This is a genomic window from Nonomuraea sp. NPDC004186 (genome assembly GCF_053603495.1).
The window spans coordinates 1-54,086 of record NZ_JBSGFQ010000009.1 but is presented as its reverse complement, the minus strand read 5'-3'; the positions used below and the strand labels follow the sequence as shown (position 1 = coordinate 54,086).

Below are 54,086 nucleotides of genomic sequence, written 5' to 3'. Positions count from 1 at the left end.
GGTGCACCTCCTTGCCGGCCTCCCGGAGGGTCAGGGCGAGGGGTAACCCGGCGTACACGTCGGAACCTCCGCCTGCGCCGGCGACGAGGATCCGGCTGCAACGCTCAAGCCGGGCGGACAGGGGCGATCCGAACATGCATCACATCTTGCACTGTGGACAGCACGATCAGCGTCCCGTAATCGCTCGCGCTGCAGGCGTCGGCCCGGGGTTCGGGGCCGTTCATCAGCGGGCGCTGCGATCAATGTGGCAGAGTGCGGGGCATGAAGCCCGATTTGCGCCTCGACGTTCCGGCGGACTTCGACGACTCCGATGCCGACTCCCAAGTCCATCCGATGGCCAGGTTGCTGTTCCCCGCACGGACCGCCGCGGAAGCGTTCGGCAAGGCCCAGGAGTGGGTGGGGGCTCACAACGTATTTCTGGTGGACGTCTCGTGGGACTACGCGACCGGTGAGGCAGAACCATACGTCCTGAGCATCTACTTCGTCTTCGAGGACGAATCCGAGCCGGCGTGAGCCACGGCCCGGCGCGGGCGGTGGCGAAGTGAAGGCTGATCGGCAACCACAGCGAGCGGGTCGCGACGTAGGCGGCGGCCGTCATGGTTCCTCCCGTCAGGGCGAGCGAGAGCGTCCCCCACAGCGTGGCGTTGACGTTGACCAGATGCGTCACGCCGAACAGCAGGGCGGACACGACCAGGGCGATCACGGTGCCGGTGTGTTCCTTTCCGCAGTGATCCTGCGGCAGAAGGGAGGCTGGGGAACGGAACGGGCCATGCCATCCCACCGGAAGGGACATTCGGGATAGCTCTCACGGGGGATGGGGACGAGTTCAGGGTGAGGTCCGGGGGAGGGCGAGGGCCAGGATGGCTCCGCCGTGAGGGGCGTTGGCAGCGGTGAGGGTGCCGCCGTGCAGGCGCGCGTTCTCGGCGGCGATGGCCAGGCCCAGACCGCTGCCCTCGGTACGGGTACGGGCGGCGTCGCCTTTGGTGAACCGGTCGAAGACGTGGGGCAGAAGGTCGGCGGGGATGCCGGGCCCGTCGTCGGAGACGGTGACGACGATCCGGTCGGCACCGTACTGGACCTGGATGAGGACCGACACCGCCGGGCCGCCGTGCCGCAGCGCGTTGCCGACGAGGTTGGCGAGGATGACATCGACCCGGCGCGGGTCGAGGCGGACGCGCAGGCCCGGGGGGATGTCGGTGCGGACCCGATCGTGCCAGTGCCGCAGATCGAGCGTCTTGGCGATGAGCTCGCCCAGGTCGACCTCGTCGAGATTCAGTACGGCGGCGCCGGCGTCGAAGCGGGACACCTCGATCAGGTCCTCGACGAGGCGGGTGAGCTTGCGCGTCTCGTCGGAGACCAGCTGCAGCGCCTCGGCGGTGAGCGGCGCGAGGCGGCCGGAGGCGGCGTCGGCGTCGAGGACTCCGGTGACAGCGCTCATGGCCGCCAGCGGCGTACGCAGCTCGTGGGAGACGTCGGCGGCGAACCGCCGCGCCCGCGCTTCCATGTCGCGCAGTGCGGCCGCGTCGGCCTGGAGCGTGGCCGCCATGGTGTTGAAGGTGCGGCCGAGGTCGGCGAGTTCGTCGTCGCCGGTGACGCTCACGCGGGTGTCCAGGCTGCCTCCCGCCATCTGTTCCGCGGCCGTGCGCAGCCGCCGTACCGGTCGCAGCAGTCTGCGCGCGGCCAGCAGCGCGGGGACGATGGAGGCCAGAGCGACGGGGAGGGCTCCGGCGCGGGCGGCGGCCGCCAGGCTGTCCACGTCCTGCTGCTGGGAGGCCAGGGAGAGGGAGGCGTAGACGACGAGCGGCGGGGAGTCGTGCGGGCGTGCGGCGGCGGTGACGGGAAGGGCCACGGCCAGCCAGGGCGTCCGGGCGTGGTGGAAGCGCTGGGCCAGCGCGGTGCGCGCCGAGGCCGCCTGCCCGCGCAGCTGCGCGGGCAGCGGCGGCACCTGCTTCCCGGCGGCGATGAGCGGGCCGCCACGATAGGACAGCGCGGTGTGCCGGCCCCGCGTGCCCATCGCCAGGTCCAGCTGCCGGGCCAGCTTGCGCAGATCCGCCTCGGCGGGGTCGGCGGGCAGGTCGGGCGTCCGGGAGGTGAGGTTGGCGCGTAGTTCCTGCAGGACGTCGGCCTGGACGCGTTCGACGATCGCGGTGCGGCCCTGCCGGTAGGTGATCGTGGCGGCGGTCAGCGCGCTGATCGTGGAGACCAGGAGGAACACCAGGACCAGCTGGGCTCTCAGGCCGCGGGCGCGGGCGAGGCGGATCACAGCGGCCCGAACCGGTAACCGAAGCCGCGCACGGTCTGGATGTAGCGGGGGTTGCGAGGGTCGTTCTCGATCTTGGCTCGCAGCCGCATCACGCACGCGTCGACCAGCCGGTAGTCGCCGTGGAAGCTGTGCTCCCAGACCTGTTCCAGGAGTTGCTGGCGGCTGAAGGTCTGCTCGGGCGCGGCCGTCAGGAACAGCAGCAGCTTCAGCTCCGTCGGCGCCAGCGCGAGCTGCTCGCCGTGCTTGAGCACGCGCAGGGCGACCCGGTCGACGAACAGGTCGCCGTGGGTGGTGCGCGCCTGGTCGGAGGAGGCGGGCTGGGTGGTACGGCGCAGCACCGCGCGCATGCGGGCCTCGATGACCTCGCTGCTGGCCGGCTTGATCACGTAGTCGTCGGCGCCGGCTTCCAGGCCCACGACGACGTCCACGTCATCGTCGCGGGCTGACAGGATCACGATGGGCACCTGGCTGAAGGCGCGGATGCGGCGGCAGGTCTCCAGGCCGCTCATGCCGGGCAGCATGAGGTCGAGCAGGACGATGTCGGGCGCGCTCGCGATGAGTTCGGCCAGTCCTTCCTCGCCGGTCGAGACGAGCAGGGTCTCGTGGCCCCTGTGGCGCAGGCCGAGGCTCACGCCGCGGCGTACGGCCGGGTCGTCTTCTATCACCAGGACGCGGGTCATGAGGAGGCTCCCTGGCGGGCCGGGACGGCCGATCCGCTCTCGTCGCACCTGACGGGCCAGGGCGGGCCCGGCATGCCGGGCTCGAACACCTCGATCACCGGGTCGTCGCCGACGTCCGGGGCCTCAGCGGCCGTACAGACCAGCTGGCTCACCGCAGCCGGGCGCAGGTCACGCACCAGCCACGGCAGATGCAGCTGTACGCGGCCCTTGGCCGTCCTGGCGCGGACCGGACGTGGCGCCGAGGGCAGTTGCGTGATCAGCCCGCGTGCCCGCTCGGCCGCCGTGGGGCCGTCGAGCAGCGCGTCCATGGCCTGTTGCACCCGGGCGGCGGCCGATGCCGGCCGGGAGACCGGCCAGGTGCCCTGGGGCGTGACGAAGTACACCCGCAGTGAACTACCGAGGTCTTCGGTCAGGCCGCCTTGGACCAAGTCACCGGCGGAGCGCACATCGGTGTCGCTGATTCCACAACCCGCCAGCGTCGCCGCGGCGACCAGGCCGGCCGCCACGTGGCATAAGACCCTCGGCATGTGTCCGTTCCCCCGTTTCCTGGCGCGAACCGTCCTGTCATGGCTGGCTGAGCCTGCTCACGTCGACCGTCCCGGCGCCGGGCCGCGGCCGCGGTATCGCCGCCCACAGCCCCGCCGCCATGACCGCCGCGGCGGCCAGTGCCGCCCATCCGCGCCGCCCGGTGGCCCAGCCGGTGCGCAGCCGTATCGGATCTTCGACGGTGGCCTTCGAGACTACCGCAGCCAGCAGTGACAGCCCGGCCGCGATGATCGTCCAGCCCCAGCCGCCGAACCCGGCCACCGGCCGGGGCAGCAGCAGGTAGACCGGCCAGTGCCACAGGTACAGGCTGTAGGACAGCTCGCCCAGCCGGCGCGGCACGGTGCTGCCGATCACCCGGCCCGCCAGGCCGTCCGGTGCGTGGGCCAGGAGCGCGATCAGCGCAGCGCCGGCCAGGGAGTGTGCGAACATCCCCCCCTGGAACAGGCCGGGGGCCTTTTCCCCGCCGGTCAACAGCCATGAGGCCGACAGTCCGCACAGCAGCAGGACGCAGAGCACGTCCACGGCGGTACGTGACAGGCCGGCCACCGCGTTCCGGATGGGCGCCGTGGCGGCGGCCGCGCCGAGGAGCAGGGAGAAGGCCCGGGTGTCGGTGCCCTCGTAGGCGCGGGTGGTGTCCACGGCCGCCCCGAGCCTGATCATGAGCAGAAGTGAGACGAGCGCGCCGGCCACCGCGACGAGCGCCACCCGCCGGTGCCCGCCGGGCCCTCTCCCGGCCACTGCCAGCATCAGAGGCCAGGCCAGGTAGAAGTGCCATTCGACGCCGATGCTCCACAGGTGGGCGAACAGGCGGGTGCCGGAGGCGTTCCAGTAGCCGATCCGCTCGCCGATGTAGTGCCAGTTCACGCTCTGGGCGGCCACCCACGGCGCGTCCTGGAGGGTGTACCTCAGCACGTCCGGCCTGGCGAACGCCCAGGCCAGCAGCAGTGTTGAGGTGACCATGAAGGTCAGCGCGGGCAGCAGACGGCGGGCCCTGCGCTCCCAGAAGGCCGCCAGGCGGAGACCGCCGTTCCTGCCGAGCTCCTCCAGCAGCAGGCCGGTGATCAGAAAGCCGGACAGGACGAAGAACAGGTCGACGCCCAGGAACCCGCCGCGCAGGTGCCCGGCGTGAAACAGCAGGACCGCGGCGACAGCGAGCCCGCGCAGCCCGTCGAGCGCGCCGACATGCGCGCGACGCGGGGCCGACGTCGTCGGTCCCATCAGCCGCAGCCGAGTTTGGCGAAGCGCTCGTCGCCGGTCCACGGCCCGGTGGCCCAGACGCCGGGGGCGGCCGGGGTGAAGCCGGCCAACTCGCCGAGCTGCTTGGCGAACCAGGTGGCGAAGGCCGCCGAGCCCTGCTGGCAGGAGTGGACGCCGTCCTTGGCGCGCTGGGCCTTGGCGGCGGCGTAGTCGCTTCCCCACAGCGCGGAGGCATCCAGGTAGCGAACGTGCGTGGCCTTGGCGGCCATCGCCGGCGCGGTCTTGATCGCGTTCTCGTGGGGCTTGTAGAAATCGTCGATCTTGAACGGCGGCGCGGACACCAGTACGAGCTCGGCACCGGCGTCCGCGGCCGTTCGGGAGAGCTTCTGGTAGGCCGACAGCTGTTGGCGGGCGGTGCCCCAGTCGTAGGTGGTGATCTGGTAGGCGATCACCGTCGGCCGGAAGGAGGCGAGGTTCTCCTTCAGCGTCTTCCAGGTGTCCCTGGCCGCCATGGCCGTCACCTCGTGGTCACCGGCGACGACGTTGCCGCCGCCGTCGGACGTGGCGTTCTTGAACGCCACGCCCGAGGCCTTCAACGCCGCCTCCAGCGCCGGGGCCTGCGCGCCCGCGATGGAGTCACCCATCCAGAGCACCTTGACGCCGGTGGCGGTCTGCTGGGTAGCCGCGCCGGGGGAGGTCGCGGACGCGCCGCAACCCGCGAGTGTGAGCCCGGTCGCGACAGCCAGGATCAGGCCGGTGTACCCGTGGTGGAGCCGGCGAGAGAGGTTCGTCGATCGCATGGCCAGCAGGCAATCAGACGAATTCGGGGCTCAGCCGGGTTGTCATCGTTTCATCACACGATGCGGGATCGGCCGTCACGAAGGCCGGGCGGGCGCGCCAAGGGTGCTGTCGTCAAGCGGCCGGCTCACACCGCCGGTGGGACCCAGGGTTGAAGGGTCTCCGGGTCGAACGGCATGGAGATGTGTTCGTGGGTGATCAGCCACTTGCCGCTGGTCCGGCGGCAGCAGACCGTCGATCGTACCCACATCACGCGATCAGACCCGTCCTTCAGGTTTCCGGTGTCCAGGTGGAGCATGTGCGCGAACGCGACGTCTCCGCTGGTGGCGATGTTGAGTTCGTGCGTTTCCAGGCCGATGGGGCCGTCATATTCGTCGAACCACCGTACGAAATTACGGCGGACTTCGTCGGACCCCGCGAACTGGAGCGGGGGAACGACATCGTAATAAATGATGTCGGGAGAATAGTGGGACATGAGCCGGTCAATGTCCTTTGCCTGGCAGGCATCGACTCGACCTTCCAGGAAGGCCAGAAATTCGGCATCGTTCGTAGTCATTGCATCCTCCGTTCAAGGAATGTGTGGTGTCAGGCGGCGCGGCCGGCCTTGAGCGAGGCGGCGGTGTCGACGATTCGGCGGGCCTGGTAGCGGGCCGCGTCCAAGGGCACGTCGCCGGGTGCGCCGTCGCCGGCCACGTGGGAGGTGCCGTACGGGTTGCCTGACTGGAACTGGATGGGGTCGGTGTAGCCGGGAGGCACGATGATGCCGCCCCAGTGGTAGAACGTGTTCCCCAGCGCCAGGATGGTGGATTCCTGCCCGCCATGGGCGGTGTTGGAGGCAGTGAAAGCCGAGTACACCTTGTTGGCGAGCAAGCCCTGGAACCACAGGGGCCCGGTGGTGTCGATGAACGCCCTGAGCTGGCTGGCCGGGTTGCCGAAGCGGGTGGGGGTACCGAACAGCACCGCGTCGGCCCACTCCAGGTCGTCGAGGCCGGCCTGGACGACGTCGGCGGTGTCCTGAATGTGCCGGCCCCAGGCCGGATTGGCGCTGATCGCCTCCGGCGGAGCCGTTTCGGCGACCTTGCGCAGTCGCACATTGGCACCGGCCTTTTCCGCGCCTTCGGCGGCGGCTCGCGCCAAGGCATGCACGGTGCCGGTGGCACTGTAGTAAATGATCGCGAGGTTGACGGATTCCATGGTCAGTTTCCTTTCGCAATGTTCGTCTCAGGAGTTTGACGACGGAGCCGTGCGAAATGTCAGGCGGACGTCTTTGCCGAGCGCTTCGCGTGCGGGTTCATCGCCGCGCGCGTCAGGCCGTCCAGGGCCGGAGCTTGTTGGGGTTGCGTACGGCCCACAGGTGCTTGATCCGCTCGCCTGCGACGTCGAACGCCATGACCACCACGGTCTCCCCGTCCTGCTGGGCCGCCAGGCCGGGCTGACCGTTGACCGTACGCTCCAGGAACACGAGGTCGGGTGCCAGGCCGGCGACCTCGACCAGGTAGCGCGCGATCCGCTCGGCGCCCTCGACCGGCTCCAGCATGGCGGTGACCAGGCCGCCGCCGTCGGCGATCGCCGTGGCGTCGGGGTCGAGGAGGTCGACGAGGGCTCTGATGTCCTTGGCCTCCCATGCCTGCTTGAAGTCCCTGACGACGTCGGCCTGCCGGGCCTCCGACGTCACGGGCGTCTGTGACTCGCGGATGCGGCGGCGCGCGGAGGAGGCGAGCTGGCGGCAGGCCGCCGGGGTACGGCCGACGACCTCGGCCACTTCGGCGAAGGAGTAGCGGAAGACGTCGTGCAGGACGAACGCGACGCGCTCGGCCGGGGTCATCGCTTCGAGCACCACGAGGAACGCCATGGTGACCGACTCGTCGAGGGTGATCCGGTCGGCGGGGTCGCCCGGCCGCGCGCCGGTCCACTCCGTACGGTCGGGCAGCGGCTCGGGAACCCATTCGCCCACGTAGCTCTCGCGGCGGACCCGGGCCGAGCCGAGCAGGTCCAGGCAGATGCGGCCGGCGACCTTGGTCAGCCAGGCGCCGGGGCTCTCGATGGCCTCCTGCTGCCGCGGGGTCATGGCGTACCAGCGGGTGTAGGTCTCTTGCACGACGTCCTCGGCGTCGGCCAGCGAGCCGAGCAGCCGGTAGGCGAGATTGATCAGCCGACGCCGCTCGCTCATGATCGCGCTCAGGCTCGGATCGCGCCGGTTGTCTCCTGGCTCTGATCGGGTGGTCATGATATGTCGTCTTTCCTTGTCGCAATCGCTCTCACCACTACGACGAGACAGCGCCGTGGAATGTGAGGTCTCGCCGCGCGGTGTCGTCGTAGCAGGGTGGTCACGGCTCTCAGCAGAGTCACATGGTCCAGCCCCAGGGGGACCATCGCGCTCGGGATCAACCGAGGCTGGGTGGGTGAGGAGATCGCGGGCGCGGCCTCGCCGATGAGCGCGCGGCTGTTCTTAATCCAGGTCGGACATGTCGAGTACGAAACGGTAGCGGACGTCGTTGCGGCGGAGGCGGTCGAGGACCTCGTTCACCCGCGCAGAGGGGAGCAGCTCGATCTCGGCGGTGATGCCCTTGTCAGCGCAGAAGTCCAGCATGGCGGCGGTCGCAGGCCGGCCGCCGCTGCCCGCGGAGCTGAGTTTCTTGCGCCCCACGAGCAGGTCCATGGTCTCCACGGTGAGGGGTCCGAGATGTCCAAGGTGGCTGAGGGTGCCGTCCATGGCGACCAGCCGCAGATACGGGCCGAGGTCGTGAGGGGTGGAGATGGTGTCGATGACGACGTCGAACGTGTCTCGGGCCTCGGCCATCTGTTCCGGATCCGTGGACACGATGAACCCGTGGGCGCCGAACCGGCGCGCGTCGTCGGCCTTGTCGGGGGAGCGGCTGATGACCGACGTCGTGGCGCCGAGGGCCACGGCCATCTTGACCGCGAGATGCCCCAGGCCGCCCAGGCCTGCCACGGCGACGCGGCTGCCGGGCCCCACCCCCAGAGTGTGCAGGGGCTCCCAGAATGCGTCCGCCGCGCAGTCGCGGCCGATTGAGACTCCCGGAGCGGTCCTGTTACCTTCTCCCATCGGCACTCGTCATAAGTGCGACGACCGAATACGAACGGTCGTCGCACCAACGAGTGAAGTGAGAACAAGATGCTGAACAACATCATGTACGTGACGGTCTACGTCACCGATCAGGACCGCGCGCTGGAGTTCTACACCGAGGGACTCGGCCTGGAAAAGCGGATCGACTTCCCGGGGCCCGACGGACGTTTCCTCACTGTGGGCGTTCCCGACAGCCCGGTGCAGATTCTTCTGTGGTCGCATGCGGCGGCCGCGGGACAGCCGGGCGACGTGGGCCAGGATGGCGCGCCCGGTCCGCTGATCCTCGAATCCGATGATCTGCGGAAGGATTTCGAGATCCTGCGCCGGCGCGGCGTCACTTTCGAAGAATCCGAACCCGTGGACTATCCGTTCGGGGTCCGTATCGAGGCGGTGGACCCGGACGGCAACCGGGTCTCGCTCCGTCAGCAGCGAAAGCCGTGACCGCCCACCCGTCCGGCCTCGTGACCGAGGCGTTCGAAGCCCAGCGCGATCGGCTGCGCGCCGTCGCGTACCGCGTGCTGGGCTCGCACGCCGACGCCGAGGACGTGGTCCAGGAAGCCTGGATGCGTCTCGTCCGCCAGGACGAGACGACCATCGGCAACCTGGCGGGCTGGCTGACCACCGTGGTCGGCCGCATCAGCCTGGACCTCCTGAGATCCCGCCAGGCCCACCCCGAAACCGCGTACGGGCACGAGCATGCGGACCTCGTGGTGACGCCTCACGACGACCCCGCGCCGGACGAGCAGGCGGCGCTGGCCGATTCGGTCGGCCTCGCCCTGCTCGTCGTGCTCGACTCGCTCACGCCGGGCGAGCGCCTGGCGTTCGTCCTGCACGACATGTTCGCGGTCCCGTTCCACGAAATCGGCCAGATCCTGGGCAAATCCGCCGACGCCACCAAGATGCTCGCCAGCCGCGCCCGCCGCAAGGTCCAAGCCACGGACCGGCCGGCGGGCCCCGGCCGCGAGCACCGAGAGGTCGTCCACGCATTCCGCGCAGCCGCCCTCGGCGGCGACTTCGAAGCGCTCCTGCGGGTCCTCGACCCGAACGTGAAGCTGACCGTCGACACCCCCGGCGGCGTGGTGGTCACCCTCGGCGCCACCGAGGTCGCCGCCGGCGCCCGCATGTTCTCCGGCGAGGCCGCCCGCCACCGACCCGTGCTGGTCAACGGCATCCCCGGCCACATGTCCTGGCGCTCCGACGGAACCCCTCTCTCCGTCATCGCCTTCACCGTCGCCGAAGGCCGGATCACCGGCATCCACATCGTCGTCGACCCGGCCAAACTCGCCTCGATCCAGCTGCCCGCCCCGGCCTGAGCCGGTGTCGTCAGGCTCGGCCCGTGCATGTGCGACCCGGGCCGAGCCCGAGCGCGTCTTTACGCTACTTATAATGAATATATGATGCGTAAAACGCCGACGTCGCGGCGCAAGCCACGGGAGGGAAGCACGTGAAGCTCGTGATCTTCGGGGCCAACGGCCCGACGGGGCGGCTCGCCACCGCCCAGGCACTGGCCGAGGGCCACGCCGTCACCGCCGTCACCCGGCATCCGGAGGCGTTCCCCCTCGGCGATCCCGGGCTGGACGTCGCGAAGGCGGACGCCTTGGACCCCGAGGCGGTGGACCGGGTGGTGGCCGGGCACGAGGCGGTGATCTCGACGCTCGGCGTCCCCTACGGCTCCGAGGTGCCCACCCCGTTCTCCCGGTCCGCCGCGAACATCGTCGCGGCCATGGCCGCGCACGGCGTCCGGCGCCTGGTCTGCGTGACCTCGACCGGCGTGCCGATGAAACCCCCGCCCGGCGAGACCCTCGTCTACCGCAAGGTGATCGTGCCCATGCTCCTCAGAATGGGCCGCCCCCTGTACGAGGACGCCGCCCGCATGGAAGAGCTCGTGGCCCGGACCGACCTCGACTGGACCGTCCTCCGCCCCTCCGGCCTGTTCGACGGAGACGCGGTCACCGGCTACACCGTCGGCCCGCCGCAGATGGTCGGCCGGTTCACCTCACGCCGCGACCTGGCCGACGCGCTCGTGCGCGAGGCCGTCGAGGATCGCAACCTCCGCTCCGTCGTCGAGGTCATCACCACCGAGGGCACGCCGAGCGTCTACCGCGTGTTCCTGAAGGAAGCACTCCGCATCGGCAGCGCCTGATGGTCGGGTACACCACCGACCCCTCGCGAGTGGTGTGCGACGTCCACGAGCGGCGTCACGGCCCAGCCGCTTCATCTCATACACCGTCGGGATGACCCGGCAGCGCGGGGCGTGCGCCTTGATCTGCCGAGCCGGCGCGAGCTTGAATTGGTCCTCAATTGGGCTACAGGATCGGACCTTATCGAGTGTACCGATTCCTGCCAGGCTGAGTGGCATGACGACGACAGCAGCTCGCTTCGACGGCCAGGTGCTCACGCCTGGCGACGCCGGTTACGACACCGCCCGTACCGTCTGGAACGCCATGATCGACCGGCGCCCACGCATGATCGTCCGCGCGGCGGGCGTCGCCGACGTGGTCGCCGCCGTGCGGATGGCCCGCGAACTGGACCTCGAGATCGGCGTGCGCTGCGGTGGCCACAACGCCGCCGGCTTCGCCGTACCAGACGGTGGTCTCATGATCGACCTGACGCCCATGGGCGGCGTGCGGGTGGACCCGGCCCGTCGCCGGGCCCGGGTGCAGGGCGGCGCGCTGCTCGGCGCGCTGGACCGGGCGTCCCAGGCGTACGGCCTGGCCACCACCGCCGGCAACGTCTCACACACCGGCGTCGGCGGGCTCACGCTCGGCGGCGGCATGGGCTGGCTGGCCCGCCAGTACGGCCTGGCCTGCGACAACGTCGTCTCCTACACGATGGTCACCGCCGAGGGCGACGTGGTGACCGCGAGCCGTACCGAGAACCCCGACCTGTTCTGGGGCCTGCGCGGCGGTGGTGGCAACTTCGGCATCGTCACCGAGTTCGAGTTCCAGTTGCATCACACCGGCACGCGGACGCTGGTCGCCGAGTTCGACTTCCGCGCCGAGGACGCCGTCCCGGTCATCGAGGGCTGGCGCGACCTGAACGCCGTCGCGCCCCGGCAGGCGACGTTCACCGCCAGTGTCAGCAGCGCTCCCTCTGGCCCGATCGCCACGCTGGGGTTCGTGTGGGTCGGCGACCCGGCCGAGGGCCGCCGGCTGCTGCCCGCGATGCGGGCGCTCGGGCGTCCCGTTGCCTCCCGCGTCACCGCACCGTCGTACCTCGAACTTCAGCGACGCGAGGACTCCACCGGCGGCCACGCGTACCGCCGCTATTCCAAGGGGCACTACCTGCGGAGCTTTCCCACCGCGGCGATCGAGGCGTTTTTGCTGCGCGGCGGCTCCGACCTGAGCGCGAGCCTGGACCTGCCGGGCGTCGGCCTGCAGGCGCACGGCGGCGCGATCGCCGATGTCCCGGAAGCGGACGCGGCGTTCAGCCACCGCGGCACGATGTTCGAGTTCGGTGCCGGCTCCCGCTGGACCGACCCGGTCGAGGACGACGCCAGGATGGGTGCCGCCCGCGCCGCCGGTGCCTCGCTCGAGCCGTACGCCAGCGGGATCTACGTCAACTCGTTGACGGCCGACGAGCTGGCCGATGGGCAGCGCGGCGTGCGGCGGGCGTACTCGGCCGCAAAGCTGGCCCGGCTGACCGCGGTGAAGACCGCGTACGACCCGGCGAACGTGTTCCACCTGAACCAGAACATCCGTCCGGCGCTGTGACGGGCCGCGTCAGGATCCCCGTACCTCCCGGATGGCCGTCGCCAGCAGCGCGACCCCCTCGGCGATGGCGCTCTCGCTGAGGATGGCGTAGCCGAAGATCAGGCCACCGGGCCCGGCGTCGGCGATCCGGAACGGCCCGACGCCCTGGATGCCGAGCCCGTGCCGGGCGGCTGCCGCCACCACCGCCGCCTCGTCGAGGTCGGGCGGGAGCCAGGCGACCACGTGCTGCCCGGCGGCGATCCCGGCCAGTCGCAGATCCGGCAGATGGGTACGCAGCGCGTCCAGCAGCGCGTCGCGGCGGCGCCGGTACACCGGACGCATCCGGCGCAGGTGACGGTCGAACTCGCCGCGGCCGAGAAAGTCGGCGAACGTCAGCTGGTCGATGACCGACGAACCCCGGTCGGCGAGCAGCTTTGCCGCGGCGACGTCGTCGACCAGCTGGGGAGGCACTACCATCCAGCCGAGCCGCAACCCCGGCGCGAGCGTCTTGCTGGCCGTGCCGCAGTAGACGACGTGATCGGGCGCCAGGCCCTGCATGGCGCCCACCGGAGACCGGTCGTAGCGGTACTCCGCGTCGTAGTCGTCCTCGACCACGATCGCGCCGCCGCGCCTCGCCCAGCGGATCACCTCGGCCCTCGCCGCCGCCGACAGCACCCCGCCGGTTGGCCACTGGTGCGACGGCGTGAGGACCAGCGCGTCGGCGTCGGCCAGGTCGAGGGCATCGACCTGAACGCCGTCCGGACCCACCGGGATGCCGACCACGTCCAGTCCCGCGGCCCCGGCCAGCACCCGGGCATCGTCGTCGGACGACGGGTCCTCCAGGGCAATCCGCCTGGCGCCGCGCCGTGCGAGCACCTGGATCAGCAGCGAGATGCCCTGCCCGTAGCCGTTGCAGATGACCACGTTGCCGGGGACGGCCAGCGTGCCGCGTACCCGGTTGAGGTAGTCGCACAGGGCCTGGCGCAGTTCCGGTACGCCGTGCCCGTCGAGGTAGGCGAACCGGTCGTTGGGTGTGGTGGTGAGCACGGTACGAACCGAGCGCAGCCAGGCGGCCCGCGGGAACTGCGACACGTCGGTGCGCCCGTACCCGAAGTCGACCCTGAAGCCGACCCTGAAGCCGACGCTGCGGGCGGCCGGCTCCGCCGTCGCAGCCGCCGTCGAAGCCGCCGTCGAAGCCGCGGAGCCCGGGTCGGTGGCGGCCGGCGGCATCGACGCGGCGACCTGGGTGTAACCGCCCGATCGGCTGGCAAGGTAGCCCTCGGCCACGAGCTGCTGGTAGGCCTCCACGACCACCCCGCGGGAGACCCCGAGCCCGGCCGCGAGAGTGCGGGTGGGTGGCAGCGACGTACCCGCTCGCAACCGACCGGCCCGGATGCTCGCGCGGATGGACGCCTCGATCTGCCGGTGCAGTGGCACCCCGGCGTCGCGGTCCAGTTCGATGAGCACGTCTTCGGCCAGCCCGGAATTGGTCCTCAATCGCCCCACGGGATCGGACGTTACCGGCGTGTACCAATTCCTGCCAAGCAGGCCTTGGGCTCAAGTCGGCTTGAACGGAGTACAGGAAGTTCGGGCGGCGCCGGGCTCTTCGTGCGCTCCTCCTCCTGCGGTCAGGCCGGGTCGTGGGGTCCCGATCCGGCGGGGTCAGGTCGAGCGTCCAGTTGCCGATCAGTCGTCAGGCCCGCGGTGTGTTTCCGTCGTATTCCGGTGTACCCGATGGTGGCCCGCAGCGGGTGGCTACACTCTGCGGATGATCATGAGCGAAACGATTCCCACCGATTCCCCGATCCGCGACCTCTCCGTTGTACGCCACGAGGGAAGCTCCCTGATCGTCTGCGCGGACAGGTGGGGCGGGGTGTGGACGTGGTCTCCGTCGACCGGCGAATGGTCGGGGCATTCCCTGCCGTACGCGCACGCGGGGGATCCGATCGTGGCGCAGTTCCCCGATGCCGCGAACGTCATCGACATGGTCGCCGCGCTTTCCGTTGACGGCAGGCTCCTCCTGGCGGCCGGCGGGGACGAGCAGGAGCCGGCTCTGTGGGATCTCGGCAGCGGTGAGCTCCTGTGGCGGACGCCGCTCAACGGCGCCTACCTCGCGGACGTCATCGCGCTCGACGGCCGGTTCGTCACCGCGCAGCAGTATTCCGAGGAGGTACGGCTCTGGTCGCCGGACGGCACGGACACACTGCTTGACGAAGTAGGCCAGTTGTCCTGCCTTGGGACGGCACAGGTCGGCAGCCGCCGCCTGATCCTGGCGGGCGGGTCGGGAGCTCATGTGTGGGACGCCGCGAGCCTCACCGAGCTCGGCTCCTTCTACCCGTACGAGGGGCGGGTGTGGGCCGTGACCGCCTGCGCTCTCGCAGAGCGCACGGCGATCGTCGCGGTCACCGAGAAGGGCGAACTGTACGCCTGGGCCCTTGACGCCGAACCGGACGAGCCGCTGTACGGACCGGTCCCCGCTTCGGGCGGTGCTCTGGAGACAGTGGCGGTGATGACGGTGGACGGGCGGCCGCTGGTGGTGACCCCGACCCAGGACTCGCTGCGCCTGTGGGACGCCACCGACGGGACCGAGGTCGGCCACGTCAACGCGCACGGGCACGGCATCACGACGATGGAGCCGGCGATCGTCGACGGCCGGTGCGTGCTCGTCACCTCCGGGGGCGACGGAGTCCTGCGGATCTGGAACGAGTCCGACCTCGCGCCCCCGGCGCTTTGACACCCCTTAGGGTAACCGCTATCTATTGGCTAACCGTTAGGGGGATAGATTGCTGGCAATGGCCGAGGAGCCGTCGCACGGGTACCGCTCACATACTCGGCGCGAGGCCGACCGCAGCGGCGCCGGGGAAAGCCCGCGCAGGAGGCGGCGCCGCGCCACCCCCCAGGCGACGGTGCCAGGTGGTGACGGGTTACGGAGAGCCGGCGGCCAGGGGCGAGGCGGGCCGGGCGGTGAAGGTCCCGGGGGAGGGCCGGACGAGGACGGCGACCGGCCGCGCCGGACCGGCTGGAAGCGGTTCATCCCCAGCTGGAAGGTCGTGGTCCTCGCCTGCACGGTGCTGGCGGTGGGCCTCTTCGGCATGATCATGGTGGCGTACGCCAACACCCCGCTGCCTCTGGCGACCCAGCAGAAGGCAACCGAGCAGGGCAGCGTCATCTACTACCGGGACGGCAAGACCGAGATCGCCCGGCTCGGCACCAAGCGCGAGATCGTCCCGATCACCAAGATCCCGCGGCATGTCCAGGACGCCTTCATCGCCGCCGAGAACCGCACGTTCCGCACCGACCCGGGCATCTCGGTGTCCGGCATCACGCGGGCGGCGTGGAGCACCCTGACCGGCCAGCAGGTCCAGGGCGGCTCGACGATCACGCAGGAGATGGCGCGGGCCTACTACGACGGCCTCAGCCAGGAGCGGACCATTCAGCGGAAGGTCAAGGAGATCTTCGTCTCGATCCGCGCCAGCAAGGAGATGTCGAAGGACGAGATCCTCGCCAACTACCTCAACACCATCTATTTCGGCCGCGGTGCGGACGGCATCCAGGCCGCCGCCCAGGCGTTCTTCGACAAGGACGTCGACAAGCTGACCGCCGCCGAGGCGGCCTACCTGGCGGGCCGGATCCAGAACCCGGTCGTCTTCGACAAGACGGAGGCCAAGAAGAACTGGGCGCCGACCCGGGAGCGGTTCGCGTACGTCATCGGCGGCATGGCGATCGTCGACCCGGCGAAGTACGGGCAGCTGCCCAAGGCGGCGAAGTTCCCCAAGCTCGCCAAGCTGGACAAGAAAGAGACCCTCAAGGGCATCAACGGCTACATGGTCGACATCGCGCAGCGTGAGCTGGAGCAGCGGGGGATCTCCAGGGAAAGCCTGCGCAGCGGCGGTTTCCGGGTCACGACGACGTTCGACAGGAAGCTCATGCAGGCCGCGAAGAAGGCGGTGGAGAGCAACCTCGCCACCGTCCACGACAAGCACATCCGCGCGAACATGGCCGCCGTGGACCCGCGCAACGGCCGGGTGATCGCGTTCTACAGCGGCCGCGACTACCTGAAGAGCTTCACCAACAACGCCTTCGACGCCTACAAGCAGGCCGCGTCGGCGTTCAAGCCGTACGTGCTGGCCGCCTGGCTCGAGAACGGCTACAGCCTCAAGAGCTACGTGTCCGGCAACGGCCCGGTCACGCTGCCGGGCACCAAGCCGATCGGCAACTCGCACAACCTCGGCGCGGCCGTGCAGATCGACCGGGCCACCGCCGAGTCGGTGAACACGGCGTTCGCCACGATGGCGCAGGAGGTCGGCCTGAAGGAGGTCGAGAGGATCGCCGGGGACGCCGGGATCAACAAGAAGAATCTGGACCAGGCCGTCAAGGACCACGCGTTCGGCATGTCCATCGGCGCCGGCCTGGTCACCCCGGTCGAGCAGGCCGACGGGTACGGCATCTTCGCCAACGGCGGTGTCCACCACGACGCGCACGTGGTCGTCTCGGTCAAGACGTTCAAGGGGATGACCGTCATGGAGGAGGCCGGCGTGCCCAAAACGGTCATCAGCCCGGACAGTGCCGCGGACGCGACCTACGCGATGCAGCAGGTGGTCAAGAACGGCACCGCCAGGGGCACCTCGCTGCCCGGCGGGCGTCCGATCGCCGGCAAGACCGGCACCAACAACGAGAACAAGGAAGCCTGGTTCGTCGGATACACCCCGCAACTCTCCGCGGCCGTCGGGATGTACAAGGAGGTCCCGCGGACGGACCCGAAGACCAAGAAGGTCATCAAGGACGCCAACGGCTACCCCCTGCCCAAGGAGGTCTCCCTGGGCAACATCCAGGGCGCCGGGACACCTACCAAGATCTGGCGTGACTTCATGACGATCGCGATGGACGGCAAGCCGGTCGAGCAGTTCCCGGTGCCGACCTTCGGCGGCCGGCAGCACGACCTGGTGCAGAAGCCGACGCCCAAGCCGACCGAGGAGCCGTCCACCGACGACGACGTCGGCGACGACCCGTTCGAGGACGACGATCCCCTCGAAGGGGACGACGTCACCACCGGGTTCCGGCTCAGGAAGCCTTAGGAGGGAGGGACGTGCAAGACGCAGTGCTGGCGATGCTCGCCAAGGAGGCGTCGCACGGCTACCACCTGCACGCCCGGCTGCGGCAGAGTCTCGGGCCGCTGGGTGAGTCGATGAACCGCGGTCAGATCTATGTGACGCTGGCCCGGCTGGAAAAAGCGGGGCTCGTGGTCTGTGAGCGGGCCGACGGCCTTCCCGAGCGGCCGGACCGCAAGGTCTATGCGCTGACGCCGGCCGGGCAGCAGCGGGTGGCCGCGTGGCTGGCCGAGGTGGGCTGGCCGAAACCGGACCTGGCGGAGTTTCACCTCAAGCTCGTCGCGGCCGCCGCGGCCCGGCTGGCCGACCCGGTCGAGCTGGTCGCGGCGCAGCGCCGCGAGCTGCTGCGCCGCCTGAACGAGACGCAGCACGCGGCGCTGGCCGAACCGGCGGGCTCGGGCGCCGGCCTGCTGCTGGAAGGGATCATGCTGCGGCTGCAGGCGGACCTGCGCTGGCTGGCGGCCTGCGAGCGAGCCTGGTCCAGGATCGACGACAAGGTTGAGAACGCATGAGCGAGTCGAGTCCCGTGGTCGGTGTCCGCGGCCTGGTGAAACACCACGGTCAGGGGCAGGGCCGGGTCCGCGCGGTCGACGACGTCGACCTGGAGGTGCCCCAGGGGCAGATGCTGGCCGTGATGGGCCCCAGCGGCTGCGGGAAGTCCACCCTGCTCCACCTGCTCGGCGGCCTGGAGCGGCCCAGCGACGGCGAGGTGTGGCTGGCCGGCCGGCGCATCGACACCCTGAGCGAGCGGGCTCTGGCGCGGCTGCGGCGCCGGTCGGTGGGGTTCGTCTTCCAGGCCTTCCATCTGGTGGAGGAGCTGTCGGCGGCCGAGAACGTGGAGCTGCCCGTACTGCTGGCCGGGCGCTCGCGGCGCGAGGCCAGGCGGCGCACGGGCCTGCTGCTGGAACGGGTCGGGCTCACCGACCGTGCCCGGCATCTGCCGTCGCAGCTGTCGGGCGGGCAACGCCAGCGGATCGCCATCGCCCGCGCGCTGGCCAACGACCCGCTGGTGGTCCTGGCCGACGAGCCGACCGGCAACCTCGACACCGCGGCGACCCTCGACGTGCTGAGGATCTTCGAGGACCTGCGTTCGGCGGGGCAGACCCTCGTGATCGTCACGCACGACGAGCGGGTCGCGGCCACCGCGGACCGGCTGATCTCGATGCGCGACGGGATGTTCGTCGACGACACCCGGATGGCCGGCACGGGCACCGGCACCGGGTGGCTCGGCGGCCTGATCGGGCTGGAGGGCTGAACGGCATGGGCTCCATCGTCCTCGTCGTGCGTCTGGTGCTGGCTGACGTGCGGCGGCACCGGGTCCAGGCCGTGATGCTCCTGCTCGCGGTGACCGTGGCCACCGCCACGATGGCACTGGGCCTGTCCCTGCGCGGCGTGAGCGACGCGCTGTACGTGCAGACCCGCGCGGCCACCGCCGGGCCGGACGTGGTGGTGCTCTCCGGCGAGACGGGCCCCGCGGTGACCCCGACCCTGGTCTCGCTGACGGACACTCCCGACGTGGTCGCCCACCATGGCCCTTACCGCATCGTCTACGCCAACCTCACCACGCGTGATTCCACGTCGTCCCCAGTGGTGGTGCAGGGCTTCGCCGAGAAGCCCGGCGCGGTCAACCGGCCCCTGGTGACCTCGGGTCAGTGGATACGCTCCGGCGGCACGGTCCTCGAACGCGGCTTCGCCACCGCGCTGGGCGTCGGCGTCGGCGACCACGTCACCATCGCCGGCCGGTCGTACCCCGTCGTCGGGATCGCCGTCACCGCGGCCACCTCCATCTACCCCTGGGCGGCGCAGATCGGCCCGGGCGGCGGCCCCAGCGACTACAGCGGCCTGGCCTGGATGACCCAGACGGACGCCCGGACACTGGCGTCGTCCCAAGACCTCCCGGTGACCACAGCCATGGACCTCAAGCTGCGCGACCCCGCCGCCACCGAGGCCTTCATCGACGCCCGGAGCGTGCCCACCCTCAGGGTCAACTTCCACTCCTGGCAGTTCACCGCGCAACAGGACATGGTCATCCTCAGGAACAGCCAGCCGATCCTGGTCGTCGGCAGCTGGCTGCTCAGCTTCCTGGCCATCACCGGAGTGGCGGCACTGGCGGCGGGACGCGCCGTCGAGCAGACGCGCCGGGCCGGGCTGCTCAAGGCCGTCGGCGCCACCCCGGGCCTGATCGCCGCCGTCCTGTTCACCGAGTACCTGGTGCTGGCGCTGGTCGGCGACGTGCTGGGGCTGGTGATCGCCCGCCTGACCGTGCCCGCCATCGCCAGCCCCACCGCCAGCCGGATCGGCGAAGCGGTCGGGCCCGGCGGCGCCACCGTCGCCACGGCGACCGTCCTGGCCGTGGCGGTGGCGGTGCTGTCCACGCTGCGTCCCACCCTGCGGGCCATGCGTACGGCGACCGTCACCGCGCTGTCCGCCACCGCGCGCCAGCCCCGTCACCGGCCCTGGCTCACCGCGCTGTCAGCGCTGCTGCCCACGCCGCTGCTGCTCGGGCTGCGGCTGACCGCGCGCCGGCCGGGCCGCGCCGTGCTGCAGGCGTGCTCCACCGCCACCACAATGATCGCGATCGTCGCCCTGCTGACCCTCTACGTCCAATCGGAGAGGGGCTACGGCCTCAACGGCTCCTCCGCCCTGCCCAACCTGCGGGGCGAGCACGACCGCCGGCTGATGCTCGCCGTCGCCATCCTGCTGATCGCCCTCGCCGTCGTGAACACGATCACGCTCACCTGGACCACGGCGATGGACGCCCGAGCGAACATGGCCATCGCCCGCACCCTCGGCGCCACCCCGGGACAGATCTCCGCGGGGCTGTCCGCCGCCCAGCTCCTGCCCGCCCTGCTCGGCGCGCTCGCCGGCGTTCCCCTGGGCATCGGCTTGTTCGGGCTCTTCAGCGTCGGGAACACGATCACACCGCCCGTCTCCTGGATGCTGGCGGCCGCACTCGTGATCGTCCTGGCAACGGCGGCACTCACCGCCGTACCCGCACGCTGGGCGGCCCGTCGGCCCGTGGCACAGACCCTCAGCGCCGAAACGGCCTGACCAGAGGGTTGTCGCGCAGCAAGGTCAGGACCTGGCCGGCGTGCTCGTCCGGCGGGAAGATCGGGTAGAAGACGTGCTCGATCACGCCGTCGCGGATGATCAGGGTCAGCCGCTTGTACAGCGTCCGCCCGCCGGCCTCGAACGTGGGCAGACCGAGCGACTGGGCCAGGCTCCGCGCAGGGTCGGAGAGCATCTGGAACGGCAGGTGGAGCCGCTCGACGACCTCGCGCTGATAGTCGGTGTCCTGGCTCGACAGGCCGAACACGCCGGCCGCGCCGGCGGCGAGCAGGTCCTGATGGTGGTCGCGGAAGCCGCAGGCCTCGGGGGTGCAGCCACGCGCTCCGGGGATCGAGTCCCAGCCGTCGGGCAGGTCGGTGCCCGGGCGGCCGGTGAGCGGGTAGATGTAGAGCACCGTCCGGGCCGCGCCGAGCGCGTCAAGGCGGATCGTTCCGCCGCCGGTGCCCTGGAATTCCAGGTGCGGCACCTTCATGCCCGGCAGATGGGCGGCCGCGCCGTCGTCCTCGGGAACGGGCAGGTCAGCGGGCAGGCTCGCGTAGTCGGTCATCGGGTCCTCTCCTTCGGTGGCCGGTGAGACGCGGCTGTTGCGGTGGGCGGCCTTCTCCAGGTGCCCGATCAGCACCGCCCGGCGGGCGGTGAGCCCCTCGATCCGCTGCGTGAGCTCGGCGATCGCGTCCCGGTACCCGGCCAGCGAGGCCGGGCAGTCGTCGGCGTGCCGGTGGCCGGCCGTGAGGCAGTCCAGGAACGGCCGGGTGCGCTCGACGGGGATCCCGAGGCTGCCGAGCGCCCTGATCTCCCGCGTGAGTCGTACGTCGTGCTCGTCGTAGTCCCGGTAGCCGTTGGCCAGCCGCTCGGGCGTGAGGAGTCCCAGCGATTCGTAGTAACGCACCGCTTTTGTCGTCACGCCCGCCCGACGGGCCAGCTCGCTGATCCGCATGCCTCTCACCTCGAAGAACGGTAAACCTTGCCCTTGAGGGTAAGGTCAAGCCGGGCCGAGGACGTCTCTGGGGCCGCGCGGGCGCCCGCCTCCCCTCGCGCTCTATGCCGACGCCTTGACGGCCGAGCCCGCCGCGGCGCGCTCCCAGGTGACGCGGCGGCGCCGGGTCGGCAGCCCGAGCGTCGGGTTGGCGACGCCCCAGGCGGCGCTCTTGCAGATCAGTTCCTTGTAGACGGCGGCGAGCCGGCCTGTCAGGACCGCCTGCACGGCGCGGTCGTCGGCGGTGACGTACTGGATCAAGCCCTCCTTGCGGCCCAGCGAGATGCACTGGTTGAAGTAGCGGATCGACACGTTCGGGAGCTTCCCGCCGGTCAGGCGCGCCGCGATCGCGTCGGCGGCCTGCCACGCGGTCGGAGTACCCGAGGCGCACGACATGCGCAGCGGCTTGTCGCCGGGGCCCATCACCATGGCCGCGTCGCCGATGGCGTACACGTCCGGGTGCGAGACCGAGCGCATGGTCCCGTCGACCACGATCTGGCCGCTGCCGGTGACCTCCAGGGCGGTCGCCTTCGCGATCGGGTGAACTGCGAAACCGGCGGTCCACACGGTGACCGCGGCCGGGATGGCCGTGCCGTCGGCGGTGGTGACGCGGTCGGCTTCGACGCCGGTGACGGCGGCGTGCTCGTACGCGGTGATCCCGAGCTTGCCGAAGACCTTGCGCAGGTGCTCGCGGCCCTTGGGGGAGAGCCAGTCGCCGAGGCCGTCCCGGGCGGCGAGGGCGACGTCGAGGTCAGGGCGGGCCTCGGCGATCTCGGTCGCGGCCTCCACGCCGGTGAGACCGCCGCCGACGACGACCACGCTCTGCCCGGCGTCGAGGCGCGCCAGGCGCTCGCGCAGCCGGAGCGCTCCGGGGCGGCTGGCGATCTCGTGGGCGTGCTCGGCGGTCCCGGGGACGCCTTGGGCGTTCCAGCGGCTGCCGAGGGCGTAGACGAGGGTGTCGTAGTGGAGCTGTCCGGCGCCGTTCGCGTCGATGACGGCGACGGTCTTGCGGTCGACGTCGACGCCGGTGACCTGCGCGAGCCGGATTTCGACGCCGGTGCCCGCGAACATCTCGCTGAACGGCCGGGGCTTGAGGTCCTGGCCGGTCGCCACCTGGTGCATGCGGACGCGTTCGACGAAGTCGGGCTCGGCGTTGACGAGGGTGATGGCGACGTCCTCGCGGTGGAGCCGCTTGGCGAGGCGGCCGGCGGCGACGGCTCCGGTGTATCCGGCTCCGAGGACGACGATGCGGTGCTGCATTTCCTGCTCCTGTCTGGTGCGGTTGCCTCTTGAACCGGGCAGCCCGCCGTTTCCTGACAGGAACGGGATGTGAAGCACCTCACATATCGAACAGGGGCTCCCCGTGGTCGGCGGCCGCCCATTGCGCGGTCGCGCGTTCGAGCTTGTCGGGGTTGACCTGGTTGCGGAACGCGGTGATGCCCTCGGCGGTGACCTCCAGGCACATGATGGCCACGACCCGGCCGTCCACGACGGCCACCACGGCGGGGTCGCCGTTGGCGATCCAGGCGTAGATCTCGGGCGGGCCGCCGACCATGGTGCGCTTGGCCTCGGCGGGTTTGAACAGGCCTCGCAGGAACTTCGCGACCGCGACGGCGCCCTCGAACGCCTTGGTGCGGGCCGGGATCTTCCCGCCGCCGTCGCCGACCGAGATGGCGTCCGCGGTGAGCAGGCGTACGAGCGGCTCGGTCCGGCCGCTGGTGGCGGCCGCCAGGAACTCCTCGACGATCCGCCGGGCGGCGGCCGCGTCGATCTCGGTACGGGCCTTGCCGTCCGCGACGTGCTTCTTGGCGCGGTGGAAGATCTGCTGGCTGGCGGCCTCGGTGAGGTCGAGGATCTCGGCGATCTCCCGGTGCGGGTAGTCGAAGGCCTCCCGCAGCACGTACACCGCCCGCTCGTTGGGGGAGAGGCGCTCCATGAGGGTGAGGACCGCGTACGAGACCGAGTCGCGCTGCTCGGCGGTGTCGGCCGGGCCGAGCATCGGGTCCCCGGCGAGCAGCGGCTCCGGAAGCCATCGGCCCACGTAGGTCTCGCGGCGCGCCCGCGCGGAGGTGAGCTGGTTGAGGCACAGGTTGGTGAGGACCTTCGTCAGCCAGGCCTCGTGGACCTCGATGCGGTCGACGTCGGCGGCCTGCCAGCGCAGGAACGTCTCCTGCACGGCGTCCTCGGCCTCCGAGGCGGAGCCGAGGAGGCGGTAGGCGATGGCCTCCAGGCGCGGCCTGGACGCCTCGAACCGGTCGACGTCGTCCACAGTCAAGGGCATGGGCGCGATCCTAGCCCGCGGCGCGAACCGGCCGCCGCCGCACCCGGACCTGGGCGGCCCCGGCCCGGGATCGAACGATCCTGGACCGGGGTTCGCCCGTCGATCAGCTCGACATGCTCGCGAACATGCCGGGCTCGTAGGAGCCTCCCTGGGTACGCACGATCACGCCGAGCCGGTTGGCCGCGTTGATCATGGCGACCAGGTAGACCAGCGCGGTGATCTGGTCGTCGTCGTAGTGCTTGCGCGCCTGCGCCCAGGTCTCGTCGGACACCCCCTGGTAGGCGTCGGCGAGCCGGGTGCCCTCCTCGGCCAGCGCCAGCGCGGCCCGCTCGGCCTCGGAGAACACGGTGGACTCGCGCCAGGCGGCGACCAGGCTGAGCCGGACCGCGCTCTCCCCGGCGGCCGCGGCATCCTTGGAGTGGTAGTCGACGCAGAAGCCGCAGCCGTTGATCTGGCTGGCACGCAGCATCACCAGGTCCTGGGTGGGCTTGGGCAGCGTCGACTGCTCGATCGCCAGGCTGACGTTGTAGAACCGCTTGCCGAGCTTGGCGCCGAACTCGTTGGCGTTCAGGTTCATACGGGGTTCCATGACTTCGTCCTCACTTGTGGAGCTGCACGCCGCGCGGATCGTTCGCGCGGCGTCCTGACGGCATGGAGATGCCGGCCACCCGGTCCCTGTGACAACTCGACGATGTGACGTGCGCCACCAGGCCTGGGTGTCACAAAGCGCCCGGAACCGGCACCTATAGAGTTCCTCCATCGACGAGGAGGAATGGGATGTCATATCCGGACGCTCGCTACCTGGGTGACAAGGGAGAGGTCACCGGCAGGCTCCACACGGCGGACACCGCGCCGGACCTGTTGATCGGCGGGCGTACGAGGGTGCACTACCTGGCCACCGGCGCGAGTACCGGCGGCCAGTACGGGCTCTACCGGTGGGAGATGGGCGCCGAGCCGTCCGGGGGAGGACCTCACTTTCACCGGACCTTCTCCGAGTCCTTCTTCGTCCTGAACGGGACGGTCAGCTGTACAACGGGGAAAGCTGGGCCGACGGGGCCCCAGGTGACTTCCTCCATGTCCCTCCGGGCGGGATTCACGCGTTCCGCAACTCGGACGGGCCGGCCACGATGCTGGTGCTGTTCGCCCCTGGCGCTCCTCGCGAGGCCTACTTCGAGGAGCTGGCCGAGATCGTGGCGAGCGGGCGGCAACTCAGCGAGGAGGAGTGGACCAACCTCTACGGCCGCCACGACCAGTACATGGTCTTGTCCGAGTAGCCCTGGTGATTCGCGTCGGACACGGACACGAAGCTCGCGCCTGAGCGCTCGGCCAAGGTCCGCATCGGCTCGTGCCAAGGGTCGGCCGTGCCCGCGTACAGCAGCATCGGGCCGACCGTAGAGCGGCGGGCAGTACTTGCCCGTCCCTGGCCGAGCACGGCGTCTTCGTCACACTGTCAGTGGTGGCGGTCGCCCCGGACGACCTGTGGGCCTTCGGACGGACCGGGACGGGCAAGGACGGCGGGCCGTTCGAGCTCAGAGGAGACGGTCGTCGCCTGGGTGAGTCAGCGCAGGTCGGCGGCTACATCGTTGGATTCACGGCTGTCGCTGTCGGAACCCCGGGGCCGTGGCCGCGGACCTCGCGCGAGAACGTACACGAACAGGATCGCCATGACCACCGCGCCCGCCCACATGGCCTGCTGCCACCCGGCGACAAAGGACTCTTGGGCGGCCCGGATCAGCGCCTGCGTCCCGGCGCCGCCCGCGAGGACGTTGGCGACCCCCTCGCGGGCGGTGTCGGCGGCGGCGTCCGGCACTCCGCCGAGCCGGGAGTCGATGGCGCCGCGGTACCCGGCGGTCAGGACCGCTCCCAGCAGCGCGACACCGAGCGCCGTCCCGAACTCCCTGGTGACGTCGTTGAGCGCGGACGCGACACCTTGGCGCTCACGCGGCAAGGCGGTGGTGATGGCCTCGGTGGAGGGCGTCATCGTCACACCCATGCCGAGTCCCATGGCGAGCATGCCGGGGAGGATCGACAGGTAGCCGCCGTCGACGGAGACGAAGGTGGCCATGAGGACCAGCCCCGCGCCGCCCAGGAAGATCCCTGAGGCCATCGTCGAACGGCTGCCGATGCGCGCGGCCACCTGCGGGGCGAGGCCGGAGGCGAACATCATCAGCAGCGCCATCGGCATGAGCGCCAGGGTGGAGCGAAGGCCGGACCAGCCGAGCACCGCCTGGAAGTACGGGAAGAGGACCACGAAGATCCCCGCCTGCACGCCGAAGACCGTCAAGAGAGACACGGAACCGCTCGCGAGACCACGTTCGCGGAACAGGCGGACGTCGAGAAGCGGTGCCTGCCGGCGCAGCTCCCATGCCACGAATCCGACAGCGGCGACGAGGCCGACGACAAGGCCCAGCAGCGTCGCGGGCGCGGTCCAGCCTCGTTCGGGGCCCTCGTGGAGGAAGAAGACGAGCCCGACCACCGCGACCGCGGACGACACCGAGCCTATGGCGTCGAACCCGTGCCCTGACGCCTCGCGCGAGTTCGGGACGGATCGCAGCGCCATGACGATGGCGACGACGACGAGCACGACCGGCAGGACGAACAGCCACCGCCAGCTCGCCAGGTCGACCAGGACCGCCGACAGGTACATCCCCAAGATGCCTCCACCGCCGGCGACGCCGGTCCACACGCCGATCGCCTTGGAACGTTCCTCATCCGGAAAGGTCGAGGTGATGACGGCGAGGGTGGCCGGCATGATCATCGCTGCGCCCACGCCGCTCAGGAACCGCGCGGCGAGCATGATCCCGGACGACGTGGCCAGGCCGGCCGCCGCACTCGCTGCTCCGAACACGACCAGGCCGGCGAGCAGCACCGGCCTGCGGCCCCACCGGTCGCCCATCGCGCCGAGTGGCAGGAGCAACGCGGCCAGGCTGAGGGTGTAGATGTTGATGAACCACAAGACCTCGGTCTGCGAGGCGTCGAACGCGACGGTGAGCTCCGACTGGGCGACGTTCAGCCCGGACACCGAAGCGATGACCGCCATGAGCGCGATGCAGACCCCGGCCAGGATCGTACGTCGCTGTCGTGGGTCGTGGATGGTCGGGCCGGGTGCTCCCGGGTTCGTACTCATGCGATTCCTTTCAGAAGGCCAGGGGAGTCGGCGCGGTCACCGGCGGCGGGTGGCGCGCACGACGACGTCGTGCAGGGGGACCGCTCGACCCCCGTGGCCGGTGAGCGTGCGGCGGGGCTCTTCGGCGGTGACGATCTCCCACTCCGTGCCGTCCAGGCGCGCGGTGACGGTCACGGCGGTGGCCGACGCTTCGGCCGGATGCTGGTGCCCGTGGCCGGTGGATTCCGGGGTGTGCAGGTGCCCCACGATGAGCAGCGTGCCGCCGGGAGCCACCCACCCGGCGATGCGATCGTAGAACTCCAGCTGGGGCATCGCCGGGTGGGCGTAGTGGGTCATGACCAGGTCGAACCGATCGCCCGGGTTCCAGAGGCGCAGATCCGCCTCAACCCACTGCAACCGCTCGGAGGCCCCGCTCGTCGCCGCGCGCTCGGCAGCGCGAGCAAGGGCCTCGGACGAGATGTCGGCCGCGGTGACGTGCCAGCCGTGAGAGGCGAGCCAGATCGCCTCGGCGCCGCCGCCGCACCCGGCGTCCAGTGCCGTGCCCGGTGTCAGGCCGCTGGTCTCGCGGGCGAGGTACGGGTTCGGCGGGTTGCCGCCCATGGACCCGGAGCCCCCGGCTCGCCCCTCTTGCCAGTGCCGCTCCCAGAAGTCCTTGTCGAATTCGTACGTCATAGGTCGTTTTCCCTTGTTCGCGATGATCTCTCCGCCGTGGCGTTGTTCATGGTGCTGACAGAGCAGGCAGATTCGCAAACGCTGTTGCCGAATGGCAAAATGGCGGGGTGGACGAAACCATAGACCGCACTCTTGACGCTGTGGGACCGAGGTTGAAACGCCTTCGGCTGCATCGAGACGTCACGCTCGCCGACCTCGCGGCGGAGACCGGCATCTCCACCAGCACGTTGTCCCGGCTCGAGGCGGGCCTGCGACGTCCCACGCTCGAGCAGTTGCTTCCGCTTGCTCGCGCCTACGGCGTCACACTCGACGAGCTCGTCGACGCGCCGCCGACCGGCGATCCCCGCGTCAATCTGCGTCCCATCCCGTGCGGCGACGGCTCGGTCGTCCTGCCGCTGACCCGAAGGCCCGGAGGAATCCAGGCCTACAAGTTCGTCCTCCCGACCGGAAGCGACGACGCCGAACCCGATCTGCGCACCCACGAGGGCTACGACTGGGCCTATGTCCTCAACGGAACGCTCCGCCTCGTGCTCGGGGAGCATGACCTCATCCTCAGGCCAGGGGAGGCGGCGGAGTTCGACACGCGTACCCCGCACTGGTTCGGGGCCACCAGCGCCGGACCCGTCGAGTTCCTGAGCCTCATCGGGAAACAAGGCGAACGCGCGCACGTCCGTGCGGCACCGAGGCAGGGCCCGGTCGAGTAAGAAAGCTCAGGTACGGGAGCCACAGAACCGGGCCGCGGTACCGGCCCCGGGAGGTACCCACACGATTCCCCCATGCCCTGCGACGGCTTCGTCGGCCGTTGCGGTGCCGAGGCCCAGCCTCGGGGCCGGTCGGCTCCGGGGGAGGGCCTCCGGGCACGATGATCGCGAGGTACTACGCCTTGATCAGGCCGAGCTGCTGCAGCTGTGAATAGATGTCCACGACCCCCCAAATGTCGGTGATCTGGCCGTCGGCGAAGCGGGCGATGAAGATCTCGTTGTACGTGACGGATCTGCCGGTCGGGGGCATGCCCCGGTATTCACCGGAGTTGGTCCCGGTGACCCTCTGCCGAGCGACGATCTTGTCTCCCTCCGCGAGCAGGTCCTCGACGCTCACGTGAATGTCGGGGAACGCGCGCAGGAGGACGTCCCATATGCGCTTCTGCGCCTGCACCGCGGTCACGCCAGCCAGTTCCGCCGTGTGGAACCGCCCGTCCGGGTGAATGAACTCGTCGATCGCCTTCGAGATGATCTCCAGATCGCCGCTGTTGATGGCCTCGTGGAAGCGGTGGTACGTCTCCTTGTTGCGTGCTTCCTGAGCTGTTGACATGTCGCCTCTTCTGGTCGAGATAGTGAAACCCGCGTCTCTGTAGTTACTGACCGGACAGCCCCTTGGAATGTGAGGCCGGCGCATCGCCGGTGGTCCAGCTCCAGTTGGTGATCATGGTGCGCATCAGGCGGGCGGCGGTCGACAGGTGGCTGTCGGCACCCCAGTACAGCGTGCGCGCGCGACGGCAGTCGGGGCTGTCGACGGTGATCGCGACGAGGGGAGCCCGGATGGAGGTATGCCGGGCGAACGAAGGGACGAGGCCGATGCCGAGCCCCGCGCCGATCAGGTCGGCGATGGAGCTGGGCTCGTCGACCTCACAGACGATCTTCGGTGTCAGGCCCCTGGCGGCGAAGAGCCGCTCGAGGAGCCGGCCGCCCCGCAGCTCGTCGGCCGCCCGGCTGAGGCGCTCCAGCCGCGCCACCATCAGGAACTGCCTGAGCGTGTTCAGCTCCATCATGACTCCCCGGGCATAACAGCATAGCAATACTGATCTTAGACAAGATAACTGGCGAGCCATAGTGTCGAGCCTGCTCGCGAACAGCGAGAACAAAGCGAGGAGGGATGTCGCATGCTCACCATGGCCGCGCGGACACTGCGGGCCGTCGTCAGCGCGCATGTGGTGGCGATCGTCGGCCAGCCGGTGTTCGCCGGGGTGTATCTGACCGGCGACTTCGACAGCCTGCGCTGGCACGCGATCGGCGCCGACGTGGTCACCTCCATCGGCTACCTGCAGGTGATCGTGGCGATCGTCGTGTGGATCCGGCTGCGCCAGGTGTGGCCGTTCCTGGCCACGACGGCGGTGGTGGCGGCCGAGACGGTGCAGTACTTCGCCGGGTTGGACGGCGCGCTGTGGTTGCACATCCCGCTGGGTGTGATGACCGTCGTCGCGCTTGTCGTGCTGTTCATCGCCGTCTGGAGCCGGCCCTTGCCGCGGCGGGAGGCTCGCGATGCGTGAGGATGACGCCCGGGGCCTCACCCGGCGGCGGGTTCTGGGCATCGGCGGGGCGCTCGGGCTGATGGCGGCCACCGGGCTGTCGGCCTCGGCCGCGCTGGCCCGCAGGCCGTCGGTCACCGGCGCCGAGTTGCGCAGTGCCGTACCGCTGCCGCCGCCTTTCCAGGTGCCGCTGCCGATCCCCGCCGTACTGAAGCCGGTCAGCGCCTCCGGCGGCGCCGACCGTTACGAGATCACCCAGCGTGAAGCGAGCGCGGAGATCCTGCCCGGTGTCACCACGCCGATGTGGACGTACGGCGGGACCTTCCCGGGGCCGACGATCGAGTCGCGCCGCGGCCGGCCGGTCACCGTGACGCACCGCAACGAACTGCCCGTCCCGACGGTCGTGCACCTGCACGGCGGGCGGACCCCGGCGGCTTCCGACGGGTATCCGACCGACCTCGTCCTGCCCGAGGGCCGGCAGGAGCACACCATGCACATGGAGCACGGCATGCGCGACCCGAGGGCCGTGGTGACCGAGCTGACCAGGGACTACACCTTCCCGCTGGACCAGCGGCCCACGCTGCTGTGGTACCACGACCACCGGATGGACTTCACCGCCCCCGCGATCTGGCGGGGGCTGGCCGGGCTGCACATCGTCCGCGACGACGCCGAGGACGCCCTCGGCCTGCCCGCCGGACCGCGCGAGCTGCCCCTCATGATCGCCGACCGGGCGTTCGCCGCCGACGGCAGCCTCGCCTACCCCGCCCTCGACCCCACCCTGCGCGTACGGCCCGGCGTCCGCGAGCCGTACCTCGCCGGCGTCCTCGGCGACGTGATCCTGGTCAACGGCGCACCCTGGCCCGTGCACGAGGTCGACGCGGCCCGCTACCGGCTGCGCATCCTCAACGCCTCCAACGCCCGCCACTACGAACTCGAAGCGGTCACCGACGACGGGCGCCGCCTCGACCTCGTCCAGATCGGGGCCGACCAGGGGCTGCTCGCCGTCCCGGTCACCCACCGGCTGCTGCCGATCGCGCCCGCCGAACGCTACGACGTGGTCGTCGACTTCTCCGGCGTCCCGGCCGGCGGCCTCGTCAGGGTGATCAACCGGCTCGGCGCAGGCCGTACCGGCGACGTGATGGCCTTCCGCGTCGCCCGCGGAGCCACCGACGACAGCCGCATCCCCGGCAGGCTGTCCACCGATCTGCCGGATTGGCGGCGTTCGGACGCCGTCAGGGTGCGCGACTTCTCCTTCCGTGCCGGGCAGATGCACGCGGGCCACGGCTGGCTCATCGGCGGCCTGCCGTTCGACCCCGCCCGCGCCGATGTCACGGCCCGGCTCGGCGACGTCGAGGTCTGGCGGCTCGTCGCCGACGTCCACCATCCCGTCCACCTGCACCTGGTCGGCTTCCGCGTGCTCTCGCGCAGCGGCAGGGCGCCGCTGGCCCACGACGCGGGGCTCAAGGACACCGTCTCGCTACGGCCCGGCGAAGCCGTGGAGATCATCACCCGGTTCGACGGCTACCGCGGCCGTTACCTCTTCCACTGCCACAACGCCGAACACGAGGACATGGGCATGATGGCCAACCTCGAGATCATTTAAGACTACTTCACATTAGCTCGTGAACAGAGCTAATGTTCTGAGTATGGGCAGCACGGAACTCTCCGACGCTCTCGCGGGCGTCCTGACCGGTATCCAGCGGCTCCTCCGGCGCAAGCTGCGCCGAGGGCTGACCGGGCCGCGGTTGCGCGGTGCCCAGGTCGAGCTGCTGCGGCTGGTCTCCACCAATCCCGGCATCGGCGTCTCGGCAGCGGCCAAGGAGCTGTACCTGGCAGGAAACTCGGTGTCCACGCTGGTCAATCAGCTCACGACCGCCGGGTTGCTGCGCCGGGAGACCGGCACCGACGACCGCCGTTCCGCCCGGTTGCTGCCCACCCCCGAGGCCGAGGCGCGGCTGCGCGCCTGGGAGGAGCGGCGCGCGGCGCTCGTCCGCGAGCAGGTGGAGCGGCTCAGCGAGGAGGACCGGGCCGCGCTGACCGCCGCGCTCCCGGCGCTGCGCAGGCTCGCCGAGGGCCTGCACGAGGAGGTGGGGACGGCATGAGGGACGGTACGCCGACCACGGGTGACGCGGTCACCTGCACCGGCCTGCGCTATTCGTTCGGCCGGACCAGGGCCGTCGATGGTGTCGATCTGACGGTTGCCGCCGGAGAGGTGTTCGGTCTGCTCGGCCCCAACGGGGCGGGCAAGACCACCGCCATTCGGTGCGTGACCACGCTGCTGCCCGTTCCGTCCGGGATGGTGCGGGTTTTCGGGCACGACGCGGCCACCGAGAAGATGGCGGTGCGCCGCCTGCTCGGGTACGTGCCCCAGCAGCTGTCGGCGGACGCGAGCCTCACGGGCCGCGAGAACGTCTCCCTGTTCGCCCGCGTCTTCGACGTCCCCCGGCGCGAGCGCGCGGGCCGTGTCGGCCAGGCGCTGGAGGCGGTCGGGCTCGCCGACGCCGCCGACCGGATGGCCGGCACCTACTCCGGTGGCATGGTACGCCGCCTCGAACTCGCCCAGGCCCTGGTCAGCGCGCCCCGCCTGCTCATGCTGGACGAGCCGACGATCGGGCTGGACCCCATCGCCCGCACCAGCGTCTGGGAGCACATCATGGCGGTGCGCGCCGCCACCGGGATGACCGTCCTGGTCACCACGCACTACATGGACGAGGCCGAACAGTACTGCGACCGGGTCGCGCTCATGCACAAGGGACGCGTACGGGCCCTCGGCACCCCGGAACGGCTCATCGCCGACCTGCGCGAGCGGCGCGGTGACGGCGCGGTGCCGACGCTGGAGGACGTGTTCCGCGACGTCGCCGGAAGCGGCCTCGACGAAGGAGGAGGGGAGTTCCGCGATGTCCGCCGTACCCGCAACACCGCCTCCCGTGTCGGCTGACAGCGCCGGCGCGGGCGGCCTCGACCTGTTGCTCGTTCCGCCGCGCGCCCGTACGGGGTGGCGCGTGCTGCCCGCCAGGGTCGCCGCGATGTGCGTGGTGGAGCTGCAGAAGCTGCGCCACGATCGCACCGAGCTGTACACCCGCGCGATCCAGCCCGCCCTGTGGCTGCTGATCTTCGGTGAGACGTTCACCCGCATCAAGCTGATCCCCAGCGACGGCATCCCGTACCTCGACTATCTGGCCCCCGGGATCATCGCCCAGTCCACGATGTTCATCGCCATCTTCTACGGCATCCAGATCATCTGGGAGCGCGACTCGGGGGTCCTGACCAAGCTCCTGGTCACGCCGACCCCGCGAGCCGCGCTGGTCACCGGCAAGGCGTTCGCCGCCGGCGTGAAGGCGATGATCCAGGCGGTGGTCGTCATGCTCATCGCCGCGCTCCTGGGCGTGAGCATGACCTGGAACCCCGTGCGCCTGGCCGGCGTGATCGTGGCCGTGCTGCTCGGCTCGGCGTTCTTCTCCTGCCTGTCGGTGACGATCGCCGGAATCGTCCTGACTCGCGACCGGCTGATGGGCATCGGGCAGGCGATCACGATGCCGCTGTTCTTCGCGTCCAACGCGCTCTACCCGACCACGGCCATGCCGGACTGGCTGCAGTACGTCAGCGCGGTCAACCCGCTCAGCTATCAGGTCGACGCGCTGCGCGGACTGCTGCTCGGCGTGCCCGCGCACCTGCCGCTGGACTTCGCGGTGCTGTTCGCGGCCACGGCGATCGGCATCACGGCGGCGTCCGTACTGCTGGGGCGGCTGGCACGGTGATCCGCGGGCCGCCTCACTTGCGGAAGTGGGCGCGGGCCGAGGGCAGCAGAAGCAGGGACAGGCCTTGGCGGACGAGTTCGGCCTCGATCGCGGTCTTGACCTCGGCGCCGTGGACGAGGCCCGCCACGGGGGCGCCGTACACCCCCCGGCGGCCATGACAGCGGCCGGAAGGTCACACGTCGGGCACGGCACGGTCACCGTGTGGCCCGGGCTCGAACGCCCGCGCCGATCCTTCCGTCGGAAAGGTCATGACACGTCACCGTGTACGTCTCGCCGTCCTGCCGTTGTCCGCCATCCTCCTGACCGCCTGCGGCGCAGCGGATACGACCGCCGCCGGTGCCCCCGAACCGAGGTCCGGAGACCAGGGGCAATCGGGGTTACGCGCGGGCAGCGTCGACGACAACGCCGCCTTCACCGCCTACCTCGACTACCGGAAGAAGTTCGCCGAGGGCGACCAGGAGGTGCGCGACGCCGATGTCCGCGGGCGCCGGATCGTGACCGTGACGGACAGGGGCGGCCGGCCGCTGTCCGGCGCCACCGTACAGGCTGGAGATCAGAAGGCGCGCACCTACGCCGACGGACGCGCGCTGATCTTCGGTGACGGCCGGATCACCGTCTCGTACGGCGGAGCCACCGCCGCGGCCACCGGCCAGGCGCCCAAGGTCAAGCTGCCCGTCACCGGGCCGGAAGGCCGGGCCAAGCTGCAGGTGCTGTTCCTCATCGACACCACCGGCTCGATGGGCGACGAGATCGGCCGCCTGACCGCCAGCGTCGACTCGGTCGCCGCACGCATCGCCAAGCTGACGGCGGGGCCCGAGCTGGAGCTCGGCATGACGCTTTATCGCGACAAGGACGACGAATACGTCACCAGAACCACCGACTTCACCGCCGACGTGGGAACGTTCCGCGAGCAGCTCACCGCGGTGCGGGCCGAAGGCGGCGGTGACACCCCCGAGGACCTGAACGCGGCGCTCGCCGAGGCGCTGGCCAAGCCGGCCTGGCGCGAGGACGCCGTCAAGCTGGTCTTCCTCATCGCCGACGCCCCGCCGCACCTCGACTACGACGGGCCGGACTACCTGACCGAGGCCCGCCGGGCCGCCGAACGTGGCATCAAGATCGAGCCGATCGCCTCGTCGGGCCTCGACGCCCAGGGCGAGTACATCTACCGCCAGCTCGCCCAGCTCACCATGGGGCGCTTCACCTTCCTCACGTACGGGGCCGACGGCGTCTCGCCGGGCGACAAGACCGAGCATCACGTCTCGGAGTACGCCGTGCTGGCCCTGGACGATCTGGTGGTCAAGCTGGTCGCCGACGAGCTGAAGCCCCTGTCGCGATGAGGCGACGCGCGTTCTCCACCATCAGGGTGCCGTAACCGGCGATGAAGAGGGCGGCTCGACGGCCGGGTCACGACACCACATCCGGGTGCGCGTCGAGCACGTCCGCCTGCCGGCGGGCTTCGAGGCCCATCACCTTGTTGCCGCCGATCCCGGTGTTCAGCCAGGTCACGGGGCGGTCCGGATGCCGGGGGCCCCATTCGCCCGCGATGCGCAGCGGGTAGCCGAACCCGAGGCCGTCCTCGCTCTCCAGCCGTTGGCAGTCGATGATCGAATCGCCGGTGAACACCACGGTGCTTGCCCCCGGTCGGAGGGTGATCGTCATGTGCGCTCCTTTGATGATGGTGCGGGCGCTGCGGCAGAGGGTGTCAGGCGTCCTGGGGGACGGCGTCGTCGAGGGGAGTGGCGGCTTGGCCGCCGGCGGCGTACCGGGTGCGGGCGATTCCCCAGCCGACGAGGGCCGCCGCGACGGTGGTGAGGGTGAGGCCCGCGATGGTGACGGCCTGGTGGAACTCGCCGGTCTGCTGCGGGCTCCAGCGGGAGGTGGCGATGTCGCCGGTGAACAGGGCGGCGAGGATGGTGCCGGTGATGGCGATGCCGGTGCCGGAGGTGACCTCGGTGGCGGTGTCGACGAGCGCGGTGCCGATCGTGGTCCGGTTGTCGGGGAGGCCGCGGACCACGTTGAGCCCGGCGACGACGCCGACCACGCGCATCCCGGCCGCCACGAGGACGAGCGCGATCGCGACCCACAGGTAGCCGACCCGGCCGAGCAGGCCGTAGACGGCGAGGCCGGACACGACCGCCGCGGCGCTGATCCAGGCGGCCCGGTCCAGGCCGACGCGCTGCACGAACGGGTTGACGAACGCGCTGCCCGCAATGAGGACGACGACCTGCGGCAGCATCCCGATGGCTGCCTGTGCGGGCGTCCAGCCCCAGTCGAGCTGCAACTGCAGCGTCACCAGGTAACCGAGTCCGGCGGTCGCCAGCCCGGTGGCGGCCTTGTAGGCCAGGCCGCTGGAAACCAGGGGAAGGGCGAGGAGCTTCAGGTCGAGCAGCGGATGGCGGGCCAGGCGCTCGCGCAGGACGAAGCAGATCGCCGTTGCGGCGGCCGCGGCGGTGGCCGCCCAGGGCGCCCGTGAGCCGGTGCCCTCGTCCACGAACAGCGTCGGCGTGAGGAGTGCGAGCGCGATCGTCGCCGTGCCCAGCAGCATCCCGGGGACGTCGAGCGGGTCGCGGTGGAGGCCGGCCGGGTCGTCGGCGGCGATGCCGGCGCGCACGCCGAGGAACGCCAGCGCGGCGATCGGCACGTTCACCAGCAGCAGGGCCTGCCAGGGCGCGATCGCCAGCACCAGGCCGCCCGCCGTCGGGCCGATCGCGAGCCCGACCAGGCCGACGGTCGAGATGAGGGTCACTGCGCGCACGCGCAGGCCGTCCTCGTCGAACAGCCGGAACGCCAGCGCCATCGATCCCGGGGTCGTCATCGCCGCGGCGACCCCCATCGTCGCCCGGACGGCGATCAGCTGCTCGGCGGTGGTGACCACGGCGGTCGCCAGGCTCGCCACGCCGAGCAGGACCAGCCCGATCAGCATGATCCGCCGCCGGCCGAACCGATCGGCGATCGCGCCGAACGCCAGCATCATCCCGCCGAACACGACCGCATAGGCGCCCGTCACCCACTGCAACGCGATCGTCGAGGCGTGCAGCTCGCGTCCGATCACGGGCAGCGCGACGTTCAGGATCGAGTTGTCCAGCATCTCGAAGAGGAACACCGCCGACAGCCCCGCCAACGCGACCCACGCCTCCCGCAGCGACCGGGGAGTACGAGCAGCCATCTCATTCATGGAGGACTCCCTTCACGTCGTGATCCCGACGGGGACCCTGATCAGGGCGATCCGGCCGCTCGCGCGGGCCGTGGTCGCGGTGGAGCGCGGCCCGGTGGGGGGTTGCTCCGGCGACAATGACAGTGGTCTGTTCGAAGGACACGCCACTAGATTATGCGACTAAGTTAAGTGACACAAGAAAGTGAGGTCGGGATGCCCAGGACCGGAGCGCGAGGCGGACCGCAGACGCGCGCGAAGATCTCGGAGGTCGCGACCCGGCTGTTCCTCGAACGCGGATTCGACACGGTCACGGTCACCGAGGTCGCGCGGGAGGCCGGGGTCTCGGCCGTGACGGTCTTCAAGCACTTCCCGCGCAAGGAGGACCTCCTGCTGGACCGCGAGGTGGACGCCGTCGGGCTCCTGCGCTCAGCGGTACACGACCGCGCCCCGGACGCCGGGGCGCTCCAGTCCCTGCGCGATACGGCGTTCCGCCTCCTCGAGGAGCGCCACGCCCTGTCCGGCCTCAAGGAGGGGTCCGCCCCCTTCTTCCGGACCGTCGCGGCCTCGCCCACGCTGGTCGCCCGCGCCAGGGAGATCGCCTCCGACCTCCAACAGACTCTCGCCGGCGAGCTCGAACATGACCCGCTCTTCGACGGCGACGCCCCTTTGCTCGCCGCCTTCTTCATCGCCGGCTACACCGTCGTGCTGGTGGAGACCGCCCGGCGCCTGATCGCCGGAGACCCGGCCGACACCGTCGCAGACGACCACCGCGCCCGCCTGGAGCGCCTGTTCGACGCCCTCAGCAACGGAGTCGTGCCCCGGCCGTGAGGATCACCGCCGCACTGCCCGCATCCGCCAGGAACTCGTAGGGAGGTTCGGCGAGGAGATCGCCTACGAGATCCGGCTGACCGGTGCGGACCAGACACCGACCGGCAGTCCGACCTGGGAGCCACTCCCGGCTTCGGCAGGCAAGGCGTAACGGCGCTTGCTATCCAAGCGGCCATGGCCGAGGAACTACGATCAGCGCCACGACGACCCCCGCTCGGGTCGCGAGACCAGCCCTGAACTCAGGTCCGCTCTCGATGGGAGGCCGGGAGTCTCAGAAGCCCCGCGGGCGTCCTCGACCGCCGTGGCACGCACCGGCGTCACCGTGCCGAGAAACACCGAGCGACCGTGCTCGGCGAGCCATCTCGGGAACGCGACCAAGTCCGCCGCTACCCGCGGTGAGAAATCGCCGACTGCGTTCGTCCGTCACTCACGTTGCTCGCCACCAGCACTCTGCGCCAGAGCGTATCGGCGGCGCGGTGCCTCCGACGGCCAGTAGGCGGCGGGTAAGCGGGAAGTCCCTCCGGATGCCATGATCATGGGCCATGACATCGACACATCACCACCGGCTACGCATCGTCCGACGGATTCGAGTGTTTCGCGGACTGGCTATCAGTCTGGGCCGAGAGGACTTCGAAAAGGCCGTCGACCGTCCCGATCGCATTCTCGAGCTGTCGCATAATTACCGACACGAGCGGACGAGCATGTCAAGGGACGGCCCAGGCGTGCGTACGAACGGGCGACAGGCCTGGAGAGGAATGGGATTTCGACGACAAAGCCGAGTTCACGCGTCGGCTCCCGCGGCTCGCCCACCGCTACGGCGTCAATGACAACCCGAACAAAAAAGTCTCCGCATGGTGGCCGCGATTCAGGAATCGAGGCGGAGAAAGAACCCGCATTTGGTCGTTCTCCCGAGGGGCGGACGGCACGATGCAGGGCCAGATCGAGCCGTTCCTGAGCAAAGCCGATCGTTTCTTCCTGCGCTACGGGACGCTGCCGCCAGACGTCTGCCCCATGCATAGATGAGTGTGTCCGCCAGGGAGGGTTCTCTTCATGACTGAAGCGCCTGCTACCGGTTTGTTGCGCCAGGTCGGGATCCGGCGCGGCACGGGGAGCCGGATGTGACTGCTACACCGTTCTCCCAGCACCGGGGCCGGAATTGCTCCTGCACGCGAGTGCAGGAGCGTGGACCCTCGGATCACCAGCCTGCCGCGGTGCAGAATTCGTCCCCTACGCCCGGAGCCGTTGGCCAAGGGTCGTAGCAGGCTTTCCATGGCCCTCCCTGGCGACCGACTGTGGCGGTGTCGTAATTGCCGTTCCGGGGGATGTTCACCACTGCGGTCTTGGTGCCGGCGGCGCTTCTGAGGAATAGCTGGTCGCCTTCGAAGGCGCCCACCGCCTGCCCGTGATAGCCGTTCCTTGTTCCACCGCTGCCGTCGCAGTACCAGAGCCGTAACGACCCGCCGTGTGTGTCGGCGACCACGCGGCAGGGAGCCAGGGCGGCGGCTCCGGCCGTCGCCGGGGTCGCGAACAGCGCGGCTCCTCCGATGATCACAGAGGTGGCCGCGAGGACGAGTTTGCCGATCCGCATCCGCACTCTCCTGTTTCGCGGGTTTCGGTTGGGACGGTGGGGGATGAGCCAGGCGTTCGTAACCGCGATATGCCGGGTGGCGATGCTCGCCTCGCATTCTTTCGCCGGCTTCGGCTGAAAGAGAGTCTGGCTGATGGCGATCAATGGGCGACAGGTCATGGACCGGACATTCACCGGACATTTTCTCGCACCCGGAATTATCCGGTTCCCATTTTCGCGGCCACGCCTATGCTCGGCTTCATGACGGACACGGAGAAAGAGGCGGTCTTAAGCCTGCAGCGGCAGTTCGACGAGGCCGAGCTGGCCGCGGACGCCGACCGCTTGCGCGAGTTGCTGGCCGACGACTTCCAGTCGATCGGTCCCAAGGGGTACGTGCTCGACAAGGAGCAGTGGATCGGCCGGCACGCCCAGTTCGAGTACCACGCCCTGGACACCAGCCGGATCGACATCCGGATGTATGGCGATGCCGCGATCGTCCGCAACGTGCAGAGCAACAAGGCGACCTCGCACGGCCGGCCGGTGGCGCTGCGGGTGCGGGTGTCCCAGGTGTGGGTGAAGCAGGAGGGCTCGTGGCGGTTGGCGGGCATCCAGTTCAGCCCGATGGCCGACGACGCGTAGCGATGACCGGATCCCGGCGGTGGGTCGCCCTCTCCGTCGTCTCCGTGGCTCAGCTGATGGTGGCCCTGGACGCGACGATCATGAATATCGCGTTGCCCTCGGCGCAGCAGGCCCTGCATCCGTCCGACGCCGACCGGCAGTGGGTGGTGACCGCGTACACGCTGGCCTTCGCGGGCCTGTTGCTGCTGGGCGGGCGGATCGCCGACTACCTCGGACGCAAGCGGGCCTTCCTGGCCGGGCTGGCCGGGTTCATGGCCGCCTCGGTCATCGGGGGTGCGGCGGTGAACTTTCCCATGCTGGTCGCGGGCCGGGCGTTGCAGGGCGCCTTCGCCGCGGTCCTGACCCCGACCGCGCTTTCACTGCTGGCCGTGACGTTCACCGAGCCGAAGGAGCGGGCCAGGGCCTTCGCGGTCTACGGCGCGATCGCCAGCGGCGGGGGAGCGGTCGGCCTGCTGGCGGGCGGTCTGCTGACGGAGTTCGCGTCGTGGCGCTGGTGCCTGTACGTGAACATGATCATCGGACTGGCGGCCGGCCTGGCCGGGCTGCGGGTGCTGGCCGATGGCGAGTTCCAGGGCAGGCAGCGCTTCGACGTGCCCGGCGTGCTGCTGGTGACGAGCGGGCTCGTCGCCGTGGTGTACGCGTGCACGCAGGCGGTGGCGGCCGGATGGGGCGCGGCTCAGGTGATCGTCCCGCTCGGGGCGGCCGTGCTGTTGCTGGCGTCGTTCGTCCTGTGGGAGTCGCGGGCCGCTCAGCCGCTGCTGCCCCTGCGCCTGTTGTGGGAGCGCAACCGGGGTGGCGCCTGCGTGGCCTCGGGGCTGGCGATCGTCGGGCTGTTCGGCATGTCGCTGCTGCTCACGTACCACTTTCAGGCGGTATTGGGCTACTCGCCGTTCCAGGCGGGGCTGGCCTTTCTGCCCATGACGCTGGCCGTGGCGGCCAGCGCGTTCGGCATCGCCAGTCCGTTGCTGCCGCGGGTGCCCGCGCGGCTGCTCATCGTGCCCGGGCTGCTCGTCACGGCCACCGGCCTGCTGCTGCTCACCGGGCTCACTCCCGAGAGCGACTACCTCACCGTGATCGTGCCGGCCGAGGTGCTGCTGGGCGGGGGGATCGGCTGTGTCATCACCCCCGGGTTCAGCGTCGTGACCCAAGGCGTCGACCGCCGGGAGGCCGGCGTGGCCTCGGCCATGGTCAACACCGCACAGCAGGTGGGCGGCTCGCTCGGCGCCGCGCTGCTCAACACGGTCGCCACCGCGGCCACCGCCGCCTCTCTGCGCGCGGGCGTGCCGCAGGCGCGGGCGCTGGTCCACGGGTACACGACCGCGACGGCGTGGGGGGCGGGGGTCCTGCTCCTGGCCGCCGCGCTGGCGGCCCTGCTGATCAACACGCCCGTCCCGGAGGCTCACGCCAGGCAGCGGTAGAGCGTCGCGGCGCGGTGAGTGACAAGCTGGAACAGCCCCTGGCAGGTGGTGGTGTCTAGCGAAGGGTCGCGATGCCGGCCAGGAAGATGTCGACGCCGGACAGGAACTGCTCGCGGTCGTCGTGCTCGCGCAGCTGCCTAGCCGCTCTCACCACGAACGGGTACTTGCCGGGGTCCAGCTGCGACCATTGTGCGGCCACGGTGGCCAGGAGGGCTGAGCGGTCCGCCTCACTGCTGGCAAGGACCCGGGCGTTCGCGGCATTCTGCCCGGCGACACCGAGCACGTAGTTCACGAGCGCGCCCGCAGCATCGAAAAGTGCATGTTCGGGAACGCCGAGCGCATCGAGCAGCCTGCCGATGCGCTCGTAGATCTCCAGCAGCGCGGGACGCCACGGCTCCCGGGAGAGTTGAGCGCCGACCCAGGGGTGCGCGTCGATCGCGTCAAACAGGCCCAATGCGACAGTACGCAGAGCTTCCCGCGGCTCCGTATCGATGACCACGCCGGTCATCACGCCGGCCATGACGTCGCCGGTGGCCGCCGCGAGCAGGTCGCTCTTGTTCGCGACATGGTGGTAGATCGCCCCGTAGCCGGTGCTCAGGCGAGTGGTGAGCGCACGGAAGGTCAGCGCGGTCTCGCCGTCGGCGTCGAGGATCTCGGTCGCGGCCTTGACGATCAGCTCCTTGGACAGCCCGTCCGTGCGCCGCGGGGTCCGCTGAGCCTTGTTCGCCATGGTCGCATTATCGCATGTTTGGATCGTCGATCCAAAGTCGTGCTAGCTTGATTGGATCGTCGATCCAAACGCCTCTGGAGGGAACGCCATGACGACCCCGGTCACGATCATCGGTGCCGGCCTCGGCGGTCTGGTGCTGGCCCGCGTCCTGCACGTACACGGCATCCCCGTCACGGTCTACGAGGCGGAGCCCTCACCGGCCGCGCGCCGTCAGGGCGGGATGCTCGACATCCACCCCTGGAACGGCCAACCGGCGCTCGAGGCGGCCGGCCTGACCGAGGGGTTTCGCGAGCTCGTCCTGGAGGGCCGCGAGTCCTACCGGGTCCTCGACCGGAAGGGGACCGTGCTGCTCGACCGGCCCGATGACGGCACGGGCGAGCGTCCCGAGGTGCAGCGCGGCGAGCTGCGGCAGCTGCTGCTCGATTCACTTCCGAACGGCATCGTCCGGTGGGGGTGCAAGGTGACCGGCGTGCAGACCCTGGACGAGGGCCGCTACAAGGTGGGCCTGGCTGACGGCACCACCGTCGTCACGAGTCTGCTCGTCGGCGCGGACGGCGCGTGGTCGCGGGTTCGTCCGCTGCTCTCGGGCGCCACCCCCGAGTACGTCGGCGTCTCGGTCATCGAGACGTTCCTGTTCGACGGTGACACCCGCCATCCCGCCGCCGCGAAGGCGGTCGGCGCCGGATCGCTGTTCGCGCTCACGCCGGGTAAGGGAATCCTGGCCCATCGGGAGAGCGGCGGAACCCTGCACAGCTACGCGCAACTGGTGAAACCACAGGACTGGCTCGCCGGCATCGATCTCACCGATGCCGCAACCGTGACCGCGCGTGTCGTCGAGGAGTTCGACGGCTGGGCTCCCGAGCTCACCGCCCTGATCACCGACAGCGACACCCCGCCGGTCCTGCGCCGCCTCTTCACCCTGCCGACCGGACACCGCTGGAATCGAACACCGGGTGTGACCCTGCTCGGCGACGCGGCCCACCTCATGCCCCCGAACGGCGAAGGCGCCAACCTGGCCATGCAGGACGGCGCCGCACTCGGCCAGGCCATCGCCGCCCGCCCCGACGACGTCGAGGCCGCACTCACCGAGTACGAACAAGCCATGTTCACTCGCGCCGCCGGCGTAGCCGCAGACGACGACATCTACACGATCATGTTCGGCGACGACGCACCCCACAGCATGGTCGCCATGCTGACCGGAGCCGAGCAGGGTTCATGAACTGCGGCGACCCGCGCAACGACGCGCCCGTGCCAGCCGAACGTGATCGACCGCAGGGCGCAGTTCGTGAGCCACGGGCCGCGGTCACGGTCGTCGTCCCCCGGCGGGGATGGCGGTCATGGCGCTCGCCCAGCATGCGCAGCGCCCCTTTCGGCGGGAGGCGTCGCGATGCATCCCCGAATCGGTGGTCGAACGCATCATCGGAGCGTCGGTCCTAGGAAGACCGCTCCGTTCCTGGGCCATCGAGGGCGATGGCAGTGTGAAGGCCTGTCCGAAAGAGGAAGAGCGGTGATCAGGCGATGAAGGCGGTGCGGTTCCACGAGTACGGCGGGATCGATGTCCTGCGGGTGGAGGAAGTGGAGCGTCCGGTGCCCGGCCCCGGGCAGGTGCTGGTCGAGGTCCGTGCGGCCGGGATCCAGCCCGGCGAGGTGATGATCCGGCAGGGTGCGCGGCACGAGCGCTGGCCGGCGACGTTCCCCTCCGGGCAGGGCAGCGATCTGGCCGGACTCGTGGTGGAGGTCGGTCCGGAGGTGCGCGGTGTCGCGGTGGGCGACGAGGTCCTCGGCTTCACTCACAAGAGGGCGAGCCACGCGGAGTTCGTCGTGGTGGACGATGTGCAGCTGACCCCGCGTCCGAAGGGGCTGTCCTGGGAGGTGGCCGGGTCGTTGTACGTGGCCGGCACGACGGCGTACGCCACCGTGTTCGCGGTCGACCCCGGGCCGGGCGACACGGTCGTCGTGTCCGGCGCGGCGGGCGGCGTCGGGTCCCTTGCGGTACAGCTCGCGCGGCGGCGCGGCGCCACGGTGATCGGGCTGGCGAGCGAGCCGAACCACGCTTGGTTGAAGGATCGCGGTGTCGTTCCGATCGCGTACGGGGAGGGTGTGGCCGAGCGGATCCGGGAAGCCTGCGGCGGGAAGGTCGACGCGTTCATCGACACGTTCGGCGACGGCTACGTGGAGCTGGCAGTGGAGCTGGGCGTGCGGCCCGAGCGGATCAACACGATCTGCGACTGGCAGGCCGCGGCCAAGGTCGGTGCGCGTACCGACGGAGAAGGCGCCGCGGCGTGCGCGGTCGTGGTCGGCGAGCTGGCCCGGCTCGCCGCGCGTGGGGAGCTCGAAGTGCCGATCGCCCGCACCTACCCACTGGAGCAGGTACGGGACGCGTACCGCGAGCTGGAACAGCGGCACACTCACGGCAAGATCGTGCTCCGTCCCTAGCGGGGGAAGGCAAGCCGTTCGCCCCCAGGGTTGACCTTGACCTTAGGTCAGCGTGCACGCTGAACGGGTGACCGACCCCGCGGCCGATCGAGACGTTCGGCGGTGGCCGCTTCGTTCGAGGCGCACGTCCGTGACGTCGACGCCGTCCTCAGGGCGAGGGGCGTCGACCGGCCGCTGCTGGTCGGCTGGTCCTACGGCGCGCCGCTTGCGCTGCACTGGGCCGGCCGGAACCCGGACCGCGTCCTGGGAGTGGTGTCCGTGGACGGCGCGTACCCGCGGGGCTGGACCGCCGGTGGGGCTGGCTGTTTCCGATGCTCCGTCCCCTGCACTTGTGCGCGAAGCTCCGGCTACCGCCGCTACGGATCGGCCGACCTGCTGCGGCTGGTCCAGATCTGAACGCTGGCCGCCGCCGGCGTACCGCTCGCCGAGATCGGGGCCATACTCGACGCCGACCCTGACCGGTTCGCCGCCGCGCTCGTCGACGTAGAACGGCGCCTCACCGACCGGATCGACGATCCGATCGCGCGGCGCGACACGCTGCGCCGGCTCGCCACCGGCGACCGGGCCCTGCTGCCCGACCGCGTTCTCACGAAGCTGGACAGGGTGGCCGCCGAGCTGGGGTTCACCCCGGACGACGTGACGATGGCCCGGGAGGGCCTGGTGCTGATCAGGGCCCTGGTGCCGGAAGGCTTCGACGACTGTGTCACCAAGGTCGAGCGCGCACTCGACGACCCTCGGTACGTCTCCTTGGTCAAACGCCTGTGGTGTGCCGCCGAGTGGGAGCCGGAGGACCCCCGGATCGACGAACTCGCCACAGCCATGGCCGACCACTTCCTCGCCCACCCCTCGCTGATGCCGATCCCGGCCGGACTCCGGGCCCGCGCCGACGGCGCGATTCGCTACAGCCTGCTCAGCCACCACGGACAAGAGCAGAAGCCGGCCTGGGCTCGGCTGGATGAGTTGTCCGAGGCAAGAATGCGCTCGGCCGGCATCGACCTCCCGTAGCGGACTCCCCGGCGCTTATGAAACCGACGAGCGTGGCGAGGGCCCCATCCCGGCGAAGAGAGCGTTGAGGATCCGGTCGACATACTCATGGGTCAGTTGTTCCTGAGTGATCAGGAGCTGGAAGTACAGCGGGCCGGACAGGATCGCCATCGCCAGGTCGAGTTCGAAGCCGGGTGACAGCTGGCCCTGGTCGCGGGCCGCTTTCAGCCGGGCGACGGTCTTGTCCGCCTGCGGGGTGATGAAGCGCTCGTTGAGCGCGGCGGCGACCTCGGGATTGTGCTGGGCCTCGCTGATCAGGGCCTTGTACAAGGGGCCGAAGGGTGGCGTGGCCAGCAGGTCGACGGCCGCGCGGATCTGCGCGCGCAGGTCGGCGACGATGTCGCCGGTGTCGGGATAGTCCAGGCCGGGCTCGTTCAGCGACAACAGCGAGTCGAGCAGCAGGGCGCCCTTGGACGACCATCGGCGGTAGATGGTCTGCTTGCTCGCGCCCGCACGGGCGGCGACCGCTTCAATGCTCAGTTTGGCGTAGCCGATCTCCTGGCCGAGCTCCAGCGTGGTCCGCATGATGGCCTCGGTCCGGTCGGCGCCGCGACGATGGGGCGTGTCGGTCATGCCGACACCTTATCGGTACGGTACGTGCCGTACTTGACATCGGAAGCCCCACTTGGACATCATCCTATCGGCACGGTGCGTTCCGTACCGATAAGAGCTCCCAGGTCCCAAGGACTCCACCCTCACCTCTTCGGAAAGAAGACGATTTTTGATGCCCATTCCTGCCGACCCGACCGTGGTGCATCCCATGCCCGAGCAGCCCCGGGTAGTGCTGCTGAGGCCTCTTGTCACCTCGCCGCTGATCGAGGTCGGAGAGTTCTCCTATTACGACGACCCGGACGATCCGACCGCCTTCGAGACCCGCAACGTGCTGTACCACTACGGGCCGGAAAAGCTGGTCATCGGGAAGTTCTGCGCGCTGGGGGAGGGCGTGCGGTTCATCATGAACGGCGCCAACCACCGCATGGACGGGCCCTCGACGTTCCCCTTCCCGATCATGGGCGGCTCCTGGGCCGAGCACTTCGACCTCATCACCGGTCTGCCCGGACGGGGTGACACCGTGGTCGGCCACGACGTCTGGCTCGGCTACCGGACCACGGTGATGCCCGGCGTCCGCATCGGCCACGGAGCGATCATCGCCTCCGGTTCCGTCGTCGTCGACGACGTGCCCGACTACGGCATCGTCGGCGGCAACCCGGCCCGGCTCATCCGCCGCCGCTACCGCGACGCCGACATCGACCGCCTCCTCGCTGTGGCCTGGTGGGACTGGCCGCTCCAGCAGATCACCGAGCACATCCGCACGATCATGTCCGGCAGCATCGACGACCTGGAGAAGGTGACCGCTACTTGGGAGTCGAGTCATCATGAGTGACCCGCAGGTGGAGCACACCGTGCAGGCGAAGTTCGAGATCGTTGAGTTCGACGAGACGGTGTATGACGAGCACGCCGAGGGGCCCAAGCTGACCCGGGTCACGATCCGGAAGCGCTACCAGGGCGTGATCGAAGGAACGGGTGTCGCCGAGGTGCTGACGGCCCAAGGCGGCGCCGGCGGTGGCTACGTCGCCTCGGAGCGAATCGAAGGCACGCTCGACGGCCGCCGGGGCACCTTGGTCATCCAGCACTGGGGGCTGGCCGATGGAGCCGAACAGAGCAGCGAAGGGAGCATCGTCCCGAACTCCGGGACGGGAGAGCTCGCCGGGATCGCCGGTCGGGCGATGGAGCGCGAGTTCCAGGTGCTCACGCTGGTCTACACGTTGTGAGATCACTCGAGCCGGATCCTGGCTCGCGGTTGCGACATCTGACCTCCGTTTCACAGTTCCAGCACTTCGGAATCGAGCTATCGGCATGCCTGCTTCGTCCCATCCCAACCCGTTCGCCGGCTGGCTTCGCCGCCAGGCCGTCCCGCTCACCCACCTCGACCCTGAGGCGCCGCTCGACGATCTGAAGCCGGTACGCGACATCATCGGCGACGCCCGCGTCGTCGCGATCGGTGAGAACTCCCACTTCATCAACGAGTTCTCACTCATGCGCCGGCGCATCCTGCGGTTCCTGGTCGAACACTGCGGTTTCACCGTCCTGGCCTTCGAGTACGGCTTCAGCGAAGGCTTCCCCCTTGACGCCTGGGCCCAGGGGGAGGGGACGGATGATGATCTGTCGGCCCATCTCGCCGAGGCGATCCCCGTGGGAGTCGATGAGCCGCTGCGCTGGATGCGCCGGCACAACGCCACAGCCGGGGTGCCGGTGCGTTTCGCCGGGATCGACATCCCGGCGGCCGGTGGATCCCTGCTTCCCGCGCTGGCCCCGGTCGCCGACTACCTGCGCGAGATCGATCCCGAAACCCTCCCGGCGGTCCAGGCGGCGATGCGGATGGCCGAGTCGTTCGCCGGTGCCTCCGCGGCCTCGGCCGCGCCGGCCTGGACGCGCCTGGCCACTGCCGAGCAGGACGCTCTCAGTGCTGTCCTGATGCGCCTGCTCATCCGGTTCCGCGCCGTCGAAGCGCTGTACGTCTCCCGTGGCGATCAGCACAGCTATGACATCGCCGTGCGTCGCATCGAGGCCGCCTGCCACGCCGACTACGGCTTCCGTGCCATGGCCGGCCTGTACGCCGGGAACGGGCTGACCGCCGACACCTCGGCCCGCGACGTCTACATGGCCGGGTCGGTCCTTTGGCACCTGGAGCGCCTCGAACCCGGGGCCCGCATCGTGCTGGCGGCTCACAACGCCCACCTCCAGAAGGTGCCGATCTCCTTCAACGGTCACCTCACGGGGCTCCCGATGGGACAGCACCTGCAGCGCGTACTCGGCGATGAGTACTTCGCCCTCGGCCTGACGAGCACCACCGGACACACAGCCGACATGCGGCCCGACGAGAACGCGCGCTTCGGTTTCGCCATCGACAACACGGCGTTGGAGGCGCCCGAGCCGGGAAGCGTCGAAGCCGCCTTCGCGGATGCCGGCCTGGGGCTCAGCATCGCCGACCTCCGCCGGGCACGCCGAGAGGCCGTTGCCCCGGGTCCCGATCGCATCCGGATACAAGGCGCCTACTTGCACACCCCCGTCCTCGACGCGTTCGACGGCATCCTCAGCACCCCGACCTCCACCGTCGCCGACGGCGTCGAAAGCTGAACCGTCCAGGAGATCGTCGGCCGAGGCCAGAACCTGCAGAAACAGGGAGTAACGAGATGCATGTATTGCTGACAACGACGGACTGTAAGGGAGCTACCCGGTGATGAACACCGATGTGATCATTGTGGGGGCCGGTCCGACCGGCCTGATGCTGGCGGCCGAGCTGCGCTTGGCCGGGGTGCGTCCGCTGGTGCTGGAGCGGCATCCGCAGCGCCGGGACACTCCGAAGGCAGGTGGTCTCGGCGGGCAGATCCTGGAGCTCCTGCGCTACCGGGGCTTGCTGGAACGGTTCGAAGCGGCCTGCACCGGCCCTGCTCCGGCTCCCCGCTTCCCCTTCGGCGGTGTGCACCTGGACTTCACCCAGCTGGCAGATCCCCCGCTGCACGCCCTGCCGCTCCCGCAACAGCTGCTTGAGCGGCTGCTCGACGAACGCGCCGGCGAGCTCGGCGTCGACGTCCGCCGCGGGCACGAGGTGGCCGGGGTGAGCCAGGACGAGGCCGCGGTGAGCGTGGACGTGCACGGCCCGGACGGGCCGTACCGGGTGATCGCCCGCTACCTGGTCGGGTGTGACGGCGCGCGCAGCCGGATCCGCGACTGGGCCGGCATCGGCTTTCCCGGAACCATCTATCCGGAGGTCAACCGGCTGGCCCAGGTCACCTTGCCCGAGAAGGTGACCGTGCTCGGCAACGGCGATCTCGACGTGCCCGGCTACGGCGCTGTCCACGCGGGTTTCACCCGGACCGACCGTGGTCTGTTCGGCGTCGGCTCCTCGCCCGGCTCCCAGACCGTCTCGCTCTACACCATCGAGGACGAGAGCACCGAGTACGACGACGACGTCCCGATGACGGTCGCCGAACTGCAGGACAGCGTCCGTCGCGTGCTCGGCGTGGAGCTGCCCGTGGGAGAGGCGCTCCGGCTGTCGCGCTTCACCTTCAAGGCCCGGCAGGCCGAGCGCTACCGTGAGGGGCGGATCCTGCTGGCCGGCGATGCGGCGCACCTGTTCCCCGCCACCGGGGTGGCGCTCAATGCCGGCATGCTGGATGCCGTCAACCTGGCCTGGAAACTGGCCGCGAACCTCCACGGCTGGGCGCCGACCGGCCTGCTGGACACCTACCACAGCGAACGCCACCTCGCCGGCGCCCGTACCATGCTGCACACCCGAGCCCAGGTGGCACTACGGCGCGGGCACGACGCGGCCGCCGAAGCACTGCGGGAGGTCTTCCAGGAACTCCTCACCGACGAGCAGCCGCTGCGCCGCATGGGAGCGCTGGTCGCCGGCACCGACATCCGCTACCCGATGCCCGGCTCCGACCACCGCCCCCTCGCCGGCACCTTCGCCCCCGACCTCACCCTCCACACCGGCCAGGGCAAGACCAGCGTCGCCGAACTCCTGCACCCCGCCCGGCCGATCCTGCTCGACCTCGCCGACCGCCCGGACCTGCGCGAAACCGCCCAAGACTGGCAGCATCGCGTCGACATCCACACCGCCAAGACCGACCTTCGGCCGGCCGACGCCCTGCTGATCCGCCCGGACGCTCACATCGCCTGGGCCGCGACCATCGACGAACCCACCGGCACCGCCGCGCCCGCCCTGCGCGAAGCACTCTCCGGCTGGTTCGGCACGCCCTGATCATGCCCTGCGAGATGGACAGAGGGTGCCTCATCAGCTCAGACCATGGTGGCGCAGGGGCCGGTAACCGGTAGCGTCGAGTTCGGCCAGTTCGGTGTGGATCTCCACCACGCCCGCCGGCGCCGCAGGGCCTGCCTCCTGGCCCTGCGAAGCGCACGTCAGCTGGGCGGGAGCCGGTCCGTCCATTCGGCGTCGATCGTCACCATGCCGTCCTGGGTTTGGGCCATTCCGCCTGCGAGGGGAGCCCATGCGGAGGTTTCACGGATCCGCCCGGTATCCGGGTCGACGATCATGGTGCCCTTGCCGAACATCACCGGGACCCGCAGGTGTCGCCCGCCGCCGGTCTCGCCGAGGTCGACGCCTCCCGGCCGTGAGGCGAGCGCCCGGTAGGCGGCGGCACGGACCTGGGGCGAGACCGGCGCCTCCATGGCGGGGCCGTCCTGTTCGGCGGCCGTGATCGATTTTCTGCTGGTACGGACACCGCTTGCGGAGACGGCCGACCGGAGCCGGGTATACAGGGCGTCCAGCCACAACCGGAGGGGGTTCCACCGCGTGCCCCGCCTGCATCTGGCGGGTGGAGCGGGGCGTCATGCCGTTGACCGACGCGCCGGCGGCTCCGGTCCCCACTACGCCGACGGCCGCGCGGCCCAGCACCGAGGCCTCGCCGCCAGGGGAGGGGGAGCCTCGGATTGCGGCTGGGACGGGCCGACAGCATGCTCCAGGAGTTCGCAGAGCGCCGTACCGGTCACTTCATGTCGACGGTGAGTAACGACGCACGGCCCGTATGATCAACCGGTGCATGAAGGGATCTTGGTTCTGCTCGCCGGGGCTCCGGGGTCGGGGAAGAGCACGCTGCTGCCGCACCTGCTGAAGGCCGCCGACGGGCTGGTCGTCATGGACATGGATGAGCTTCTCGAAGACGGCAGGCTCATCGGCGTACCGATCGCGACCATGGACGCCGCACCCGTCTGGCCCGTCTACGACCGCATGTGGACCCGCATCGTCACCATGGTCCGGCGAGCCGGCCATCCCGTCCTCCTGCTGTGCCCCGTCCCCGACGCCGACGAGCTCGCACCGGGCGGGCGATGGACCGGCGACGTCCACTGCGCCCTCCTGGACTGCAGCGACACCGAACGACTGCGGCGACTGCGAGCACGCGGTGACATGCCGGACGAGGTCGAGGACGCGATGGCGGACGCCGCCCGGGCGCGTACTCTCATCCCCACCGTGTTCCGCACCGACGATGCCGACGTCACAGAGTTGGCCACCCGGATCGCTGACTACGCCAACAAGCTGCGCCTCCAGTAGCCGCCCTCCGACGGCCCCGACCGGCAGATGAACAAGCCGGAGCGGGCCCGTCCTGGCCAGGCTCTCAAGGCCCTGCGCGCCGACGGGCTCACCCTGGCCACGGAGACCCTGGCGGCGGCCTGCGAGGTCATCGCCTACTGCGTGGGCCACTCGGGGACCGCCGTCGAATACCTGGCGCTCCGGCCGGCCGGTCTCGGTCTGAAGGCGCGTCAGCCCCGGCGACACCTGGTGTTGCCGCTGGGGCTGGCAACGTGATCGTGCTCTTCACGCCCGCCCGGCTGTTCTCCGAGCTGGAGGTGCTGCTCGACCGGGAGGAGGCGGTCGGGGCAAGGTGGTCCTCATCACCGACCCACTCGGCCCGGTGCTTGGCCGTCCAGCACTCGGGCGGCAGTGTGGTGGTGAGCACGGGGGTCGGGGCGTGGTTGGGCAGCAGCACCCCGCCTGCGCCGACGCGCAGGTGCCGCGTGGCGTCGGCGAGGTGGCCGATGAGGACGGCGGGGGCGGAGCTGGCGACGCCGCGCATGCCGTGATGCTCGGGGACCCAGTAGCGGTGAAAGCCCAGCGCGTCGGCCAGCTTCGCGAGATCCACCGTGTTGTGCAGCGCCTGGCTCGGTGTGGACCCCTGAACGATCGGTGAGGTGTCCAGCACCGAAATGCGTACGTCAGCCTGCCGGCACCCGCGCATGCTCGTCCTCTCCGGTCCCGCCACGGCCATTCATCTCCAGCGCAGTATCGCGCGGTCCCGCAGGCTGGTCGGCGTCGGTGGCGACGCATCGGATCGCCATGTACTGGCGCGCCGGCAATGGGACCCGGAAGCTGCCCGAGTACGTGCCGGGCAGCGTTTCGACGGTCATGTTCCACGTGTCGACCACGTCCACCGTCCAGACCGTGCCGGGCTCCATCGTGACATCGCGATACGACGGCCGGTTGAAGCCGAAGTACGCGATCAGGTAACGCGACGCCACGCCACCCCAAGGGGTGTCCCAATCGCTCGGCAGCGGGTCGAGCACCCCGGTCGGCGACTCCTCGATGATCCGTCTGAGAAAGGCGATCCGATCCGGGCTCGAGCCGACGAGCTCGCCGCCCTTCGACCACCACAGCTCTTCGCGGTCGTTGAGGTAGGTCTCCCCGTGCCCGACATAGCCGCCGCGTACCGCGCCCTCCCAGAACCGCCGGGTCATCTCCTCGCCGGTGATGTTGCCCCACCCCTGGTCGATGTCTCCTTCGTAGGCGCATTCATCGATGACGACGGGTTTGTCCCACTGTTCACGCCACTGGTCGGTGTTCTCGGCGGTGCGGTACACGTCGATGCGCTGCGCGCTCGCGTGAGTGATCCACGGCCGGCCGTAGTCGTAGAAGCGGAAGCAGTTGTGGATCGAGAGCAGGTGCCCGATCGGGTCCTCTTCGACGACGATCGCGGCCAGCCGCTCCCAGTCGTCGACGGTCTTCGAGAACAGCAGGTCGTACTCGTTCGCGAGCGACCACCAGACATTCGGCAACGCCGACAATCGCCGAACCACGTACCGGACATAGCGGTCGTCCGCGGCGGTGCCCATGTCCGAGAAGCCCCAGCGGTCGTAGGCGTGGAACAGGATGACATCGGCTTCGACGCCGATCGCGGCGAGATCCGCGATCCGGCGCTCGAAAGCGCGGAAGTAGGCGGGGTCGAAGCGGGTGTGGTCCCACCCGCCGTCGCTGTCCGGCTCGAACGGGTAGAGCGGCGGCTCGTTGGCGTTGAACAGGTACGACTTGGGAAAGACCCCCATCCGGATCTTGGTGAACGGCGACTCGGCGAGCGTGCGCAGGGTCTGTTCCTGCAGCGTTTCGCTCTGGTGGGTCCAGGCGTACGCGGTCGTGCCGAGCGGCAGGTGACGCGTGCCGTCCGCGTACGAGAAGTGATACCGGTCCGCCACCCGGACAGGCCCTCGACCGGCGCCGGCCACCGCGGTGAGCTCGACGGTGACGCCGTCGAGGGAGGGCGTGGTCGCCTCCGTCGTGACGACCCAGCGTCCGGCCTGGTCCGGCAGCAGCCGGACGCGCCAGATCCCGTCGCCGTCGTAGAAGCCGCCGAGCCGGCGCGTCGAGCCGTCGGGGGCGGTCGCGCGTGCGCGCAGGTCGACGTCGACGAACGGGTTGCCGTGGTCCGGTCCGGCGAGGGCGAGCTCCCAGGTGGCCCACACTTCGCCCGTGGCGGGTGCGGAGAGCGCGCCGGCCGAGCCGCGCGGCGTACCGGCCGGCTCGTAGTGGGGGTTCGGCGCGATCGCGGGCGGGTCGGAGCGCACGCCCGGGTCGCCGGCGTCGAGCGCGGCGAGTTCGCGCCACAGGTCGTCGAGCTGTGCGGGGGAGAGCCGGGCGTACGGACCGGCGGCCGTGATCTTGCCGAGGGTGCGGCGGCGCAGCTGTATGAGCAGGGGAGAGTTCACGACGCCGGGTAGCGTGCGCTGGATGACGCCGCGGGCCTCGGCGTGGTCCAGGACGTCGGCGAGCAGGCTGCCCGGCCCGAATCCCCGGCCGCTCATGCCATGCCGCCCGAGGTGCCGCCCGAGGTGCCGCCCGAGGTGCCGCCCGAGGTGCCGCCCGAAGTGCCGCCCGAGGTGCCGCCCGAGGTCGTAGGTCCTGATCCTGGCGGCGGCCTCTTCAAGGCCGACGTACGCCTGGAACCACGTGGGCAGGACATCGTTGAACCGGTGCCAC

57 protein-coding genes and 4 pseudogenes (1 of these 61 running past the window's edge) are annotated in these 54,086 nt (G+C 70.3%); 32 read left to right on the top strand and 29 right to left on the bottom strand.

Annotated features, from left to right (window positions below):
* Nucleotides 1–136, bottom strand: the start of a protein-coding gene (locus tag ACWEPL_RS09855; RefSeq protein ID WP_363973863.1) for a DUF1152 domain-containing protein. The gene continues 812 nt to the left of window position 1, outside the view; only the first 136 of its 948 coding nucleotides appear in the window; it begins with the start codon at nt 134–136; its stop codon lies off the left edge, out of view.
* Nucleotides 137–261: 125 nt separating this feature from the next.
* Here ACWEPL_RS09855 and ACWEPL_RS09850 point away from each other — a divergent pair, with 125 nt between their 5' ends.
* On the top strand, nt 262–513 hold the full coding sequence (locus ACWEPL_RS09850; RefSeq protein WP_355196388.1) for a hypothetical protein: 252 nt from the start codon (nt 262–264) through the stop codon (nt 511–513).
* A 34-nt stretch (nt 514–547) separates the two neighbouring features.
* Here the strand turns inward: ACWEPL_RS09850 and ACWEPL_RS09845 are convergent.
* The 10 genes and pseudogenes from ACWEPL_RS09845 to ACWEPL_RS09800 form a co-directional block, all read right to left on the bottom strand.
* Nucleotides 548–793, bottom strand: a pseudogene (locus ACWEPL_RS09845) (CPBP family glutamic-type intramembrane protease); the annotation flags it as partial.
* A gap of 33 nt (nt 794–826) precedes the next feature.
* The gene (locus tag ACWEPL_RS09840) at nt 827–2,263 is read right to left on the bottom strand and encodes an ATP-binding protein (protein WP_452435780.1); all 1,437 of its coding nucleotides are present in this window, start codon (nt 2,261–2,263) and stop codon (nt 827–829) included.
* Nucleotides 2,260–2,943, bottom strand: a complete 684-nt coding sequence (locus tag ACWEPL_RS09835; protein WP_350730502.1) for a response regulator transcription factor — start codon at nt 2,941–2,943, stop codon at nt 2,260–2,262. The genes ACWEPL_RS09840 and ACWEPL_RS09835 overlap by 4 nt, the downstream gene beginning before the upstream one ends.
* Complete coding sequence (locus ACWEPL_RS09830) at nt 2,940–3,470, bottom strand: GerMN domain-containing protein (RefSeq protein WP_452435779.1); 531 nt, start codon at nt 3,468–3,470, stop codon at nt 2,940–2,942. Before ACWEPL_RS09830 ends, ACWEPL_RS09835 begins: the two co-directional genes overlap by 4 nt.
* Nucleotides 3,471–3,507: 37 nt before the next feature.
* The gene (locus ACWEPL_RS09825) at nt 3,508–4,707 is read right to left on the bottom strand and encodes an acyltransferase family protein (RefSeq protein WP_452435778.1); all 1,200 of its coding nucleotides are present in this window, start codon (nt 4,705–4,707) and stop codon (nt 3,508–3,510) included.
* A complete protein-coding gene (locus tag ACWEPL_RS09820; protein ID WP_452435777.1) occupies nt 4,707–5,486 on the bottom strand; it encodes an SGNH hydrolase domain-containing protein in 780 nt (259 codons plus the stop codon). The genes ACWEPL_RS09825 and ACWEPL_RS09820 overlap by 1 nt, the downstream gene beginning before the upstream one ends.
* Before the next feature lie 125 nt (nt 5,487–5,611).
* Nucleotides 5,612–6,040 (bottom strand): YybH family protein, encoded by a 429-nt coding sequence (locus ACWEPL_RS09815; protein WP_452435776.1) that lies wholly within the window; start codon nt 6,038–6,040, stop codon nt 5,612–5,614.
* A gap of 29 nt (nt 6,041–6,069) precedes the next feature.
* Nucleotides 6,070–6,678: an NAD(P)H:quinone oxidoreductase gene (gene wrbA, locus ACWEPL_RS09810; protein ID WP_452435775.1), complete on the bottom strand. Its 609-nt coding sequence runs from the start codon at nt 6,676–6,678 to the stop codon at nt 6,070–6,072.
* Between the two features lie 112 nt (nt 6,679–6,790).
* The gene (sigJ, locus tag ACWEPL_RS09805) at nt 6,791–7,711 is read right to left on the bottom strand and encodes an RNA polymerase sigma factor SigJ (RefSeq protein WP_363973885.1); all 921 of its coding nucleotides are present in this window, start codon (nt 7,709–7,711) and stop codon (nt 6,791–6,793) included.
* A gap of 222 nt (nt 7,712–7,933) precedes the next feature.
* Nucleotides 7,934–8,461, bottom strand: a complete 528-nt coding sequence (locus tag ACWEPL_RS09800; RefSeq protein WP_452435774.1) for a zinc-binding dehydrogenase — start codon at nt 8,459–8,461, stop codon at nt 7,934–7,936.
* 159 nt (nt 8,462–8,620) lie between these two features.
* Here ACWEPL_RS09800 and ACWEPL_RS09795 point away from each other — a divergent pair, with 159 nt between their 5' ends.
* The 4 genes from ACWEPL_RS09795 to ACWEPL_RS09780 all read left to right on the top strand — a co-directional run bounded on the left by ACWEPL_RS09795 (nt 8,621) and on the right by ACWEPL_RS09780 (nt 12,285).
* A complete protein-coding gene (locus ACWEPL_RS09795; protein WP_452435773.1) occupies nt 8,621–9,013 on the top strand; it encodes a VOC family protein in 393 nt (130 codons plus the stop codon).
* Nucleotides 9,010–9,885: a sigma-70 family RNA polymerase sigma factor gene (locus ACWEPL_RS09790; RefSeq protein ID WP_452435772.1), complete on the top strand. Its 876-nt coding sequence runs from the start codon at nt 9,010–9,012 to the stop codon at nt 9,883–9,885. The genes ACWEPL_RS09795 and ACWEPL_RS09790 overlap by 4 nt, the downstream gene beginning before the upstream one ends.
* Before the next feature lie 131 nt (nt 9,886–10,016).
* Nucleotides 10,017–10,715 carry an NAD(P)-dependent oxidoreductase gene (locus ACWEPL_RS09785; protein WP_452435771.1) on the top strand — a complete coding sequence of 233 codons (699 nt, stop codon included), beginning with the start codon at nt 10,017–10,019 and terminating at the stop codon, nt 10,713–10,715.
* 214 nt (nt 10,716–10,929) lie between these two features.
* Complete coding sequence (locus tag ACWEPL_RS09780; protein WP_452435770.1) at nt 10,930–12,285, top strand: FAD-binding oxidoreductase; 1,356 nt, start codon at nt 10,930–10,932, stop codon at nt 12,283–12,285.
* A gap of 9 nt (nt 12,286–12,294) precedes the next feature.
* Here ACWEPL_RS09780 and pdxR read toward each other — a convergent pair whose 3' ends face one another.
* Nucleotides 12,295–13,770, bottom strand: coding sequence for a MocR-like pyridoxine biosynthesis transcription factor PdxR (gene pdxR, locus ACWEPL_RS09775; RefSeq protein WP_452435769.1), 1,476 nt, complete (start codon nt 13,768–13,770; stop codon nt 12,295–12,297).
* Between the two features lie 262 nt (nt 13,771–14,032).
* On the opposite strand from pdxR, the gene ACWEPL_RS09770 reads away from it, so the two are divergent.
* From ACWEPL_RS09770 to ACWEPL_RS09750, 5 genes are read left to right on the top strand one after another with little or no spacing between them, the layout of a single operon-like run.
* On the top strand, nt 14,033–14,998 hold the full coding sequence (locus tag ACWEPL_RS09770) for a WD40 repeat domain-containing protein (protein WP_452435768.1): 966 nt from the start codon (nt 14,033–14,035) through the stop codon (nt 14,996–14,998).
* A gap of 58 nt (nt 14,999–15,056) precedes the next feature.
* Entirely contained in the window at nt 15,057–17,339 is a 2,283-nt protein-coding gene (locus ACWEPL_RS09765; RefSeq protein ID WP_452435767.1) for a transglycosylase domain-containing protein, read from the top strand.
* Between the two features lie 11 nt (nt 17,340–17,350).
* Nucleotides 17,351–17,884: a PadR family transcriptional regulator gene (locus ACWEPL_RS09760; protein WP_452435766.1), complete on the top strand. Its 534-nt coding sequence runs from the start codon at nt 17,351–17,353 to the stop codon at nt 17,882–17,884.
* Complete coding sequence (locus tag ACWEPL_RS09755; RefSeq protein ID WP_355196348.1) at nt 17,881–18,627, top strand: ABC transporter ATP-binding protein; 747 nt, start codon at nt 17,881–17,883, stop codon at nt 18,625–18,627. Before ACWEPL_RS09760 ends, ACWEPL_RS09755 begins: the two co-directional genes overlap by 4 nt.
* 5 nt (nt 18,628–18,632) lie before the next feature.
* On the top strand, nt 18,633–20,423 hold the full coding sequence (locus ACWEPL_RS09750; protein WP_452435765.1) for an FtsX-like permease family protein: 1,791 nt from the start codon (nt 18,633–18,635) through the stop codon (nt 20,421–20,423).
* Here the strand turns inward: ACWEPL_RS09750 and ACWEPL_RS09745 are convergent.
* The 4 genes from ACWEPL_RS09745 to ACWEPL_RS09730 all read right to left on the bottom strand — a co-directional run bounded on the left by ACWEPL_RS09745 (nt 20,404) and on the right by ACWEPL_RS09730 (nt 24,287).
* The gene (locus ACWEPL_RS09745) at nt 20,404–21,378 is read right to left on the bottom strand and encodes a redoxin family protein (RefSeq protein WP_452435764.1); all 975 of its coding nucleotides are present in this window, start codon (nt 21,376–21,378) and stop codon (nt 20,404–20,406) included. The two genes, ACWEPL_RS09750 and ACWEPL_RS09745, sit on opposite strands and share 20 nt — an antisense overlap.
* Before the next feature lie 102 nt (nt 21,379–21,480).
* The gene (locus ACWEPL_RS09740; protein WP_452435763.1) at nt 21,481–22,677 is read right to left on the bottom strand and encodes an NAD(P)/FAD-dependent oxidoreductase; all 1,197 of its coding nucleotides are present in this window, start codon (nt 22,675–22,677) and stop codon (nt 21,481–21,483) included.
* Nucleotides 22,678–22,756: 79 nt separating this feature from the next.
* Nucleotides 22,757–23,698, bottom strand: a complete 942-nt coding sequence (locus ACWEPL_RS09735; RefSeq protein WP_363973929.1) for an RNA polymerase sigma-70 factor — start codon at nt 23,696–23,698, stop codon at nt 22,757–22,759.
* Nucleotides 23,699–23,801: 103 nt separating this feature from the next.
* A complete protein-coding gene (locus ACWEPL_RS09730; RefSeq protein ID WP_452435762.1) occupies nt 23,802–24,287 on the bottom strand; it encodes a carboxymuconolactone decarboxylase family protein in 486 nt (161 codons plus the stop codon).
* Between the two features lie 538 nt (nt 24,288–24,825).
* Here ACWEPL_RS09730 and ACWEPL_RS09725 point away from each other — a divergent pair.
* Nucleotides 24,826–24,972, top strand: a complete 147-nt coding sequence (locus ACWEPL_RS09725) for a hypothetical protein (protein WP_452435761.1) — start codon at nt 24,826–24,828, stop codon at nt 24,970–24,972.
* A gap of 284 nt (nt 24,973–25,256) precedes the next feature.
* Here the strand turns inward: ACWEPL_RS09725 and ACWEPL_RS09720 are convergent, their stop codons facing one another.
* Both ACWEPL_RS09720 and ACWEPL_RS09715 read right to left on the bottom strand, forming a co-directional pair.
* Complete coding sequence (locus tag ACWEPL_RS09720) at nt 25,257–26,825, bottom strand: MFS transporter (protein ID WP_452435760.1); 1,569 nt, start codon at nt 26,823–26,825, stop codon at nt 25,257–25,259.
* Between the two features lie 36 nt (nt 26,826–26,861).
* Nucleotides 26,862–27,497, bottom strand: coding sequence for a class I SAM-dependent methyltransferase (locus tag ACWEPL_RS09715; RefSeq protein WP_452435759.1), 636 nt, complete (start codon nt 27,495–27,497; stop codon nt 26,862–26,864).
* 152 nt (nt 27,498–27,649) lie between these two features.
* Here ACWEPL_RS09715 and ACWEPL_RS09710 point away from each other — a divergent pair, with 152 nt between their 5' ends.
* Nucleotides 27,650–28,201 carry a helix-turn-helix domain-containing protein gene (locus tag ACWEPL_RS09710; protein ID WP_452435758.1) on the top strand — a complete coding sequence of 184 codons (552 nt, stop codon included), beginning with the start codon at nt 27,650–27,652 and terminating at the stop codon, nt 28,199–28,201.
* A 172-nt stretch (nt 28,202–28,373) separates the two neighbouring features.
* On the opposite strand, the gene ACWEPL_RS09705 is transcribed toward ACWEPL_RS09710, so the two are convergent.
* Nucleotides 28,374–28,808 carry an ester cyclase gene (locus ACWEPL_RS09705; protein WP_363973943.1) on the bottom strand — a complete coding sequence of 145 codons (435 nt, stop codon included), beginning with the start codon at nt 28,806–28,808 and terminating at the stop codon, nt 28,374–28,376.
* A 43-nt stretch (nt 28,809–28,851) separates the two neighbouring features.
* Nucleotides 28,852–29,265: a LysR family transcriptional regulator substrate-binding protein gene (locus tag ACWEPL_RS09700; RefSeq protein ID WP_452435757.1), complete on the bottom strand. Its 414-nt coding sequence runs from the start codon at nt 29,263–29,265 to the stop codon at nt 28,852–28,854.
* Nucleotides 29,266–29,376: 111 nt separating this feature from the next.
* Here ACWEPL_RS09700 and ACWEPL_RS09695 point away from each other — a divergent pair, with 111 nt between their 5' ends.
* The 6 genes from ACWEPL_RS09695 to ACWEPL_RS09670 all read left to right on the top strand — a co-directional run bounded on the left by ACWEPL_RS09695 (nt 29,377) and on the right by ACWEPL_RS09670 (nt 34,837).
* Nucleotides 29,377–29,763, top strand: coding sequence for a hypothetical protein (locus ACWEPL_RS09695; RefSeq protein ID WP_452435756.1), 387 nt, complete (start codon nt 29,377–29,379; stop codon nt 29,761–29,763).
* Nucleotides 29,756–31,345, top strand: coding sequence for a multicopper oxidase family protein (locus tag ACWEPL_RS09690; protein WP_452435755.1), 1,590 nt, complete (start codon nt 29,756–29,758; stop codon nt 31,343–31,345). Before ACWEPL_RS09695 ends, ACWEPL_RS09690 begins: the two co-directional genes overlap by 8 nt.
* Nucleotides 31,346–31,388: 43 nt before the next feature.
* A complete protein-coding gene (locus ACWEPL_RS09685; protein WP_350730451.1) occupies nt 31,389–31,844 on the top strand; it encodes a MarR family winged helix-turn-helix transcriptional regulator in 456 nt (151 codons plus the stop codon).
* Nucleotides 31,841–32,680, top strand: a complete 840-nt coding sequence (locus tag ACWEPL_RS09680; RefSeq protein WP_363973952.1) for an ABC transporter ATP-binding protein — start codon at nt 31,841–31,843, stop codon at nt 32,678–32,680. Before ACWEPL_RS09685 ends, ACWEPL_RS09680 begins: the two co-directional genes overlap by 4 nt.
* Nucleotides 32,670–33,500 carry an ABC transporter permease gene (locus tag ACWEPL_RS09675; protein WP_350730448.1) on the top strand — a complete coding sequence of 277 codons (831 nt, stop codon included), beginning with the start codon at nt 32,670–32,672 and terminating at the stop codon, nt 33,498–33,500. The genes ACWEPL_RS09680 and ACWEPL_RS09675 overlap by 11 nt, the downstream gene beginning before the upstream one ends.
* Nucleotides 33,501–33,748: 248 nt before the next feature.
* Nucleotides 33,749–34,837, top strand: a complete 1,089-nt coding sequence (locus ACWEPL_RS09670; protein WP_452435754.1) for a VWA domain-containing protein — start codon at nt 33,749–33,751, stop codon at nt 34,835–34,837.
* A gap of 67 nt (nt 34,838–34,904) precedes the next feature.
* On the opposite strand, the gene ACWEPL_RS09665 is transcribed toward ACWEPL_RS09670, so the two are convergent.
* Together ACWEPL_RS09665 and ACWEPL_RS09660 are read right to left on the bottom strand one after the other, a co-directional pair.
* Complete coding sequence (locus ACWEPL_RS09665; protein ID WP_363973959.1) at nt 34,905–35,159, bottom strand: SGNH/GDSL hydrolase family protein; 255 nt, start codon at nt 35,157–35,159, stop codon at nt 34,905–34,907.
* A 43-nt stretch (nt 35,160–35,202) separates the two neighbouring features.
* Entirely contained in the window at nt 35,203–36,675 is a 1,473-nt protein-coding gene (locus ACWEPL_RS09660) for an MFS transporter (protein WP_452435753.1), read from the bottom strand.
* A gap of 192 nt (nt 36,676–36,867) precedes the next feature.
* Here ACWEPL_RS09660 and ACWEPL_RS09655 point away from each other — a divergent pair, with 192 nt between their 5' ends.
* Complete coding sequence (locus ACWEPL_RS09655; protein WP_452435752.1) at nt 36,868–37,482, top strand: TetR/AcrR family transcriptional regulator; 615 nt, start codon at nt 36,868–36,870, stop codon at nt 37,480–37,482.
* Between the two features lie 1,195 nt (nt 37,483–38,677).
* Here ACWEPL_RS09655 and ACWEPL_RS09650 read toward each other — a convergent pair.
* On the bottom strand, nt 38,678–39,070 hold the full coding sequence (locus ACWEPL_RS09650; RefSeq protein WP_452435751.1) for a hypothetical protein: 393 nt from the start codon (nt 39,068–39,070) through the stop codon (nt 38,678–38,680).
* 240 nt (nt 39,071–39,310) lie between these two features.
* Between ACWEPL_RS09650 and ACWEPL_RS09645 the strand changes: the two genes are divergently transcribed.
* Together ACWEPL_RS09645 and ACWEPL_RS09640 are read left to right on the top strand one after the other, a co-directional pair.
* Nucleotides 39,311–39,688 carry a nuclear transport factor 2 family protein gene (locus ACWEPL_RS09645; RefSeq protein ID WP_363973970.1) on the top strand — a complete coding sequence of 126 codons (378 nt, stop codon included), beginning with the start codon at nt 39,311–39,313 and terminating at the stop codon, nt 39,686–39,688.
* Between the two features lie 44 nt (nt 39,689–39,732).
* Entirely contained in the window at nt 39,733–41,106 is a 1,374-nt protein-coding gene (locus ACWEPL_RS09640) for an MFS transporter (RefSeq protein ID WP_452435750.1), read from the top strand.
* A gap of 55 nt (nt 41,107–41,161) precedes the next feature.
* On the opposite strand, the gene ACWEPL_RS09635 is transcribed toward ACWEPL_RS09640, so the two are convergent.
* Nucleotides 41,162–41,836, bottom strand: coding sequence for a TetR/AcrR family transcriptional regulator (locus ACWEPL_RS09635; protein WP_452435749.1), 675 nt, complete (start codon nt 41,834–41,836; stop codon nt 41,162–41,164).
* 88 nt (nt 41,837–41,924) lie between these two features.
* Between ACWEPL_RS09635 and ACWEPL_RS09630 the strand changes: the two genes are divergently transcribed.
* The 4 genes and pseudogenes from ACWEPL_RS09630 to ACWEPL_RS09615 all read left to right on the top strand — a co-directional run bounded on the left by ACWEPL_RS09630 (nt 41,925) and on the right by ACWEPL_RS09615 (nt 45,277).
* Nucleotides 41,925–43,055: an FAD-dependent oxidoreductase gene (locus ACWEPL_RS09630; protein WP_452435748.1), complete on the top strand. Its 1,131-nt coding sequence runs from the start codon at nt 41,925–41,927 to the stop codon at nt 43,053–43,055.
* A gap of 299 nt (nt 43,056–43,354) precedes the next feature.
* Nucleotides 43,355–44,272 carry an NADP-dependent oxidoreductase gene (locus tag ACWEPL_RS09625; RefSeq protein WP_363973983.1) on the top strand — a complete coding sequence of 306 codons (918 nt, stop codon included), beginning with the start codon at nt 43,355–43,357 and terminating at the stop codon, nt 44,270–44,272.
* Nucleotides 44,273–44,365: 93 nt separating this feature from the next.
* Nucleotides 44,366–44,668, top strand: a pseudogene (locus ACWEPL_RS09620) (alpha/beta fold hydrolase); the annotation flags it as partial.
* Between the two features lie 207 nt (nt 44,669–44,875).
* Nucleotides 44,876–45,277, top strand: a complete 402-nt coding sequence (locus tag ACWEPL_RS09615) for a hypothetical protein (RefSeq protein WP_452435747.1) — start codon at nt 44,876–44,878, stop codon at nt 45,275–45,277.
* A gap of 15 nt (nt 45,278–45,292) precedes the next feature.
* On the opposite strand, the gene ACWEPL_RS09610 is transcribed toward ACWEPL_RS09615, so the two are convergent.
* Nucleotides 45,293–45,889 carry a TetR/AcrR family transcriptional regulator gene (locus ACWEPL_RS09610; protein ID WP_452435746.1) on the bottom strand — a complete coding sequence of 199 codons (597 nt, stop codon included), beginning with the start codon at nt 45,887–45,889 and terminating at the stop codon, nt 45,293–45,295.
* A gap of 151 nt (nt 45,890–46,040) precedes the next feature.
* Here ACWEPL_RS09610 and ACWEPL_RS09605 point away from each other — a divergent pair, with 151 nt between their 5' ends.
* The 4 genes from ACWEPL_RS09605 (at nt 46,041) to ACWEPL_RS09590 (ending at nt 50,084) form a co-directional block, all read left to right on the top strand.
* Nucleotides 46,041–46,700 carry a CatB-related O-acetyltransferase gene (locus ACWEPL_RS09605; protein ID WP_452435745.1) on the top strand — a complete coding sequence of 220 codons (660 nt, stop codon included), beginning with the start codon at nt 46,041–46,043 and terminating at the stop codon, nt 46,698–46,700.
* Nucleotides 46,701–46,707: 7 nt separating this feature from the next.
* Nucleotides 46,708–47,088, top strand: a complete 381-nt coding sequence (locus tag ACWEPL_RS09600) for a DUF3224 domain-containing protein (RefSeq protein ID WP_452435744.1) — start codon at nt 46,708–46,710, stop codon at nt 47,086–47,088.
* Between the two features lie 85 nt (nt 47,089–47,173).
* Entirely contained in the window at nt 47,174–48,454 is a 1,281-nt protein-coding gene (locus ACWEPL_RS09595) for an erythromycin esterase family protein (protein WP_452435743.1), read from the top strand.
* A 103-nt stretch (nt 48,455–48,557) separates the two neighbouring features.
* On the top strand, nt 48,558–50,084 hold the full coding sequence (locus ACWEPL_RS09590; RefSeq protein ID WP_452435742.1) for an FAD-dependent monooxygenase: 1,527 nt from the start codon (nt 48,558–48,560) through the stop codon (nt 50,082–50,084).
* 158 nt (nt 50,085–50,242) lie between these two features.
* Here the strand turns inward: ACWEPL_RS09590 and ACWEPL_RS09585 are convergent, their stop codons facing one another.
* The gene (locus tag ACWEPL_RS09585; RefSeq protein ID WP_363973997.1) at nt 50,243–50,617 is read right to left on the bottom strand and encodes a hypothetical protein; all 375 of its coding nucleotides are present in this window, start codon (nt 50,615–50,617) and stop codon (nt 50,243–50,245) included.
* Nucleotides 50,618–50,879: 262 nt separating this feature from the next.
* Between ACWEPL_RS09585 and ACWEPL_RS09580 the strand changes: the two genes are divergently transcribed.
* From ACWEPL_RS09580 to ACWEPL_RS09570, 3 genes are read left to right on the top strand one after another with little or no spacing between them, the layout of a single operon-like run.
* Nucleotides 50,880–51,392, top strand: a complete 513-nt coding sequence (locus ACWEPL_RS09580) for an AAA family ATPase (protein ID WP_363974000.1) — start codon at nt 50,880–50,882, stop codon at nt 51,390–51,392.
* Nucleotides 51,393–51,419: 27 nt separating this feature from the next.
* Nucleotides 51,420–51,647 carry a hypothetical protein gene (locus ACWEPL_RS09575; protein WP_452435901.1) on the top strand — a complete coding sequence of 76 codons (228 nt, stop codon included), beginning with the start codon at nt 51,420–51,422 and terminating at the stop codon, nt 51,645–51,647.
* Nucleotides 51,644–51,922, top strand: a complete 279-nt coding sequence (locus ACWEPL_RS09570) for a hypothetical protein (RefSeq protein ID WP_452435900.1) — start codon at nt 51,644–51,646, stop codon at nt 51,920–51,922. The genes ACWEPL_RS09575 and ACWEPL_RS09570 overlap by 4 nt, the downstream gene beginning before the upstream one ends.
* Here the strand turns inward: ACWEPL_RS09570 and ACWEPL_RS09565 are convergent.
* The 3 genes and pseudogenes from ACWEPL_RS09565 to ACWEPL_RS09555 form a co-directional block, all read right to left on the bottom strand.
* Nucleotides 51,859–52,077, bottom strand: a pseudogene (locus ACWEPL_RS09565) (LLM class flavin-dependent oxidoreductase); the annotation flags it as partial. The gene ACWEPL_RS09570 and the pseudogene ACWEPL_RS09565 sit on opposite strands and share 64 nt — an antisense overlap.
* Complete coding sequence (locus ACWEPL_RS09560; protein WP_452435894.1) at nt 52,055–53,911, bottom strand: DUF5605 domain-containing protein; 1,857 nt, start codon at nt 53,909–53,911, stop codon at nt 52,055–52,057. The pseudogene ACWEPL_RS09565 and the gene ACWEPL_RS09560, both read right to left, overlap by 23 nt.
* Nucleotides 53,912–53,995: 84 nt before the next feature.
* Nucleotides 53,996–54,086: pseudogene (locus tag ACWEPL_RS09555) on the bottom strand (transcriptional regulator); the annotation flags it as partial.

Coding starts and splice junctions, on each gene's coding strand:
- ACWEPL_RS09850 (WP_355196388.1), top strand. CDS start 262: ATGAAGCCCGATTTGCGCCTCGACGTTCCGGCGGACTTCGACGACTCC.
- ACWEPL_RS09835 (WP_350730502.1), bottom strand. CDS start 2,943: ATGACCCGCGTCCTGGTGATAGAAGACGACCCGGCCGTACGCCGCGGC.
- ACWEPL_RS09830 (WP_452435779.1), bottom strand. CDS start 3,470: ATGCCGAGGGTCTTATGCCACGTGGCGGCCGGCCTGGTCGCCGCGGCG.
- ACWEPL_RS09825 (WP_452435778.1), bottom strand. CDS start 4,707: ATGGGACCGACGACGTCGGCCCCGCGTCGCGCGCATGTCGGCGCGCTC.
- ACWEPL_RS09820 (WP_452435777.1), bottom strand. CDS start 5,486: ATGCGATCGACGAACCTCTCTCGCCGGCTCCACCACGGGTACACCGGC.
- ACWEPL_RS09815 (WP_452435776.1), bottom strand. CDS start 6,040: ATGACTACGAACGATGCCGAATTTCTGGCCTTCCTGGAAGGTCGAGTC.
- wrbA (WP_452435775.1), bottom strand. CDS start 6,678: ATGGAATCCGTCAACCTCGCGATCATTTACTACAGTGCCACCGGCACC.
- sigJ (WP_363973885.1), bottom strand. CDS start 7,711: ATGACCACCCGATCAGAGCCAGGAGACAACCGGCGCGATCCGAGCCTG.
- ACWEPL_RS09795 (WP_452435773.1), top strand. CDS start 8,621: ATGCTGAACAACATCATGTACGTGACGGTCTACGTCACCGATCAGGAC.
- ACWEPL_RS09780 (WP_452435770.1), top strand. CDS start 10,930: ATGACGACGACAGCAGCTCGCTTCGACGGCCAGGTGCTCACGCCTGGC.
- ACWEPL_RS09770 (WP_452435768.1), top strand. CDS start 14,033: ATGATCATGAGCGAAACGATTCCCACCGATTCCCCGATCCGCGACCTC.
- ACWEPL_RS09765 (WP_452435767.1), top strand. CDS start 15,057: ATGGCCGAGGAGCCGTCGCACGGGTACCGCTCACATACTCGGCGCGAG.
- ACWEPL_RS09755 (WP_355196348.1), top strand. CDS start 17,881: ATGAGCGAGTCGAGTCCCGTGGTCGGTGTCCGCGGCCTGGTGAAACAC.
- ACWEPL_RS09750 (WP_452435765.1), top strand. CDS start 18,633: ATGGGCTCCATCGTCCTCGTCGTGCGTCTGGTGCTGGCTGACGTGCGG.
- ACWEPL_RS09745 (WP_452435764.1), bottom strand. CDS start 21,378: ATGCGGATCAGCGAGCTGGCCCGTCGGGCGGGCGTGACGACAAAAGCG.
- ACWEPL_RS09740 (WP_452435763.1), bottom strand. CDS start 22,677: ATGCAGCACCGCATCGTCGTCCTCGGAGCCGGATACACCGGAGCCGTC.
- ACWEPL_RS09735 (WP_363973929.1), bottom strand. CDS start 23,698: ATGCCCTTGACTGTGGACGACGTCGACCGGTTCGAGGCGTCCAGGCCG.
- ACWEPL_RS09730 (WP_452435762.1), bottom strand. CDS start 24,287: ATGGAACCCCGTATGAACCTGAACGCCAACGAGTTCGGCGCCAAGCTC.
- ACWEPL_RS09725 (WP_452435761.1), top strand. CDS start 24,826: ATGCTGGTGCTGTTCGCCCCTGGCGCTCCTCGCGAGGCCTACTTCGAG.
- ACWEPL_RS09720 (WP_452435760.1), bottom strand. CDS start 26,825: ATGAGTACGAACCCGGGAGCACCCGGCCCGACCATCCACGACCCACGA.
- ACWEPL_RS09715 (WP_452435759.1), bottom strand. CDS start 27,497: ATGACGTACGAATTCGACAAGGACTTCTGGGAGCGGCACTGGCAAGAG.
- ACWEPL_RS09705 (WP_363973943.1), bottom strand. CDS start 28,808: ATGTCAACAGCTCAGGAAGCACGCAACAAGGAGACGTACCACCGCTTC.
- ACWEPL_RS09700 (WP_452435757.1), bottom strand. CDS start 29,265: ATGATGGAGCTGAACACGCTCAGGCAGTTCCTGATGGTGGCGCGGCTG.
- ACWEPL_RS09695 (WP_452435756.1), top strand. CDS start 29,377: ATGCTCACCATGGCCGCGCGGACACTGCGGGCCGTCGTCAGCGCGCAT.
- ACWEPL_RS09690 (WP_452435755.1), top strand. CDS start 29,756: ATGCGTGAGGATGACGCCCGGGGCCTCACCCGGCGGCGGGTTCTGGGC.
- ACWEPL_RS09685 (WP_350730451.1), top strand. CDS start 31,389: ATGGGCAGCACGGAACTCTCCGACGCTCTCGCGGGCGTCCTGACCGGT.
- ACWEPL_RS09680 (WP_363973952.1), top strand. CDS start 31,841: ATGAGGGACGGTACGCCGACCACGGGTGACGCGGTCACCTGCACCGGC.
- ACWEPL_RS09670 (WP_452435754.1), top strand. CDS start 33,749: ATGACACGTCACCGTGTACGTCTCGCCGTCCTGCCGTTGTCCGCCATC.
- ACWEPL_RS09665 (WP_363973959.1), bottom strand. CDS start 35,159: ATGACGATCACCCTCCGACCGGGGGCAAGCACCGTGGTGTTCACCGGC.
- ACWEPL_RS09660 (WP_452435753.1), bottom strand. CDS start 36,675: ATGAATGAGATGGCTGCTCGTACTCCCCGGTCGCTGCGGGAGGCGTGG.
- ACWEPL_RS09655 (WP_452435752.1), top strand. CDS start 36,868: ATGCCCAGGACCGGAGCGCGAGGCGGACCGCAGACGCGCGCGAAGATC.
- ACWEPL_RS09650 (WP_452435751.1), bottom strand. CDS start 39,070: ATGCGGATCGGCAAACTCGTCCTCGCGGCCACCTCTGTGATCATCGGA.
- ACWEPL_RS09645 (WP_363973970.1), top strand. CDS start 39,311: ATGACGGACACGGAGAAAGAGGCGGTCTTAAGCCTGCAGCGGCAGTTC.
- ACWEPL_RS09635 (WP_452435749.1), bottom strand. CDS start 41,836: ATGGCGAACAAGGCTCAGCGGACCCCGCGGCGCACGGACGGGCTGTCC.
- ACWEPL_RS09630 (WP_452435748.1), top strand. CDS start 41,925: ATGACGACCCCGGTCACGATCATCGGTGCCGGCCTCGGCGGTCTGGTG.
- ACWEPL_RS09625 (WP_363973983.1), top strand. CDS start 43,355: ATGAAGGCGGTGCGGTTCCACGAGTACGGCGGGATCGATGTCCTGCGG.
- ACWEPL_RS09610 (WP_452435746.1), bottom strand. CDS start 45,889: ATGACCGACACGCCCCATCGTCGCGGCGCCGACCGGACCGAGGCCATC.
- ACWEPL_RS09605 (WP_452435745.1), top strand. CDS start 46,041: ATGCCCATTCCTGCCGACCCGACCGTGGTGCATCCCATGCCCGAGCAG.
- ACWEPL_RS09595 (WP_452435743.1), top strand. CDS start 47,174: ATGCCTGCTTCGTCCCATCCCAACCCGTTCGCCGGCTGGCTTCGCCGC.
- ACWEPL_RS09590 (WP_452435742.1), top strand. CDS start 48,558: ATGAACACCGATGTGATCATTGTGGGGGCCGGTCCGACCGGCCTGATG.
- ACWEPL_RS09575 (WP_452435901.1), top strand. CDS start 51,420: ATGAACAAGCCGGAGCGGGCCCGTCCTGGCCAGGCTCTCAAGGCCCTG.
- ACWEPL_RS09560 (WP_452435894.1), bottom strand. CDS start 53,911: ATGAGCGGCCGGGGATTCGGGCCGGGCAGCCTGCTCGCCGACGTCCTG.